Origin of the sequence: Streptomyces sp. NPDC017448, from assembly GCF_044330565.1 — a bacterium.
Classification (GTDB): Bacteria; Actinomycetota; Actinomycetes; order Streptomycetales; family Streptomycetaceae; genus Streptomyces.
The window spans coordinates 664859-722081 of sequence record NZ_JBIRLM010000001.1; the positions used below are offsets into that span (position 1 = coordinate 664859).

Below are 57223 nucleotides of genomic sequence, written 5' to 3' on the forward strand. Positions count from 1 at the left end.
TGGGGGGGGGGGGGGGGGGGGGGCGGCGGGGGGGGGGCGCCCCGGGGGGCCCCCGCCCCCCCCGGGGGGGGGGGGGCCCGGGGGGGCGGGGGGGGGGCCCCCCCCCCCCCCGGGGGCGCCCCCCCCCACCGTGCGTCCACCGCCCCCGTGAAGCCGAGCGTCACCAGGCCGTCGCGGAGGAGGCGGACTTCTCCGAGGGCAGCAGCGCCCACAGCGCCAGGTAGATCAGGACCTGCGGGCCGGGCAGCAGGCAGGAGACGAGGAAGATGGCGCGCATCGTGCCGGTGGAGGTGCCGAAACGCCGGGCGAGGCCCGCGCACACTCCACCGATCATGCGGCCTTCGCTGGGACGGACGAGTGCGGCCATGACGGGCTCCTTCGCGAACGGGGCGGAGGGAGCGGCTTTCCCCGCTCCCGATATATCCATGGTGCCGCCGTCAAGGGGGACAAAACATCGCTCTACGGGGCGAGACCGACCCCGGTAATCGTCGGGGTCGACCCCCCAGGGGCCTCGTCCCTGAGTCGGGTCTCCTGCCAGTGGTACGACAGGTCCCGCGCCCCGGGAAAGCCCCGGCGGCGCAACCGCGCCCGGCAGAGCGGGACGACCAGCAGGTGGGCGAGCACGACCCCGGCGGTGTTCAGCAGCAGCGAGTCGATGTCGACGACCTGGCCGGGCACCCCCGTCTGACCCAGCTCGATGGCGAGCGAGATCAGCGCCCCGGCGGCGGCCGTACGCACCAGCGAGAGCCACGGGGAGACCGCGATCCGGCCCCCGGCCATCGGGAGCAGCACCCCGAGCGGGGCCAGCAGCAGCAGCGCACCGCCGATCCGGCGGACCGCCTCGACCGGTCCCAGCGCGAGGTCCGCCCTGATCCCGGCGAACGGCTCGAAGTTGGCCGCCGTGATCCAGGGGACGTCCAGCGGGCGCAAGGTCAGCCACCCGACGAGCAGGAGATGCGCGGCCAGGAGAGTGACCCCCGCCGCGCGGACGTGGATGACGGTCTGGCCGTCCGAACTGTGCCGCACGTCCACCAAGACGCGATGACCGGCGGGATCGGTTCCGCACGGTCCCGGTCCACCCTCGCTGTCCGACCGCCCCGGGTCCGGGTTCGGGTGCGGTTCCGCGCGGTCGCGGCCCCCCGACGCCCCCGGGCCCGGCGGGACCGTGCCGGCCCGGCGGGACCCGCGGCCCGGGAGGACGGCGGCCCCGTACCCTCCCCGGGCGGCCGCCTCAGTCCAGCCCGACCGCGTCCGGCGTGGTGGCCAGGTCCCCCGGCCGGGCCTTCGTCTGCGAGGTGCACAGATAGCCCCGCGGCGGGTAGTTCCCGGGGCCGCCCAGGACCACCGAACCGTCCCGGACCAGCGCCTCGCTCTCCGCGTACGTGCACACCAGCTGCGCCAGCGCCTCCGCCGACAGGTCCTCCGGCTGGCTGCTCAGCCGCACCGCGCCCGCCACGTCGTCGCCCCGCGCCCCCTCCACCCGCAGACCCACCGGTACGGCGGTGGTGAACCCGGCCCGCCGCTCGCCCGCCGAGGGCGCCCGCTGGGCCTCGGCGAGCAGCGCCCGGGCGACCGCCACCGGATCGTCGCCGCCCGCGCGCCGTGCCACCGGACGCTCGACGGTGACCAGCTGGGAGGCGCACACCAGGTACACCTTGGCGGTCGTACCGCCCGGCGGCGGGGTGGCGGCGTCCGACGCGGACAGCCGGCAGGGCACCCGGGAGGGCGCGGCGCCCGCGTCCACCGGCACCGAGGTCGTACGGATCCCGCACCCGGAGACCAGTGCCGCGACCGCCGCCACGGCCGCGAGTGAGGCCGCCGTACGCCGCCGGAACACGGTCGGCCGCGAGGGAGCGGGAGCGGCCGCCGTGCGCCGCCGGAGCGGGCCGCGCTCCGGGTGCGTGATGTCGCCGTGCTTCACGTCGCCCCGTTCTCGTCCGGGGTCTCCGCCCCCGGTCGGTCGTCGCGTGCGATCCTCTCGGCGTCGCGCGGCAGCCTCAGGGTGAAGACGGCGCCGCCGTCCGGGGAGTTCGCCGCCGTGATGTCGCCGCCGTGGATGTGCGCGTTCTCCATGGCGATGGAGAGGCCGAGCCCGCTGCCCTCCGACCGCGGCCGGGAGGCGCTGGCCTTGTAGAACCGGTCGAAGACGTGCGGCAGCACGTCCTCGGGGATGCCCGGCCCGTGGTCCCGCACCTCGATGAGCAGCTCCTCGCCCTCGATCCGCGCCCGTACGCCCACCGGCGACCCCCCGTGCTTGAGGGCGTTGCCGATGAGGTTGGCCAGGATCACGTCCAGCCGGCGCGGATCGAGGCGGACCATCATGCCGCGCTCCGCGTCCAGGTCCACCGCGTCCAGCCAGGCCCGCGCGTCGATGCACGCGGTCACCTGGTCCGCCACGTCGACGTCGTCCAGGACCAGCCGGGCCGTGCCCGCGTCGAAGCGGGTCACCTCCATCAGGTTCTCCACCAGGTCGTTCAGCCGCCGGGTCTCACTGACCACCAGGTGCACGGCGGGCGCGATCATCGGATCGAGGGTGTCCGCCTCGTCCTCCAGCACCTCGGCCACCGCGGTGATCGCGGTCAACGGGGTGCGCAGCTCGTGCGACATGTCGGCGACGAACCTGCGGCTGGCCTCCTCCCGCGCGCTCATGTCCGCGACCCTCTTCTCCAGCGAGCTCGCCGTCCTGTTGAACGTACGGGAGAGATCCGCGAGTTCGTCCGTTCCGGAGACCACGAGCCGGGTGTCGAGCTTGCCCTCGCCGAGCTTGCGCGCCGCGTCCCCGAGCCGCTGCACCGGACGCAGCACGGTCGTCGCGGCGGCCTGGGCGAGCAGCGCCGAGCCGATCAGAGCGAGGGCGGTGGCGATCCCCAGCGACCAGGCCAGCGAGTTGAGGTCCTGCCGCTCCTGGTCGAGGGACTTGAGCATGTACCCCGTCGGGCCGCCGCCGATGACCCGCGCGCCGGCGACCAGGTACGGGGTGCCGGATATGCTCGTGCGCTGCCAGAACAGGTGGTACTCGTGGTCGTTGCTCGACGTCAGCGGCTGCTTGCGGGCCACCTGCTCCTGCAACGGGGCGGGGACGTGGGCGCGGGTGAAGGTGTCCAGGTCGGAGTAGCCCACGATCGGCTTGCCCCGCTCGCGCTCGGACTCCAGCAGCACGTTGTAACCGGGGCTGCCGTCCGCCATCTCCCCGGCGGCCCGCTGGAGGTCGTCCTTGGTGGGGCGGATCGGCAGCGCCGCCGCGGTGTCCTGCATCTGCCGCCGGAAGTCGTCGAGCGCGGCGTCCTGGGTACGGGTCAGCACCGCCTCGCGGTTGAGCCAGTACGCGATCCCCGAAGCGGAGACCGCCGCCGCCAGCGCCACCAGCGCGAACACCACGACCAGCCGCATCCGCAGACTGGTCCAGCGCAGCCCGGCCCGCAGGGACCGTCCGACGGTTGCGGTCACTGAGGCGAGTCCAGCCGGTAACCCACGCCCCGCACGGTACGGATCAGGGTCGGCGAGGACGGCACGTCCTCCACCTTCGCGCGCAGCCGCTGCACGCACGCGTCCACGAGACGGGAGTCGCCCAGGTAGTCGTGCTCCCACACCAGGCGCAGCAACTGCTGCCGGGACAGGGCCTGCCCCGGCCTGCGGCTCAGCTCCAGCAGGAGCCGCAGCTCGGTCGGCGTGAGCTGGAGGTCCTCCCCGTCCTTGGTGACGGTCATGGCGGAACGGTCGATCACCACGTTGCCGAAGGTCGCCGAGTCGGTCGACTCGCGCTCCCCGCGCCGCAGCACCGCCCGGATGCGGGCGTCCAGCACCCGGCCCTGGACGGGTTTCACCACATAGTCGTCCGCGCCGGACTCCAGTCCCACCACGACGTCGATGTCGTCGCTGCGCGCGGTCAGCAGAATGATCGGCAGCTGGTCGGTGCGGCGGATCCTCCGACACACCTCGAAACCGTCGATCCCGGGCAGCATCACGTCCAGCACGACCAGGTCGGGCCGCTGCTCGCGCAGCAGCTCCAGGCCGTCCTCTCCCGTCGCCGCGGTGGCCACACGGTGGCCCTGGCGTGACAGCGAGAGTTCGAGGGCCGTGCGGATGGCGTCGTCGTCCTCGATCAGCAACAGGAAAGGCACGAGCGTCATTCTGGCCCATGGGGGCGCTTCAGTTCGACCTGCGGTCCGCTCCGATCGTCCGGGCACGGCCTCGGCCTCCCCTGTGACAGGTCTGTGACAGTCGGCGGACAGCGCCATGAAACTGCCCCGGCAAGCTCGTGGTCAGCAAGGAACGAACGGACTCCACCGATAGGGGGCGCGAGATGAACGCACTGCACAGCACCAGCTCAAGCGCAGTTGTCACGCGTCTCCACGACGTCGGTCGGAGCAGCGAGAAGTCCGGCGCGACCGGGGGGGTGCGGGGGTGCGTCCGAAGCGCCGGGCGTCAGCACCAGCCGCCGGCCGAGCAGGGGCGCACGCCGGCGTTCATGGCGGTCGTCGACGCGCCTGCGGGGGGCAACGGGGCGAGCGCGTACGGGAAGGCCGCGGGGGTTCGCACCCGGACGGAGAACGCGGACGCCGAAGCGGCGTTCACGGCCTACGTCCAGGAGCGGCGGGCCTCCCTGTACGCGGCCGCCTACCACCTGACCGGAGACCGGTTCGAGGCCGAGGACCTGCTGCAGAGCGCCCTCTTCTCGACGTACCGGGCATGGGACCGGATCAGCGACAAGGCGGCGGTCGGCGGCTATCTGCGCCGCACCATGACCAACCTGCACATCAGCGCCTGGCGCAGGCGCAAGCTCAACGAATACCCGACCGAGGAGCTGCCGGAGACGGTGGGCGACACGGACGCGATGCGCGGCACGGAGCTGCGGGCGGTGCTCTGGCAGGCACTGGCCCGGCTGCCCGAACTCCAGCGCACGATGCTGGTCCTGCGGTACTACGAGGGCCGCACCGACCCGGAGATCGCGTCCATCCTCGACATCAGTGTCGGCACGGTGAAGTCGAGCATCTGGCGCTCCCTGCGCCGGCTGCGCGAGGACCAGGTCCTCAGCTTCGGACGTGACGAGCAGGAGTCCTTCGGCGAGCTGGTGGCCTGAGGCTGGGCCGTCCGCCTCGGGGGAGGCGGGGGCCGCGGGGGGAAGTACGGGGGAGCAGGAAAAAACGGGGGCCGAGGGGGCCCGGGGGACACGGGGGAACAACGGGGGGAGAGGGCCCGCCGCTTCGGGGGAGGCGGGGGCCGCGGGGGAGAAGACACGGCGGGGTCGTACGGGCTGGGGGGCCGTACGGCCCCGCCGTGTTCGACCGCCCGCCGCGCCGAACCCGTCGGGATCCTCGGCCGCGCCGCACCCGCGGGCCGGGCGGCCTACTCCGGGACCGGCGCCGTCACGTGCGCGCGGCGGCACCGGCCCGCCGCCGCGGCGGCGAAGCGGCCCAGCGCCTCCTCCTTGCCGCAGGGGTGCGCGCCCAGGGCCGTCTGGCGGGCCACGATGCGGCGTTCCGCGCGCATCAGGCGCCAGCCCCGCCGCAGCAGGAACGGGACCGACTTGCGGCCCTCGCGCAGATCCCGCACCAGCCGGCGGCGGAAGGTCGTCGTCGGACGGCCGCGCAGGCAGAGCGCGTCGGCCAGCAGGCCCAGCTCCTGGCAGCGCCGCACGATGTCCGCCGCGAAGATGCCCTCCGCCACGAACAGCGGCGACCGGTCGATGTGGAAGGTCTCGTGGCCCGTACGGGAGCTGGTGGCGATGTCGTACACGGGGACGTCCGTGCTGCCGCACCGGCACAGCTCGGCGATGGCGGCCACCGCCGCGTCCGCGTCCCAGGACCCGGCGGAGTCCCAGTCGACGTCCGTGGAGCCGGGAACCCGCGGCAGCGTCGGGTCGCCCGCCTCCTTGTAGAAGTCGTCCAGGCGCAGCACCGGGAGGCCGGTGCGGGCGGCCAGGACGGACTTGCCGGAGCCGGAGGGGCCGGCGAGCAGGACGACGCGGGTCGGGATCGGTTGGGAACTCACAGAACAGAAGTGTGAGGCATTGACCCGGGCAGGGGATCCCCCGGGGCATCCGTTGGTATCCAGCATCACACCTCAACTACGCTGCGCGCACAGACGATTACCCGACCAGGTTCGATCAGGTGGAAAACATGGGACTTCACGCACGCAAGCCCGAACGCCGCGCCCTGCTGCGCGCCGGTCTGACGCTCACCGCCCTGGGAGCGGCCCTGGGGGCCGGTGCGGGCTCCGCGGGGGCCGTGCAGCTGCCCACCCTCTCGGAGGCCCCGGACCAGGGGGTCTCCGCCCTCCAGGCGGTCGGCGAGACGGCCGCGCCGGCGGTGACCAGCGCGCTCGGCACCTCCCTGGCCAGCAGCGTCGCCCCGGTCACCGACCTCCAGCTCGATCCGCTGGCCAACACCGGGGCGGACCCGTTGGACAACGCCGTGGGCACCCAGATCGCCGACTTCAAGCCGGTGACCACCGCGATCGTCACCGGCCCCATCGCCAGCGGAGCCTCGCTGAGCGAGCTGCCCGTGGTGGGCCGGGTGACCGGTCTCGTCACCGGCTGAGCCGCCGGCCCCGCCCGGCGGAGGGCCCGGACCCCGCGGCGTACGGAGACGGCGGACGGGGCCGCCCCGGGGTGGGAGGGCGGCCCCGTCCGGGCACGGGGTGCGGCCGGGTCAGTACGAGGAGCCCGCGGCCCCCAGGGCGCCCGTGGGGTGCCACACCGTCTTGGTCTCCAGGAAGGCCGTCAGGCGGTGCGTGCCGGGGGAGGCGAGCCAGTCCTCGGAACCGTCCGCGCCGGCCGCGTCCCCGTCCGCGGGCCGGGGGCGCAGGACGCGCTTCAGGTTGTCCGCCGCCGCGATCTCCAGCTCCTTCGCCAGCACGGCGTCCGCGCCGGTCAGGTCGATCGCGTTGACGTCCTGGTGGGCGGCGAGCGGCGCGGCGATCTCCGCCGTGGCGCCCGACAGGATGTTGACCACGCCGCCGGGGACGTCCGAGGTGGCCAGCACCTCGCCCAGCGAGAGCGCGGGCAGCGGGGCGTCGGCCGAGGCGACGACGACCACCGTGTTGCCGGTCGCGATGACGGGGGCGACCACCGACACCAGGCCGAGGAGCGAGGAGCTCTGCGGCGCGAGGACCGCGACGACGCCGGTCGGCTCGGGGGAGGAGAGGTTGAAGAACGGGCCCGCCACCGGGTTGGCCCCGCCCGCGATCTGCCCGATCTTGTCGGTCCAGCCCGCGTACCAGACCCAGCGGTCGATCGCCGCGTCCACCGCGGCCCCCGCCTTGGACTTCGACAGCCCCTCGGAGGCGGCCACCTCGCGGACGAACTGCTCCCGGCGGCCCTCCAGCATCTCCGCGACGCGGTAGAGGACCTGGCCGCGGTTGTACGCGGTCGCGCCCGACCAGCCGCCGAACGCCTTGCGCGCCGCCACGACCGCGTCACGCGCGTCCTTGCGGGAGGACTTCGGCGCGTTGGCCAGCCACGCGCCCTTCGAGTCGGTCACTTCGTACACCCGGCCGCTCTCGGAGCGGGGGAACTTGCCCCCGACGTACAGCTTGTAGGTCTTGAAGACGCCGAGCCGCCGCTCGGCGGAGCCGTTGATCGGTTCGCGGTCAGACATCGAGGTACGCCTCCAGGCCGTGGCGGCCGCCTTCGCGGCCGTAGCCCGACTCCTTGTAGCCGCCGAACGGCGACGTCGGGTCGAACTTGTTGAACGTGTTGGCCCAGACGACGCCCGCCCGGAGCTTGCCGGCCACCGCGAGGATGCGGGAGCCCTTCTCCGTCCAGATGCCCGCCGAGAGGCCGTACTGCGTGTTGTTGGCCTTGGCGACCGCCTCGTCCGGGGTGCGGAACGTGAGGACCGAGAGCACCGGGCCGAAGATCTCGTCCCGGGCCACGGTGTGCGCCTGGGTGACGTTGGTGAAGAGCGTGGGGGCGAACCAGTAGCCGGACGACGGCAGTTCGCACGGGGCGCTCCAGCGCTCCGCGCCCTCCGCCTCGCCGGTCTCCACCAGGGCGGTGATCCGGGCCAGCTGCTCGGCGGAGTTGATCGCGCCGATGTCGGTGTTCTTGTCCAGCGGGTCGCCCAGCCGCAGCGTGGACAGCCGCCGCTTCAGCGCGTCCAGCACCTCGTCCTGGACCGACTCCTGGACCAGCAGCCGGGAGCCCGCGCAGCAGACCTGGCCCTGGTTGAAGAAGATCCCGGTGACGATGCCCTCGACGGCCTGGTCGACCGGGGCGTCGTCGAACACGATGTTCGCGCCCTTGCCGCCCAGCTCGAGGGTGACCTTCTTGTCGGTGCCCGCGACGGAGCGCGCGATGGCCTTGCCGACCGCGGTCGAGCCGGTGAAGGCGACCTTGTTGACGTCCGGGTGCGTGACGAGCGCCTCGCCCGCGTCCCCGTAGCCGGTGAGGATGTTGACGACGCCCTTGGGCAGCCCGGCCTGGCGGCAGATGTCCGCGAAGAACAGAGCGCTGAGCGGGGTCGTCTCGGCGGGCTTCAGCACCACCGTATTGCCCGTGGCGAGCGCGGGGGCGATCTTCCACGCGAGCATCAGCAGCGGGAAGTTCCACGGGATGACCTGGCCGGCCACGCCCAGCGGGCGCGGGTTCGCCCCGTACCCCGCGTGGTCCAGCTTGTCGGCCCAGCCCGCGTAGTAGAAGAAGTGCGCGGCGACCAGCGGGAGGTCCGCGTCGCGGGTCTCCTTGATCGGCTTGCCGTTGTCGAGCGTCTCCAGGACGGCCAGCTCGCGGCTGCGCTCCTGGATGATCCGCGCGATCCGGAAGAGGTACTTGGCGCGCTCGGAGCCGGGCAGCGCCGACCACTTCCCGAACGCCTTCCGGGCCGCCTTCACGGCCCGGTCCACGTCCGCCGCGCCCGCCCGCGCGACCTCGGAGAGGACCTCCTCGGTGCTCGGCGAGACGGTCTTGAAGACCTTGCCGTCGGCGGCCTCGGTGAACTCGCCGTCGATGAACAGCCCGTAGGAGGGGGCGATGTCGACGACGGAACGGGACTCCGGCGCCGGTGCGTACTCGAATGCGGATGCCATGGCTATCAGTCCACCGTCACGTAATCGGGGCCGGAGTAACGGCCGGTGCTGAGCTTCTGGCGCTGCATCAGCAGGTCGTTGAGCAGGCTGGACGCGCCGAACCGGAACCAGTGCGGGTCCAGCCAGTCCTCGCCCGCGGTCTCGTTCACCAGGACCAGGAACTTCACCGCGTCCTTGGTGGTGCGGATGCCGCCGGCCGGCTTCACGCCGATCTGTACGCCGGTGGCCGCCCGGAAGTCGCGCACGGCCTCCAGCATGAGGAGGGTGTTGGCGGGGGTGGCGTTGACGGCCACCTTGCCGGTCGAGGTCTTGATGAAGTCCGCGCCGGCCAGCATCCCGATCCAGGAGGCCCGGCGGATGTTGTCGTACGTGGACAGCTCGCCGGTCTCGAAGATCACCTTGAGGCGGGCGGAGCCGCACTCCGCCTTCACGGCGGTGATCTCCTCGTAGACCTTCAGGAACCGGCCGGAGAGGAACGCCCCCCGGTCGATCACCATGTCGATCTCGTCCGCTCCGGCCGCCACGGCGTCGCGGACGTCCGCGAGCTTGACGTCCAGCGCCGCCCGGCCCGCCGGGAAGGCGGTCGCCACGGACGCCACCTTCACACCGGAGCCGGCCAGCGTGGCGGCGGCGGTGGCCGCCATGTCGGGGTAGACGCAGACGGCCGCGGTGCGCGGGGTCGTCCGGTCGGTGGGGTCGGGGTTGACGGCCTTGGCGGCGAGGGCCCGGACCTTGCCCGGGGTGTCCGCGCCTTCCAGCGTCGTCAGGTCGATCATCGAGATGGCGAGATCGATGGCGTACGCCTTGGCCGTCGTCTTGATCGAACGGGTTCCGAGGGCGGCGGCGCGCGCTTCGAGGCCGACGGCGTCGACGCCGGGCAGCCCGGACAGGAAGCGGCGCAGCGCACTGTCGGACGCCGTCGCGTCGGAAAATGCGGAAGCAGTGGTGGGCATGGTCACCAGAGGAGCATATCTACGCGCGTAGCGACCTGTACAGGGGGCTGGCTCATCCGGGCGTTCCGCACCCGGCCTGGGAGGCTCCCGCGTGCCGCCGCCCGGTACGTCCGGCGCGCGGTCGCCGACAGGCCCCGCGCCCCGGCGCCCCCGCCCCCGCGCCCCGGGGCGCCGCCGCGTGACGGCCGCTCCACCGCCTTCCGCGCCCGTCAGGCAGAATCGCCCCATGACGAGCCCCACACCTCCCGCCGAGCCGCCCCACGCCGACCGGACCTACCGGTCCGTCTCCGCGCTGGTCTGCGGGGTGCTGCTGCTCCTGCTGATCGCCTGGATGGCCGGCGACGCCATGATCCGGGGCGAGGGGCGCGTGCCGTGGCTCGCGGCGGGGGCTCTGCTGCTCCTGGTGCCGCTGGTCGTGGCCTTCACCCTGCGGCCCGCGGTCTTCGTGAACGACGAGCGCATCCGCGTCCGCAACCCGTTCCGGACGATCCTGCTCCCCTGGACCGAGGTCGCCGACGTGCGCGCCTCCTACTCCTCCGAGCTGCTCGCCCAGGACGGCACGAAGTACCAGCTCTGGGCGATCCCCGTCTCGCTGCGCGCCCGCAAGCGCGCGGCGCGCACGGCGGCCCGCGCCGCGCACGACGACCCCTACGGCCGGACGTCGGTCAGCGCCGATGTCCGCGACTCCGCCGCCCGCACCGCCTCCGCCGACCAGACCGTCCGCGACCTGCGGGACCTGGCCGAGGGCGCGGGCGGGACGACGCCGGAGGGTGCGGCCGGGGTCGCGGTGCGCTGGGCGTACGAGGTGATGGCCCCTGCCGTCGCCGGTGCCGTCGTGCTCGCGGTGGTGTGGGCGGCGGGCTGACGGGCTCCCGGCGTACCCGCTGACGGCCGAAGGCTTCTCCGACATGACCGCCGAAGGCTTCTCCGGCGTGTCCGCGGACGGCTGAACGCTTCTCGGGGGCACCCGCTGACGGTTGAACGCTTCCCGGCGCGACCGCAGGCGGTCAGGGACGAGGGGCCGGTCCGGTGGAAGCTCCCACCGGACCGGCCCCTCGTCCGTCGTCCTCCCGGCCGGTCCTCAGATCCCGGCCGCCGCCGCCAGGTCCCGCTTGATCGCGGCGAGCAGCTCCGCCGCCCGGGCCCGCGCGGCGGGCAGCCCGGCCGCCTCCGCCACGGGGACGACGACCTCCAGGTAGCACTTCAGCTTGGGTTCGGTGCCGCTCGGGCGGACGATCACCCGGGCCCCCTCCAGCTGGTAGCGCAGCCCGTCCGTGGGCGGAAGCCGGTCCGTGCCCCGCGTCAGGTCCTCGGCCGAGGTGACCGCCAGGCCCGCGAGGGCGGTCGGCGGCTGTTGGCGGAGGCGGGTCATGGCGTCGGCGATGACCGTCAGCTCCTCCACCCGCACCGAGAGCTGGTCGGTGGCGTGCAGCCCGTGGGCGAGCGCCAGGTCGTCCAGCAGGTCCAGGAGCGTACGGCCCCGCTCCTTGAGCACGGAGGCCAGCTCGGCGACGAGCAGGGCGGCGGTGATGCCGTCCTTGTCGCGTACGCCCTCGGGGTCGACGCAGTAGCCGAGCGCCTCCTCGTACCCGTACCGCAGACCGTCCACCCGGGCGATCCACTTGAACCCGGTCAGCGTCTCCTCGTACCCGAGGCCCGCCTGCTCCGCGATCCGGCCCAGCAGCGACGAGGACACGATCGACTCGGCGAACACGCCGGAGACGCCCCGCTCCACCAGGTGCGCCGCGAGCAGCGCGCCCACCTCGTCGCCGCGCAGCATCCGCCAGCCGCCCTCCGCGGAGGCGTCGGGCACGGCGACGGCGCAGCGGTCCGCGTCCGGGTCGTTGGCGATGACCAGGTCGGGCGCGGCCCGGCGCGCGGTGGCGAAGGCGAGATCCATCGCGCCGGGCTCCTCCGGGTTGGGGAAGGCCACGGTGGGGAACGCCGGGTCCGGCTCGGCCTGCTCGGCGACGAGCACCGGCGCGGGGAAGCCGGCCCGCTCGAACGCGGCGGTCACCACCGACGTGCCGACGCCGTGCATCGCCGTGTAGACGGTCCGGGCCGTACGGGGGCTCCCGGCGGCCAGCACCGCGTCCGTACGGGCCAGGTAGGCGTCCAGGACCTCCTCGCCCAGCGTCTCCCAGCCGTCCTCGGGGCGTACGACGTCCGTCAGCGGGCCGACCGCGGCGATGGCGGCCGCGATCTCGCCGTCGGCGGGGGGCACGATCTGCGAACCGTCGCCGAGGTAGACCTTGTAGCCGTTGTCGCGCGGCGGGTTGTGGCTGGCGGTGACCTCCACCCCGGCGACCGCGCCCAGATGCCGTATGGCGTACGCCAGGACGGGGGTGGGGAGCGGGCGCGGCAGCACGGCGGCGCGCAGCCCCGCACCGGTCATCACGGCCGCGGTGTCGCGCGCGAAGTCGGCGGACTTGTAGCGGGCGTCGTAGCCGATGACGACGAGCCCGCCCTCCTGCCCCTGGGCCTTCAGGTACGCGGCGAGGCCCGCCGCCGCCCGGATCACCACGGACCGGTTCATCCGCATGGGCCCGGCCCCGAGCTCGCCGCGCAGGCCGGCGGTGCCGAACTGGAGCGTGCCCGCGAAACGGCCGGCCAGCTCCTGGACGTCGCCCGCCTCGATCAGCGCGGCCAGTTCGTCGCGGGTCTCGGGGTCGGGGTCCTCGGCCAGCCAGGTCCTGGCCTGTGCGATGAGGTCGTGCTGCACGGGGAGCGCCTTTCGGGGGTGGGCGGAAGTCTTCGGTGGTGCGGGACGGCGGGTACGAAGAAGGCGGCGGAGCGGGCGGGGGCCGGGCCGGGGAGGCGGGCGCGGCGCCCGGCCCGGCCCGGTCGGCGGGACCGTTCCCCCGGCGGAGTCTCCGGTCCCGGCCCGCCGGGCAGGCCCCGGGGGGCCCGGCGGACCGGGACCGGCTCCGCGGGGCACGCCCTAGATGCGTTCCAGCACCCGGGCCAGCAGGGCGCCCATCCGGGTCGCCGAGTCGCGGCCGGCCTGGAGGACCTCCTCGTGGTTGAGGGGTTCTCCGGAGAGGCCCGCCGCCAGGTTGGTGACCAGGGAGAGGCCCAGCACCTCCGCGCCCGCCTCGCGGGCCGCGATGGCCTCCAGGACCGTGGACATGCCCACCAGGTCGCCGCCCATGACCCGGACCATGTTGATCTCGGCCGGGGTCTCGTAGTGCGGGCCGGGGAACTGGACGTACACGCCCTCTTCGAGGGTCTCGTCGATCTCCTTGCACAGCGCGCGCAGCCGCGGCGAGTACAGGTCGGTCAGGTCGACGAAGTTGGCGCCGATGATCGGGGAGGCGGCCGTCAGGTTGATGTGGTCGCTGATCAGCACCGGCTGGCCCGGGCGCATGCCCTCGCGCAGGCCGCCGCAGCCGTTGGTCAGGACGACGGTCCGGCAGCCCGCGGCCACCGCGGTACGGACCCCGTGGGCGACGGCGGCGACGCCCCGGCCCTCGTAGTAGTGCGTGCGGCCGAGGAAGACCAGCGCGCGCTTCTCGCCGATCCGGTACGAGCGGACCGTGCCGCCGTGGCCCTCGACGGCGGGCGCCGGGAAGCCGGGCAGCTCGGTCACGGGGAACTCGGCCTCCGGGACGCCGAGCGCTTCGCCCGCGGGGGCCCAGCCGGAGCCCATGACCAGGGCGACGTCATGGGTCTCGGCGCCGGTCAGCTCGCGCAGGCGGGCGGCGGCCCCGGCGGCGGCGGCCTGCGGGTCGCCCTGGATGTTGTCCGGAATAACAGATGCGTTCACGCGGACGAGCGTAACCGCTCAATCCCTACGCGCGTAGATGCCTCGGCGCAAAGACGCCCGGGAGCTCTTCGTACTTTCGCACGACCGGGGTGCGGACGGGGTGGCCGGCCGCGGCGCCGACCGGGGGCGCAAGCCCCCCGGCAGCACCTCTCCGTCCGCCCCCGTCGGGGGCCGGGGCGGCACCGGCCCGCCCGCGCCGACTCGCCTGTGTCGGCTCGTCCGCGCCGACTCGCCCGCGCCGGCCCGTCCGCACGGGTCCGCCCGTGCCGGGCCGTCCGGCAGCGGCTCAGCGGGGTCAGTACCGCTTCAGCAGGGGCGCTTGCGGAGCTCCATCACGTAGTCGTGGGGTGCGCCGGCGGATTCCGCGGCGTCCGCGATCTCCCCCAGGTAGCGCGCCGAGGGCAGGCCGCCCTCGTACCCGTTCAGCACGTAGATCCAGGCCGGCTCCTCGCCGTCCAGGGTGTGCACCCGGATGCGCATGCGCCGGTAGACGTCCAGGCCGACGCCCTCCCAGCGGTCCATGGAGTCCTCGTCCATCGGCGCCAGGTCGTACAGCGCGACGAAGACCTGGGAGCGCGGCGCCTCCACCACGGTGGCCAGCGCGCCCTCCCAGCCCATCTGCTCCCCGCCGAAGGTCAACCGCCAGCCGTTGAGCCAGCCGGTGCTGCGCATCGGGGAATGCGGGGCGCGGCGGGTCATCAGCCGCGCGTCGAGGTTGCCGGCGTACGCGGCGTAGAGCGACATGGGATCGAGGGTACGGGAGGTGGGCGCGGGAGAGGCGGTTCCTGGAACGAAGGCCCCGGTCGGGGCAGTACGAGGAGGGGCCGCGCCTCCGCCTCCGGCGCCGGGGAACCCGTCCCCCGGGCCGTCCGGTCCCGCGCGGTGGGCGCTTCCTTTCCCGTATGGAGGGCCCCGGGGCGAAGCACCTTGGCGCGTGCGGGACAATGGAGTACGTACTGCAGACCCCCGGGGCGTTCCCCCGGACCCCCGGCCGGGGCGGCAGGGCGGCCGCGGGGCAACCCAACGCGAGGCGGACTTTTCGTGACCCGGATCGTGATCATCGGCGGCGGCCCCGGCGGCTACGAGGCAGCCCTGGTGGGCGCCCAGCTCGGTGCGGAGGTGACCGTCGTCGACTGCGACGGTCTCGGCGGAGCGTCGGTCCTCACCGACTGCGTGCCGTCGAAGACCCTGATCGCGACGGCCGAGGTGATGACCACCTTCGACTCCTCCTACGAGGAGCTGGGCATCATCGTCGCCGACGACACCCCGCACGTGGAGCAGGCCGCCCGCGTCGTCGGCGTGGACCTCGGCAAGGTCAACCGCCGGGTCAAGCGCCTCGCGCTCGCCCAGTCCCACGACATCACCGCCTCCGTCACCCGGGCCGGCGCCCGCGTGATGCGCGGCCGGGGCCGGCTGGACGGGCTCCAGGCCGCCGACGGGTCCCGCCAGGTCGTCGTCACCGCCGCGGACGGCACCGAGGAGCGGCTGACCGCCGACGCCGTGCTGATAGCGACCGGCGGCCACCCCCGGGAGATCCCGGACGCGAAGCCGGACGGCGAGCGCATCCTGAACTGGACCCAGGTCTACGACCTCGACGAGCTGCCCGAGGAGCTCATCGTCGTCGGGTCCGGCGTCACCGGCGCCGAGTTCGCCGGGGCCTACCAGGCGCTCGGCTCCCGCGTCACCCTCGTCTCCTCGCGCGACCGGGTGCTGCCCGGCGAGGACCCGGACGCCGCCGCCGTCCTGGAGGACGTCTTCCGGCGGCGCGGGATGAACGTCATGGCCCGCTCCCGCGCCCAGTCCGCCAAGCGCGTCGGGGACCGGGTCGAGGTCACCCTCGCCGACGGCCGGGTCATCACCGGCTCGCACTGCCTGATGGCGGTCGGCGCGATCCCGAACACCGCGGGCATGGGCCTGGAGGAGGCCGGCGTACGGCTCAAGGACTCCGGGCACGTCCTCACCGACCGGGTCTCGCGCACCAGCGCCCCCGGCGTCTACGCGGCCGGCGACGTCACCGGGATCTTCGCGCTGGCCTCGGTCGCCGCGATGCAGGGCCGGATCGCGATGTACCACTTCCTCGGCGACGCGGTGGCCCCGCTGAACCTCAAGGCGGTCTCCGCCAACGTCTTCACCGACCCGGAGATCGCCACCGTCGGCTACAGCCAGGCCGACGTCGACGCGGGCAGGATCGAGGCCCGGGTCGTCAAGCTGCCGCTGCTGCGCAACCCGCGCGCCAAGATGCAGGGCATCCGCGACGGCTTCGTCAAGATCTTCTGCCGCCCCGGTACGGGGATCGTGGTCGGCGGCTGCGTCGTCGCGCCGCGCGCCAGCGAGCTGATCCACCCCATCTCGATCGCCGTCGACAACAACATGACGGTGGAACAGATCGCAAACGCCTTCACCGTGTACCCGTCCCTGTCCGGATCGATCGCCGAAGTGGCCCGGCAGTTGCACACCCGCAAGCTCACCGGCGAGGGCTGAGGGGCCGGGGAACCGGACAATCCCCGGCAACCCCCGGCAGCCCGGACCGGGCTGGGGGCCGCCCGCGATCGACCCCGACCGACAAAGGGGCCTCCTATACCACTTGGAGGCCCCTTTGAAGTACAACTTCTGTTATTCGGCGCAAACTGCTGAAAACCCACCGCCGGTCAGGTTACTGTCAGTTCCGTGTTCGCTGCAGAACGTCGTCAATTGATCCTCGAAATGGTGCGTGCCAACGGGGCGGTATCGCTCCGTGAGCTCGCCCGCGTCGTCCAGACCTCCGAAGTGACCGTACGGCGGGACGTGCGGGCACTGGAGGCAGAAGGACTCCTCGACCGCCGGCACGGCGGTGCGGTCTTGCCGGGCGGTCTCACGCGGGAGTCCGGCTTTCCGCAGAAATCCCATCTCTCCACGGCGGAGAAGACCGCGATCGCCGACCTGGCCGCCGGCCTCGTCGGCGAGGGCGAGGCCATCGTGGTCGGCGCCGGTACGACCACCCAGGAGCTGGCCCGCCGGCTCGCGCGGGTACCCGGTCTGACCGTCGTCACCAACTCGCTGCTGGTGGCCCAGGCGTTGGCCCATGCCAACCGGGTCGAAGTCGTCATGACCGGCGGCACCCTGCGCGGGAGCAACTACGCGCTGGTGGGCAGCGGGGCGGAGCAGTCCCTCCAGGGGCTGCGGGTCTCCCGGGCGTTCATCTCCGGGAGCGGCCTCACCGCGGAGCGCGGCCTGTCCACCTCCAACATGCTCTCGGCCAGCGTCGACCGGGCCCTCGTCCAGGCCGCCGCGGAGGTGGTCGTCCTGGCGGACCACACCAAGCTGGGCTCGGACACCATGTTCCAGACGGTGCCCACCGAGCTGATCACCCGGCTGGTCACCGACGAGCCGCCGCTCCACGACGAGCGGGCCGCCGCCGAGCTCCAGGCCCTGGCCGACCAGGGCGTGGAGATCACGGTGGCCGGTCCGGACGCGGAGGCGACCGGCGGGGAAGGCCCCCCCGGAGAGCGCCGTCCGCGCCGCGACATGCCGTTGCCGGGACAGCGGCGCACCACGACGCGGAACGGGGGGCTGGGGCCGCAGCTGCGGAGCGCCGCCCCCCTCTCCGACCAGCCGCCGTCGGGCGAGCGCGCCCGGGTGGCGGACCTCCGCAGGCGGTAGCCGCCGGCCGGTCGCCGTGTCAGGCGGGCACGCGGGCGTCCCGTGTCCTCCGCCGCTCCCAGCCCGGAAGCGGCAGGGTGCGGCGCCAGGCGGGAGCCACGAGCACGGCCGTCAGCAGGGAGGCCACGGCCGCGAGGGCGAGCGGGAGGTAGCCGGTGAGGTGGCCGGCGCTCCCGGTCAGGGCCGGGAGCAGCGACGCCCCGACCACCGCGTACAGCCCGACAACGGTGAGCCGGGCGCCGGGGGAGGTGTGGCAGACGCCCTTCCAGGGCCGGGCCGCCGCGCCGGGGGTGGTCGCCTCCCACGTCACCGGGGCGGCATTGGTCAGACGGCGCATGTCGGAGCGGAGGACGGAGCAGGTGAAGCTCCGGCCGCCGGGGGCGACGAAGACCGCCGGAACCGGGTTCGTGCCGTTCACCATGTTCCACCGCCGGGCCCAGAGCAGCCAGCCCGTCGTCTCGCCGAACTCCGTCGCCAGGGCGAGGATGTCGGCGCGGTCGACACAGAGTTCGACCCCCATGACCTCGTCGACGTCGGCGCTCAGCCAGACTCTGTCGACCACCTTGGTGCTGCCGGCCCGGCTGCCGACCGTGGTGCGCGCTTCGTGGACGGCGGTCAGCCGGTCCACATACCCGGCGTTCACCTCCCCCGCCGCCGCGTCCTCGGTCAGCAGCCTGCGCGGACCGTGCTCGGAGACGCGCTCCGAGTTCACGATGCCGACGACCGCCCAGCCCGCCACGAACAGCAGAAACGCGAACGGCACCAGCGTCCCGCCCTCCAGGGGCACGTGCCAGGGCGAGAGGTACGACGAGATGTCCACGCTGTCGTCCACCCAGCCGCCGAGATCGGGGCGGCCCGGCGCGTGCAGGACCCGGACGTCCATGCCCTCCTCCGGCGACGAGCCGACGATCCCGCGGTCCACGGCGAGCACCGTGCCGTCGGCCAGTTCGACCCGCAGATCGGCGTAGTAGTAAGCGCCGCGCTTGCCCTTGCCCACACCGGTGTGCTCACCCTCGCCGGCCTGGACGACGGTCCCGGTCGACACGTGCGGGTGCGCCCGTTGGATCGCGTCGAGCGCCGCGCCCTGGGCGCCGTCCGGCCGCAGTCCCACCAGGAAGGCCGAGGCGATGGCGGTGACGGCGAGCACGATGGCGACCGCGGGGCCCAGCGGGAAGGGGAAGGGCCGGGGGAGCGCCGAGGGGATCGGTGGGAGCTCCTCGTCGACTCCGGGATCGAGTGAGCCCGGCTCCACTGCGGGCGCCCGGAAGGTGGCCGCCACCCATCCCAGGCCGCACACGAGTGCCGCTCCCACCGCGACCAGCATGTCGAAGCGCGGGGTCGTGGCAGTGAACCGCACGACGGGGAGCAGGACCACCGCCGCCGCGCATATCAGCGCCGCCGTCCCCCACCCGCGTGTCCAGACCGTGGATCTTCGCATCCCGTCATCCAACCCCAGCGACGGCTCCGGGAGAAGTGGGGCGCCTACGCGCTCCGGGCTCTCCGGGCCACGTGCGTCCAGTGCCCGGAAGCCGTCGGCCGCCGCGGCGGACTCGCCCTCCCCCACCGGGAGATGAGCCGCTGTCAGGACGCGGTCCCACCGCTGGAGCGCCGCCTTGGGGGCGTCGCGCCGGAGGCGGCTCCGGACGGCCGACCGGCGGCTACTTCAGCCCGCGCAGCGTCAGCCGCAGCAACCGTTCCGTCAACTCCGGGTCGTCGGGCGACTGTTCGGCCGCCAGCGCGATCGCGTTGGTGAGCTGGAGCAGGTCGTCGATGGAGACGTCGTCCCGTACGGCTCCGCTCTCCTGGGCCCGGCGCAGCAGCCCGGCGCCCGCCTCGCGGAGCGGCCGGTGGCACTGCGTGAGCGGCGACGTCGCGTCGCGCGAGGCGGACATCAGGGCGTGGGCCAGCCCGCGGTACTCACCCGCATGAGTGACGATCGAGCCCAGCCAGTCCACCAGCGCCCGGCACGGAGCCTCCGCCGCGGCCAGCTCACGGGAGCGGTCCAGCAGGGAGCACAGGGCGTCCTGGAAGACCGCGTTCATCAGGGCGTCCCGGTTCGGGAAGTGCCGGTAGAGGGTGCCGATCCCCACGCCCGCCCGCCGGGCGATGTCCTCCAGCGAGGCGTCCGTGCCGTGCTCGGCGAACGACCTGCGCGCCTCGCCCACCAGCCGGTCGTGGTTCCGCCGCGCGTCCGCGCGCATCGGCCGCGCCGTGCTCGTCTCCATCGGGATCGCCCCTGTCATGGCTCCCACCCCTCCCTCGGCCCTCGGACCGCCTCGGACACCGGCGGTCTCTCGGACCCGTCGTCGGTTTCCAGGATGCCACTGCGGGGAACGGCCGGTGCCACGGTGGCGACAGGCCCGGCACCGCGGTCGCGGCAGGCCCGGTCCCGCGGTCGCGTGGGGTCCGGGGCCCGCGATCGCGGCAGGGCCCGGCCCGCGTCGTGAGGACGCGGACCGGGCCCTGCGGGGGCGTGCCGGAGATCAGTCCTTGATCTCGCAGATCAGGGCGCCGGAGGAGACGGAGGCGCCGACCTCGGCGGAGAGGCCCTTGATGGTGCCGGAGCGGTGCGCGTTGAGCGGCTGCTCCATCTTCATGGCCTCCAGGACGACGACGAGGTCGCCCTCCTTGACCTCCTGCCCCTCCTCCACCGCGATCTTCACGATGGTGCCCTGCATGGGCGAGGCGAGGGAGTCTCCGGAGGCGGCCGAACCGGCCTTCTTCGCGGCGCGGCGCTTCGGCTTGGCGCCGGCGGCGAGGCCGGTACGGGCCAGGCTCATGCCCAGCGAGGAGGGCAGCGAGACCTCCAGCCGCTTGCCGCCGACCTCGACGACCACGGTCTCGCGCCCGGACTCGTCCTCCGCGTCCGCCTCGGCGGGCGCGGCGAAGGGCTTGATGTCGTTGACGAACTCGGTCTCGATCCACCGGGTGTGGACGGTGAACGGGTCCGCGGTGAAGGCGGGGTCGGCGACGACGGCACGGTGGAAGGGGATGGCGGTGGCCATGCCCTCGACCTGGAACTCCGCCAGCGCGCGGGCGGCGCGCTGGAGCGCCTGCTCGCGGGTCGCGCCGGTCACGACGAGCTTGGCGAGGAGGGAGTCCCACGCCGGGCCGATGACCGAACCCGACTCGACGCCCGCGTCCAGGCGGACGCCGGGGCCGGTCGGCGGGGCGAAGAGGGTGACCGTGCCGGGGGCGGGCAGGAAGCCGCGGCCCGGGTCCTCGCCGTTGATCCGGAACTCGAAGGAGTGGCCGCGCACCGCCGGGTCGCCGTACCCCAGCTCCTCGCCGTCCGCGATGCGGAACATCTCGCGGACGAGGTCGATGCCCGTGACCTCTTCGGTGACGGGGTGTTCGACCTGGAGGCGGGTGTTGACCTCCAGGAAGGAGATCGTGCCGTCCAGCCCGACCAGGAACTCGACCGTGCCGGCGCCGACGTAGCCGGCCTCCTTGAGGATCGCCTTCGAGGCCGCGTACAGCTCCTCGTTCTGCGCCTGGGTCAGGAAGGGGGCCGGGGCCTCCTCCACCAGCTTCTGGTGGCGGCGCTGGAGCGAGCAGTCACGGGTGGAGACGACGACCACGTTGCCGTGGGAGTCGGCCAGGCACTGGGTCTCCACGTGGCGGGGCTTGTCGAGGTAGCGCTCGACGAAGCACTCGCCCCGGCCGAAGGCGGCGACCGCCTCGCGGACCGCGGAGTCGTACAGCTCGGGGATCTCCTCCAGGGTGCGGGCCACCTTCAGGCCGCGCCCGCCGCCGCCGAAGGCGGCCTTGATCGCGATCGGCAGGCCGTTCTGCTCGGCGAAGGCGACGACCTCGTCGGAGCCGGAGACCGGGTCCGGGGTACCCGCCACCAGGGGCGCGCCCGCGCGCTGGGCGATGTGCCGGGCGGCGACCTTGTCGCCGAGGTCGCGGATCGCCTGCGGCGGGGGGCCGATCCAGGTCAGCCCGGCGTCCAGGACGGCCTGGGCGAACTCCGCGTTCTCCGACAGGAATCCGTAGCCGGGGTGGACCGCGTCCGCCCCGGAGTCCGCGGCGGCCCGCAGCACCTTGGCCATGTCCAGGTAGCTGGCGGCCGGGGTGTCACCGCCCAGCGCGAACGCCTCGTCAGCGGCCCGGACATGCAGCGCGTCGCGGTCCGGCTCGGCGTAGACCGCGACACTCGCGATCCCCGCGTCCCGGCACGCCCGAGCGACGCGGACAGCGATTTCGCCACGGTTGGCGATGAGCACCTTGCGCACGATGACTCCCTCCTCGAAACAAGCTGAGTTTAGGGACTACCGACACGGCCGTACGACCTGTCCCCAATGGTGAGCTTGCCCACACGGAGTGTGATCCGAGGCTTGCCCCAGTAGTGAAATCCCTTGTGGCACCACGGTACGCCGCGATCCTCAACCGCACAGTAACCATCCGGTGTGGTCCAGGTCTCTGTCCTGATGGTCAACGCCTCACGGCGATTCTTTGTGGACTCCCTACGAACGGCCGGTGGATTCTTTGCCCGGCGTGCGGGCGGGCCCAGCCCCTTGTCCGAAGGAATACCCATGAGTAGGGTCCGCGCTACGCACGTACCGGAGGTAACAGGGGTGGGACGCTGATGCGCAGAGCGGTGGCGGTCGTGACCGCGCTCGTGCTGTTCGGGGAGGCGGTGGGCATCGTGCTCGTCAACGCCGCCCTGGCCACGGTCGCGGGGAACCAGAACATGTCCCTCGCCGGTATGGACCCGGGAGCCATGGCCGCCGGCACCTGGGCGATGGGCGGCGTCTTCGGGGTGCTGCTGGTCCTGTGCGGGCTGATCGCCCTGCTGGCCGGGGCCCGCGACCGCTCCCCGGGACGGTTCGGGCGGATCGTCCTGATCGGCTGCGCGGTCGCGCACGGCGTCCTCGGCGCGGTCACCGTCGGCCTGGTCGGCTGGGGCGCCTTCGCGTTCCTGACGCTGGTGCTGGCCCTGCTGGTCCTCACCCTGCAGGCGTACGGGCCCCGGGCCCGGGCCGAGGACGGTCCGAGCGAGCGGCCGGCCCCGGCGGCGGTCTGAGCCCGCCACACCCGCCGGGGGCCCGGGCCCCCGCGGGGTCTTCAGACCCACAGCTCCGTGACGGAGACGTCCAGTTCGCCCAGCAGGCGGCGCAGCAGCGGCAGCGAGAGGCCGATGACGTTGCCGTGGTCGCCCTCGATGGAGTCGACGAACGGCGCCGAGCGGCCGTCCAGGGTGAAGGCCCCCGCCACGTGGAGCGGTTCGCCCGACGCCACGTAGGCGGCGACCTCGGCGTCGGTCGGCTCCCCGAACCGTACGACCGTGGACGCCGTCTCCGACGCGGTGCGGCCCGAAGCGGTGTCGATCACGCTGTGCCCGGTCCGCAGGACGCCCGACCGCCCGCGCATCGCCTTCCAGCGGGCGGTGGCCTCCTCGGCGTCGGCCGGCTTGCCCAGCGCCTCGCCGTCCAGCTCCAGCACCGAGTCGCAGCCGATCACCAGGGCGCCCGCGGCCTCGGGGCGCTCCGCGACCGCCGCGGCCTTGGCCCGCGCCAGGACGAGGGCCAGCTCGGCGGGGGTCGGCGCGCTCAGAGCGTCCTCGTCCACCCCGCTGACGATCACCTCGGGTGCGAACCCGGCCTGGCGCAGCAGGCCGAGGCGGGCGGGGGAGGCGGAGGCGAGCACGAGACGGCGCTGATCAGTCATGAGGGCCATCGTAGAAGGGCCCAGGACCCGACGGGTCAGTGGACGCCGAGCACGAACATCGCCACCAGCATCGCCAGCGCCAGCAGGACGCCGGCTCTGCGCATCATGGCCTGGGCGTCGCGCAGTTCCTTCGGCGGCTTGTTCTCGGGGTCGGACCACAGCATGCTTCCGATCCTGCCGCCCCGCCCCGCCCCGCCGCCTGAGTACGGGTACTCAAAGCCGCCCCCGGCGGACCGGGGACGGCCTCGGACGCCCTCTAGGCCGGCCAGTACGTCCGCGCCCAGGCCCGGGGGCCGGGCCGCGGGCTTCCGGAGCGGGCGATGCGGCCCGGGTCGGACCACTGCTCGGGCGGCAGCGGCGGCCCGGACGGTACGGCGGACGCGGCGGCGGCGCGCGCCTGGACCACCGCCACGGCGGCGGCCAGCTCCTCAGGGGTGGGGTTGCCCCGTACGACCTTGATCATGGGCGGACCTCTCGGGGAAAGGCGGCTGGAACGGATGGGCCGGGCGCGTCCGGCGCCCTACAACGGGATGTTGCCGTGCTTCTTCGGAGGGAGGGATTCCCGCTTGGTACGGAGCTGACGCAACCCCTTGACGATGTGGGCCCGGGTGTCGGACGGCATGATCACCGCGTCCACGTAACCGCGCTCGGCCGCCACGTACGGGTTGAGCAGCGCGTCCTCGTAGTCCGCCATCAGCTCGGCGCGGGTCGCGTCCGGGTCCTCGGCGGCGGCGATGGCGCGCCGGTGCAGGATGTTCACCGCGCCCTGCGCCCCCATGACGGCGATCTGCGCGGTCGGCCAGGCGAGGTTCAGGTCGGCGCCCAGGTGCTTGGAGCCCATCACGTCGTACGCGCCGCCGAACGCCTTGCGGGTGATGACGGTGATCAGCGGGACCGTGGCCTCCGCGTAGGCGTAGATCAGCTTCGCGCCGCGCCGGATGATGCCGCCGTACTCCTGGTCCACGCCCGGCAGGAAGCCCGGCACGTCCACGAAGGTGATGACGGGGACGTTGAACGCGTCGCAGGTGCGGACGAAGCGGGCCGCCTTCTCGCTGGCGTTGATGTCGAGGCAGCCGGCGAACTGCATCGGCTGGTTGGCGACGATGCCGACCGGGTGCCCCTCGACCCGGCCGAAGCCGGTGATGACGTTCGGCGCGAACAGGGCCTGGGTCTCCAGGAACTCCCCGTCGTCCAGCACGTGTTCGATCGCGGTGTGCATGTCGTACGGCTGGTTCGCCGAATCCGGGATGAGCGTGTCCAGCTCGCGGTCCTCGTCGGTGGTGGCGAGGTCCGCCTCCTCCGGGAAGGCCGGGGCCTCGGAGAGGTTGTTCGACGGCAGGTACGACAGCAGGGACTTGACGTACTCGATGGCGTCCTTCTCGTCGCCCGCCATGTGGTGCGCCACCCCGGAGGTGGTGTTGTGCGTACGGGCCCCGCCCAGCTCCTCGAAGCCGACGTCCTCGCCGGTGACCGTCTTGATGACGTCGGGCCCGGTGATGAACATGTGCGAGGTCTGGTCGACCATCACCGTGAAGTCGGTGATGGCGGGGGAGTAGACCGCGCCGCCCGCGCACGGGCCGACGATCAGCGAGATCTGCGGGATCACCCCGGAGGCGTGCACGTTGCGCCGGAAGATCTCGGCGAACAGGCCGAGCGCCACCACGCCCTCCTGGATGCGCGCGCCCCCGCCGTCGTTGATGCCGATGACCGGGCAGCCGGTCTTCAGCGCGAAGTCCATGACCTTGACGATCTTCTCGCCGTAGACCTCGCCGAGCGACCCGCCGAAGATGGTGAAGTCCTGCGAGTACACGCAGACCGGGCGGCCGTCGACCGTGCCGTAACCGGTGACGACGCCGTCCCCGTACGGGCGGTTCTTCTCGATGCCGAAGTTGGTCGAGCGGTGCCGGGCGAACTCGTCGAGCTCGACGAAGGAGCCTTCGTCCAGCAGCAGCTCGACCCGCTCACGGGCGGTCAGCTTGCCCTTGGCGTGCTGCTTCTCGACCGCGCGGGCCGACCCCGCGTGCGTCGCCTCGTCAATGCGGCGCGTCAGGTCCGCTAGCTTGCCCGCGGTGGTGTGGATGTCGATCTGCGGCTCGGACATCGGGGGGCGGCTCCCTGCCTGGTCACGGGGACGACGACCGGTGGCGGTCACGGGGGACGGGCGGTCGTCTGTCCGGCTCTGCGGCTACTGACTCGTAACGCGGTTGTGCGGCTCTGCTTCGTCACGCGGTCACACGGCGTCCTTCGCCGCGGTGCGCCGCTTGGCTACTGACTCGTAGGGTAACGGCGTGCCTCCGGAAAGGCAGTGCGTCCTTTGCCACACCTAGGCTGGGTTGCATGACACCCCCGGATGCGCCACACAACCGCTGGTCGGACCTCGACCGGCCGCCCCTGAACGCGACCGCGCTGCGCCGCGGACTGCTGCGGCCCGACGCGCTGTGGACGTCGCTGGAGGTCGTGGAGTCCACCGGCTCCACCAACACCGACCTCGCCGGGCGGGCCCGTGCCGGGGCGGTCGCCGCGGGCACGGTGCTGATCGCCGAGGAGCAGACCGCCGGGCGCGGGCGGCTGGAGCGGACCTGGACGGCCCCGCCCCGCTCCGGACTGTTCCTCTCGGTGTACCTGGAGCCCGGAGACGTCCCCGTGGAGCGGTGGGGGTGGGTGCCGCTGCTGGCCGGGGTGGCCGCCGCGACCGGGCTCGCGAAGTCGGCCGGGGTCGACACGTCGCTGAAGTGGCCCAACGACCTGCTGGTCTCCGTGGACGGGGAGGAGCGCAAGGCGGGCGGCATCCTCGGGGAGTTCGCCGGGGACGGCATCGTCGTCGGCATGGGGATCAACGTCTCGCTGCGCGCCGACGAACTGCCCGCCCCCACCGCCGGGTCGCTCGTCCTCGCCGGAGCGGTCTCCACCGACCGCGAGACGCTGCTGCGCGCCGTCCTGCGCTCGCTGGAGCACTGGTACGGGGCGTGGAAGGAGACCGGCGGGGACGCGGCCGCGAGCGGGCTCCAGGCCGCGTACGCCGCGGGGTGCGCGACCCTCGACCGGACCGTGCGGGCCGAGCTGCCGGGCGGTGACGCCCTGGTCGGCGAGGCGGTCGCGATCGACGGGGACGGCCGGCTCGTCCTCTCCACCGAGGACGGACTCCGGCAGCCGGTGTCGGCCGGGGACATCGTCCACCTGCGGGGCGTGGCGGGCGGCCTGACCTGACGGGGGTGCGGAGCGGGGGGCCGGGGGCCGGAGCGGCGCGGGAGGAGCGGCGCCGGGGCCGGGGCCCGGAGGCCGGGGGCGCGCGGGCCGGATACGACGTACGCCGTGATGTCACGCGCGACGCACCGGGGACGGGCGGCCGAGGACGTGAGCCAGGGCACACCTGCCGTATCGTTGAGGCGATCCGAAGAGAGATCGGCAGGGAAGTGCGCAGGGAACGGGCAGGAGGCGGCTGGTGACCGTCGGCGACACGACGTCCGGTGCGGGCGAGGAGCCCGGCACGGACTCCTCGGTCCACGCCACACCCCACCACGAGGTCGACCACACGGTGGAACCGACCGACGACCCCCTCGCCATCCGCCTCGAAGCGCTGATCCTGGGGGCCGACCGGCGGTACACGCCCTTCCAGGCGGCCCGCACCGCCGGGGTCTCCATGGATCTGGCCTCCCGGTTCTGGCGGGCCATGGGGTTCGCGGACATCGGGCAGGCCAAGGCGCTCACCGAGGCCGACGTGCTCGCCCTGCGGCGGCTCGCCGGCCTCGTCGAGGCGGGGCTGCTCAGCGAGCCGATGGCGATCCAGGTGGCCCGCTCCACCGGTCAGACCACCGCCCGGCTGGCCGAGTGGCAGATCGACTCGTTCCTGGAGGGGCTGACCGAGCCGCCCGAGCCGGGCATGACCCGTACCGAGGTCACGTATCCGCTGGTCGAGCTGTTGCTCCCGGAGCTCCAGGAGTTCCTCGTCTACGTGTGGCGGCGCCAGCTCGCCGCCGCCACCGGGCGGGTCGTGCAGGCGGCCGACGACGAGGAGATGGTCGACCGGCGGCTCGCGGTGGGCTTCGCGGACCTGGTGGGCTTCACCCGGCTCACCCGGCGGCTGGAGGAGGAGGAGCTGGGCGAACTGGTCGAGTCCTTCGAGACGACCGCCGCCGACCTGGTCGCCGCGCACGGCGGGCGGCTCATCAAGACCCTCGGCGACGAGGTCCTCTTCGCCGCCGACGACGCGGGCACGGCCGCCGAGATAGCGCTCCGGCTGATCGAGGCGATGGGCCAGGACGAGACGATGCCCGCCCTGCGCGTCGGCATCGCGTTCGGCACGGTCACCACCCGGATGGGCGATGTCTTCGGCACCACGGTGAACCTCGCCAGCCGGCTGACCTCGATAGCTCCGAAGGACGCCGTCCTGGTGGACGGGGCGTTCGCCGCGGAGCTGGTCCGCCACGGCGACGCCCCGGAGTCCGAGGCGCAGGCGGCCGAGGCCGTCGCGGCCGCCGCCGAGCGGGCCCGGCTCGCCGAGAAGGAGGGCCGCGAGCCGGCGGAGGAGCCGCCGCTGCCGACCTACCGCTTCGGGCTCCAGCCGATGTGGCAGCGGCCCGTGCGCGGACTCGGCGTGGTGGAGCCGTGGCTGCTGGCCCGGCGCGGCCGGACCGGTTCCTGAGGCGTTTCCCCGAGGGCGGGGAGCCGCCCCGCCCGCACGCCGTCCCGCAGCCGTTGCGGCCCGGCCCTGTCGGGGGCCGGGCCGCCCTGTCTAGGATTCCTGCCGGATAACGCTCGTTAACGGCAGCGGGCGGCGTCGACCGGGTGTCGTCGACCGCCGGCGCCGTCGACCGACAGGGGTGCAGCCATGACCGTCACGTCCGAGCAGCGGTACGGGGAGTTCGTCGTCGTGCGGCGGCACGCGGGGCAGGACCACGTCGCCGAGCTGGTGCTGGACCGGCCGAAGGCGATGAACGCCGTCTCCACCGACATGGCCCGCTCCATCGCCGCCGCCTGCGACGCGCTCGGCGCCGACCGGGACGTCCGGGCCACCGTCCTGACCTCCAGCCACGAGCGGGCCTTCTGCGTCGGCGCGGACCTCAAGGAGCGCAACTCCTTCACCGACGCGGAACTCGTCCGCCAGCGGCCCACGGCCCGCGCCGCCTATACCGGGGTCCTGGAGCTGCCGATGCCGGTGATCGCCGCCGTCCACGGCTTCGCCCTCGGCGGCGGCTTCGAACTCGCCCTGGCCTGCGATGTGATCGTCGCCGACGCCACCGCCGTGGTCGGGCTGCCCGAGGTGTCCGTGGGCGTCATCCCGGGCGGCGGGGGCACGCAGTTGCTGCCGCGCCGGGTGGGGGCGGCCCGCGCCGCCGAGCTGGTGTTCAGCGCCCGCCGGGTCGAGGCCGCCGAGGCGCGCGAACTGGGGCTGGTCGACGAGCTGGTCGAGGCCGGCCGGGACCGCGAGGAGGCCCTCGCGCTGGGCGGCCGGATCGCCGCCAACTCGCCGGTCGGCCTGCGCGCGGCGAAGAGGGCGCTCCGGCTGGGGCAGGGGCTGGACCTGCGGGCCGGCCTGGAGGTGGAGGACGCGGCCTGGCGGTCCGTCGCCTTCTCCGGGGACCGGGCGGAGGGGGTGGCCGCGTTCAACGAGAAGCGGCGCCCCGCGTGGCCCGGCGAGTGACGACGGGCGTGCGTCACCGAGCGTGATCATTCCAGGGTGGAATGGTTGATATGGGTTACGCATCAAACTGATCAAAGGCGAACAAATCTACCTAAGCTGTAGAAATGGGTGGTGACGACGAACGGCTGCGGGCCGTGGTTTCGCTGGCGCAGACCATGGCCGCGGCCTATACGCCGCGGGAATCGTGGCGGGCGGCCGCGCTCGGCGCCTGCGAGGCGCTGCACGGCAGTTTCGCCGCGCTCTCGGTGTGGGAGCGGGAGCGGGGCCGGCTGCGGGTGCTGGTGAACGCGGGGCAACGGGCCGAGGGGGAGGAGGAGTTCCCCGAGGAGGAGGCCTACCCGGTCCACCAGTTCCCGGAGATCACCGAGTTCCTGCACGAGCGGTGGGCGGGCGGCGGTGAGCCCGACGCCTGGGTGGAGACCGCGGACGGGCAGCCCGGTGCGGGCGGGCCCGCGCGCGGCGCCCGCCCGTACTGCCACCAGCGGGTCGCCGCGCTGCGGCGGCGCGGCCGGGGCTGCTGCGTGGTCGCGCCGATCGTGCTGCACGGCCGGGCCTGGGGCGAGCTGTACGTGGCACGGCCGGCCGGCCGGCCCGTGTTCGACCGGGCCGACGCGGACTTCGCGACCGTGCTCGCCGCCGTCGTGGCCTCCGGGATCGCCCAGACCGAACGGCTGGAAGAGGTGCGCAAACTGGCCTTCACCGACCCGCTGACCGGGCTGGCCAACCGGCGCGCGGTCGACATCCGGCTCGACGAGGCCGTCGAGCGGCACCGTGTCGACGGCACGGTCGTCAGCCTCGTCGTCTGCGACCTGAACGGCCTCAAGGCGGTCAACGACACCCTCGGCCACGCCGTCGGCGACCGTCTGCTGGAACGTTTCGGCTCGGTGCTGTCGCGGTGCGGGGCGATGCTCCCGGAGGCGCTGGCGGCGCGGCTGGGCGGCGACGAGTTCTGCCTGCTGGCGGCCGGGCCCTCGGCGGACGCCGTGGTGGGCGCGGCCACCGAGCTGTGCGACCGGGCCGCGGTGATCGAGCTGGGCGAGGGGGTGGCCTGCGGGGTCGCGTCGACCGGCGACCCGATCGGCCCGGTCCGGTCGGCCCGCCGGCTGTTCCGGCTCGCGGACGCGGCGCAGTACCGGGCCAAGGCGGCCCGTTCCCCGGGTCCGGTGGTGGCCGGGCGGGACGGCGAGGTCGTCCGGCTCGCGGACTCCCCGCCGCGGCCCGCCCACGACCGGCGCAGGCTGCGCGGCAACCGCCCGTGAGGCGCGGACGCCGGGACGCCGGGGCGCCGGGAAGGTTGGCGCTCCGGACGTCGCGGCGGTGCGAGCGGCAGGGGAGCCGGCGGCCCGTGCCGTGAGGAGCCCCGGGGGTAAGGGGTCCTGCAGGTAAGGCGCCCCGCACCTAAGGCGTCCTGCGCGTAAGGGGCCCTGCGCCGCACCACTAGTGACATGAAGGGTTTCAATCCGTAGGCTGCTGAATATGGATATGCACACTGTCGTGGTGGGGACGTCCGGAACCACCGCCGATGACGTCGTCGCCGTGGCCCGCCACGACGCCCGGGTCGAACTCTCCGCCGCCGCCGTGGACGCCCTGGCCGCCGCCCGCCTCATCGTGGACGCGCTCGCCGCCAAACCCGAGCCGGTCTACGGCGTCTCCACCGGCTTCGGCGCCCTCGCCAGCCGCCACATCAGCACCGACCTGCGGGCGCAGCTCCAGCGCAACATCGTCCGCTCGCACGCGGCGGGCATGGGCCCCCGCGTGGAGCGCGAGGTCGTCCGCGCGCTGATGTTCCTCCGGCTGAAGACCGTCGCCTCCGGCCACACCGGCGTACGCCCCGAGGTCGCGCAGACCATGGCCGACGTGCTCAACGCGGGCATCACCCCCGTCGTCCACGAGTACGGCTCCCTCGGCTGCTCCGGCGACCTCGCGCCGCTCTCGCACTGCGCGCTCACCCTGATGGGCGAGGGCGACGCGGAGGGCCCCGACGGCACGGTCCGGCCCGCCGGCGAACTCCTCGCCGCCCACGGCATCGCCCCGGTCGAACTGCGGGAGAAGGAGGGCCTGGCCCTCCTCAACGGCACGGACGGCATGCTCGGCATGCTGGTCATGGCCCTCGCCGACCTGAAGAACCTCTACACCTCGGCCGACATCACCGCCGCCCTCTCCCTGGAGGCGCTGCTCGGCACGGACAAGGTCCTCGCCCCCGAGCTGCACGCCATCCGCCCGCACCCGGGCCAGGGCGCCAGCGCCGCCAACATGCTGCGGGTGCTGGCCGGTTCCGGGCTGACGGGCCATCACCAGGACGACGCGCCCCGGGTCCAGGACGCCTACTCGGTCCGCTGCGCCCCCCAGGTCAACGGCGCGGGCCGTGACACCCTCGCCCACGCGGCCCTCGTCGCCGGGCGCGAACTGGCCTCCTCCGTCGACAACCCGGTGGTCCTCCCCGACGGCCGGGTGGAGTCCAACGGCAACTTCCACGGCGCGCCCGTCGCGTACGTCCTGGACTTCCTCGCGATCGTCGCCGCCGACCTCGGCTCGATCTGCGAGCGCCGCACCGACCGGCTGCTCGACAAGAACCGCTCGCACGGCCTGCCGCCGTTCCTCGCGGACGACGCCGGGGTCGACTCGGGCCTGATGATCGCCCAGTACACCCAGGCCGCCCTGGTCAGCGAGATGAAGCGGCTCGCGGTCCCCGCCTCCGCCGACTCCATCCCGTCCTCCGCGATGCAGGAGGACCACGTCTCCATGGGCTGGTCCGCCGCGCGCAAGCTCCGCACCGCCGTGGACAACCTGACCCGGATCGTCGCCGTCGAGCTGTACGCCGCGACCCGCGCGGTCGAACTGCGCGCCGCCGAAGGGCTCGTCCCCGCCCCCGCCTCGCAGGCCGCCGTGGCCGCGCTGCGGGCCGCCGGGGCGGAGGGCCCGGGACCGGACCGCTTCCTCGCGCCGGACCTGGCCGCCGCCGACGCCTTCGTACGGGAAGGGCGTCTGGTCGCGGCCGTGGAGCCGGTCACCGGCCCGCTGGCCTGAGACCCCGCTCGCGTACGCGTACGGAGGTGGGGGCCCCCCCCCCCGGGGGGGGGGGGCCCCCCCCCCCCCCGGGGGCGCCCCCCCCCCGCCGGCCGGGGGGCGGCCGGGGCGGCGGGCCCCCAACCCCCCGCACCGCCGGGGGGCCCCCCCCCCCCGGGGGGGGGCGGGGGGGGGGGGGCCCCCCCCCCCCGGGGGGGGGGGGGCCCCACCTCCCTACGCGGTGCCGGCTCCGCTCAGCAGGCCGGGCGCGGTCCGGAGCGGCGCGCCGCATACGCGACGAACCCCGTGCCGATGCCCAACAGGGCGGTACCGCCGATGAGATACGGGGTGGTGTCCAGACCCGGGCCGGTGTCGGCGAGGCGCAGGTCGGAGGTGGTACCGGCCTCTCCGGCGGCTTTCGCGGGCGCGGCGGCCGGGGCGTCCTGGACGGCGTGCTCACCGGTCGCGTTGGCCGACGGGACGAACCAGAGAGCGGCCAGCAGCGTGCCGGAGGCGGTGGCGGTCAGCAGTGTGCGACGAGCGACGGACACAGATTCGATCCCCTTGCGACAACCATGAGTTAGCCCCGTGGGCCGATGCTAAGCAAAGCAGCGGGTCGGTGGAAAGTCGCGGCCCCGCCGGGCCGTACGCTCCGGCCATGAACACAGATGAGACATCCAGGTTTGTTCGGCTTCGCGTGGAGATGGTGTTGGAGGTCACCGACCTCGACGCCCTGACCGGTACCGCCCTTGAATCCATCGCCGCCGAGTACGGGGAGCCCGTCGCGGGGGCCGCCGGAGGCGACACCGCCGAGGAGCGGACGCATGCCGAGGCCACGGTCCGGGCAGACGGAGCAGAGGCGCTCGCCTCGCTGGTCGACCCCTTCGATCTGGTCAGCGAGGTGCCCGGGGTTGAGCTGGCCCAAGCGTCCTGGAGCAGCGAGAGCATCGAGTACGACCCCGACGCGGAGGACTGGGACGACGCCGACGACGGCGAGGAGGGCCTGTTCCTCCCGGAGGACGGGGACGAGGAGGAGGGGTACGGCGACACGGTCGCGCACAATGGGAGGCACGACGGCCGGGACGGTGGCCCTGCGCAACGGGCGTGACGTGTGAGAACACCGGCCCCGGCCCCGCTCACCGGCGGACCGGGGCCGCACCGCGCGACGGAGGAAACCGGCTCCCGGTAGCGGGAACCGCCGCTTCCGGGGATGCGTCGATGAGTGGTGTTCCCCACATCCGTCGCGGATGCGGAACGGAGTGCCCTTTCCGGGTGTTCTTGGAACATTGACGGGGAATAGCCGCCTGGCGTTCCCGTCCGGGGATTTTGGGGAATCGGCGACGATGGAGAAGCGTGTGATGACGGACAGCAAGCGGCGCAGGGGCCTGGTGGCCGTGTCCGCACTGCTCGGTGGCGTGCTGGTGCTTTCGGCCTGTAACGACGACGACGGCGGCAGGACCAGCACCGGCAGCTCGGAGTCGTCGCAGCAGGAGGTGGACAAGGCCGCGGCCGAGGACGCCTCCGAGGCGCAGATAACGATCAAGCCGAAGAACGGCGCGACCAACGCCAGCATCAACAACGCGGCCCAGGTCACCGTCGCCAAGGGCAAGCTGACCGAGGTCGTCATGACCACGCAGGACGGCACCGCGGTCGAGGGCAAGGTCTCCGCCGACGGGACGAGCTGGAAGCCCGCCGCCCAGCTGGAGCGGTCCACCACGTACAAGATCGACGCCACGGCGGAGGACGCGAAGGGCCGCAAGGCCCACGAGAACAGTTCCTTCACCACGGTCTCGCCCGACAACAGCTTCATCGGGAACTTCACCCCCGAGGACGGCTCCACGGTCGGCGTCGGGATGCCCGTCTCGATCAACTTCAACAAGGAGATCACGAACAAGAAGGCCGTCCAGGCCGGCATCACCGTGAACTCCAGCAGCGGCCAGGAGGTCGTCGGCCACTGGTTCAACGCCCAGCGCCTGGACTTCCGCCCGCAGGACTACTGGAAGGGCGGCTCCACCGTCACCCTGAAGCTGGCCCTCGACGGCGTCGAGGGCGCGGACGGCGTCTTCGGCGTCCAGCAGAAGACCGTGACCTTCAAGATCGGCCGCAACCAGGTCTCCACCGTCGACGTGAAGACCAAGCAGATGACGGTCGTCCGCGACGGCAAGACGGTCAAGACGATCCCGATCTCCGCGGGCTCCCCCGAGAACCCCACGTACAACGGGCAGATGGTGATCTCCGAGAAGCACAAGGAGACCCGGATGAACGGCGCCACCGTCGGCTTCACCGATGACGACGGCAAGGGCGAGTACGACATCAAGGACGTGCCGCACGCCATGCGCCTGTCCACCTCGGGCACCTTCATCCACGGCAACTACTGGGGCAAGGGCATCTTCGGCAACGCCAACACCAGCCACGGCTGCGTGGGCCTCGCCGACGTGAAGGGCGCGAACGACCCCAACGCCCCCGCCGCCTGGTTCTACGACAACTCGCTCATCGGCGACGTGGTCATCGTCAAGAACTCCCCGGACAAGACCATCACCCCGGACAACGGCCTCAACGGCTGGAACATGAGCTGGGCCGAGTGGACGGCCGGTTCCCAGGCCTGATCCGACCCCGGACCTGATCCCCCGCAGGTCCGTCCCCTTCTCCGCACCACCCCCGTCCCCGCCCGAAGGCGGCGGCCCCGAAGCGTTCCGGGGCCGCCGCCTTCGACGTGCGCGGGCACACCGCCATGACCTCGCGGGTAATCGACGGCCTCCGCCCCGCCCGGCAGCATCGCGGGTGTGCCGAAGCACCGCCCCGACCGCCCGGAGGACCGGACCATGACCGCGTACGCCATCGCCCACCTGCGCCCCACCGACGGCCCCGTCGACGACGAGGTGCTGAACTACATCGAGCGCATCCAGGCCACCATGACGCCCTACGGAGCCCGCTTCCTGGTGCACGGCTCCGAGGTGGAGGTGGTGGAGGGGGTGTGGCCGGGCGGGCTGGTCGTCGTCGCCTTCCCCGGCATCGAGGAGGCCCGCGCCTGGTACGCGTCCCCCGCCTATCAGGAGATCCTTCCGCTGCGCACCCGGCACCTCGTCGGCGACGTGGTGATCGTGCCGGGCGTCGGCCCGGAGTACGACGCCACGGCCACGGCGGCGGCGATGCGGAACGCGCGGGACCGCGCGGCCGGGCAGGGGGAGCGCGGCGGTTCCTGACGGAGGCGCCGGAGCCCGGGCCGGCCGTCGAGCCGTGGGCCGCGGCGCCCGGGGCGCAGGCGGCCGGTCCGGCCGGGACGGTGCAACCGAGCCCGGAGGCCACCGCGGGGCGAGCCCGGACGCCGCAGGGGAGCCGGAGGGCCCGCCGGAGCCGGGGCGTGGAACACTCCCGCACGTGCCTCACTGGATAACCCCGCGCCGCCTGGGCGCCGCCGCCGTCCTGTACGCCGTCTTCGTCGGCGGCTGGTACCTGGGCCAGCCCCTTCCCCGCGTCGGCTGCGAAGAGGAGGCGTCGGCCCCCTCCACCGCCCCGGTCGCGATCGGGGAGCCCGGCGACCTCTCCGGCGGCTTCAGCCGGGCGGCCCGCGACATCGGACAGGTCGCCACCTACGACTTCGTCTCCACCGAGGCGGTCGTCGCGTGCGACCCGTACACGTCCCGCCCCCGCCTGGTCGCCTGGGTGGTCGGCGACTGGCGCTGAGGACGCGCCGCCCCTCCGGTCCGGGGGACGCCGGGGAGCCGGCTCAGTCCGTACGCCCCCGCACCGCCGCCCGGTAGGACAGCAGGTCGCTGCGGCGGACCTGGCGCACCCCCGCGAAGTCCTCGTGCGGTTCGGCGGGGCGTCCCGGGGAGCACTCCGGGGGGCGGACCGGCGCCGGGGCCCCGAGGCGGCGCCACGGCAGGGTCGGCAGCCAGAGCAGCCCGTAGAGCCAGCGCAGCACCAGCGGGCGGAAGCCCGGCCGGCCGGCGTCGGGCAGCCGGATCACCCGGACGCCCATGATCAGCTTTCCGGCGCTCGCCCGGACGGCCATCGTCAGCAGCACCTGGTTGGCGAACGACAGCGCGATCAGCTGGACGGCCAGCAGGGCGACCGCGCGGCCCGTGCCGCCGGAGTCCAGGCAGGACCGCACCAGGAGCCCGACGGCCAGCAGACACAGGTAGCAGTCGAGGCCGACCGCCAGAAAGCGCCGCATGTCGCCGGCGCCCTTGGGGACGCGCGGCTCCCGGAGGCCCCGCACGGGGTGCGGGGAGGAGCGGACATACGCCGGGTAGGACGCCCGGGCGGGCCGGCGCCCGTACGGCGGGCCCTCGAAGGGCGAGGGGGGCGGCGGGCCCTCGAAGGGGGACGGGGGCGGCGGGCCCTCGAAGGGGGACGGGGGCGGCGGGCCCCGGCGGGACCGGGCGGCACCGCCCCAGGGCGTCCGCGCCTGATCAGGGGGCTGCCTCCTCCGACGCCCCCGTGGCTTCGACATGGGGGCATCATGACGGATCACCGGCCGGGATGTCCCTGTTCCTGACGGGTAACCCCGCTGCCTCGGCGAGGATTTCACCGTTCCCTCGCGGACCCCTCCTCCTCGCCTCCCGGAGACGCCGCCCGGGCCGCCGCCGATCACCCCCGGGCGGCGCGACGGGCACCGGAGGAACGCCGTGCGCGTCGCCTCCGGGCCCCTTCGGGACCGCTCCGCCATGTGACCTTCATCACGTCTGCCCGTGCAACCGGAAAGCGGGTCCGAGCCGCGCACGCGGCCCGGAACAGCGGCGCGGGGCCGGTGAGGGGCTCGGCGCGGCGGTCCGGACGCTGAGCAAAACGGCTGATCATGGCCATTATGTGGATGGTCCTCGAAGATCATCGGGCATCCCTGGAGAATCGAACCGTACGACGGTCCAGCGCGTCGTCCGGCCGGGCGACGGCCCCACGGCCCTCCGACCCGGGGGTCCGCGGAGCTCCGGCGGGGGAAGCGGACCGGCGGCGCTCCGGGACGGGGGCGCCGAAGCGCACGAGCCGACCACGGAAGGTCTTGATCAGATGCCGGTCATCCCCCACTCGCCCGACTCCGCCCGCACGCATGACGCGGCCCACCTCATCGAGCCGCTCTACGCCGAGATCCTGCGCCGCAACCAGGGCGAGCTGGAGTTCCACCAGGCCGTCCGGGAGGTCCTGGAGACCCTCGGACCGGTGCTGGCCCGGCGCCCCGAGTTCGTCGACGCGCGCATCATCGAGCGCATATGCGAGCCCGAGCGCCAGCTGATCTTCCGGGTGCCGTGGTCGGACGACTCCGGCGACATCCACGTCAACCGGGGCTTCCGGGTGGAGTTCTCCAGCTCGCTCGGCCCCTACAAGGGCGGCCTGCGCTTCCACCCCTCCGTCAACCTCGGCATCGTGAAGTTCCTCGGCTTCGAGCAGATCTTCAAGAACGCCCTGACCGGCATGCCCATCGGCGGCGGCAAGGGCGGCTCGGACTTCGACCCCAAGGGCCGGTCCGACGCCGAGATCATGCGGTTCTGCCAGTCGTTCATGACCGAGCTCCACCGTCACCTGGGCGAGTACACCGACGTCCCGGCCGGTGACATCGGCGTGGGCGGACGCGAGATCGGCTACCTCTTCGGCCAGTACAAGCGGATCACCAACCGCTACGAGTCCGGCGTCCTCACCGGCAAGGGCCTCGGCTGGGGAGGCGCCCAGGCCCGTACCGAGGCCACCGGCTACGGCACGGTCCTGTTCACCCAGGAGATGCTGCGCAGCCGCGGCGAATCCCTGGACGGCCAGACCGTGGCCGTCTCCGGCTCCGGCAACGTGGCGATCTACGCCGTCGAGAAGGCCCAGCAGCTCGGCGCGACCGTGGTGACCTGCTCGGACTCCAGCGGCTATGTCGTCGACGAGAAGGGCGTCGACCTCGCCCTCCTGAAGGAGATCAAGGAGACCGGCCGGGGCCGGGTCTCGGAGTACGCGGAGCGGCGCGGCGCCCACGCCCGGTTCGTCCCCGGTACGGGGGTGTGGTCGGTCCCGGTCGACGTCGCCCTGCCCTGCGCCACGCAGAACGAGCTCCACGAGTCCGACGCGCTGGACCTCGTGCGCAACGGGGTCAAGGCGGTCGCCGAGGGCGCCAACATGCCCACCACCCCGGAGGCGGTCCGCGTCTTCCAGGAGGCGGGCGTCGCCTTCGCGCCCGGCAAGGCGGCCAACGCGGGCGGGGTCGCGACGAGCGCGCTGGAGATGCAGCAGAACGCCTCCCGGGACTCGTGGACCTTCGCCCACACCGAGGAGCGGCTCGCGGAGATCATGCGGCACATCCACGACTCCTGCCACACGACCGCCGAGCGCTACGGAAGCCCCGGCAACTACGTGGTCGGCGCGAACATCGCGGGCTTCGAGCTGGTCGCGGACGCGATGCTGGCGCAGGGGCTGATCTGACCGCAGGCCGGGGAGGCGCCTCCCCGGCGCCCGCCGCCCCGCGGGGGCGAGGCCGCTCGTGCGGTCTCCCCCGCGCGGGGGAGGGGGCCGGTTCGCGAGGGTGGCGCCCCGGCGCGCCCGGCCGGCACCGCACCACCCGGCCGGGGCCTCGCTGGACCCGCTCCGTTCCCCAACGCCGCTCCCCGTCACGGAACTTCGCCGACAGCGGATTCGCCCGGAGCGCAACGCCGGGCCCGTGCGCGGACGGTGCGGCGCTCCTAGGCTGGAGCGGTGAGCATCCGAGCGACGAACCAGGCCGACGTGATCCCCCTGCGCCCGCTCCCGACGGCGGCCGCCCCGGGCCCGAGCGGCGCCCTGCCCCGGGAGCCGCTGTGGCGGGACCTCGTGGGGGAGGTGCTGCGCCGTGAACGCAAGGCGCAGGGGCGGACGTTGAAGGACGTGTCCGACGCCTCCCGGATCTCCATGGCGTACCTCTCCGAGGTGGAGCGCGGCCGCAAGGAAGCCTCCTCCGAGGTGCTGGCCGCCGCCGCCCAGGCGCTCGGTCTGACCCTCGCCGACGTGTTGGCGCTGGCCGGGGAGCGGCTGGTCCGGCTCACCGCGGCCCGGGCCCGGACCCGGTCCCTCGGGGCGTCGGGCGGACACCGGTCCGGGGCCCCGGCGGGTCCGATGGGCGGCGTGCTGCTGGCGGCCTGACCGGGGGTCTCAGGCTGCCGGCGGCCTGACCGGGGGCCTCAGGCGAGGCCGTCCGTCCCGGCGGCGTGGTCCGCGAGCGCACGCACCTCGGCGGCGACGGCGGTGTGCCGCTCGCGGGGGATGTCGTGGCCGACGCCCGGCTGGAGGACGAGCCGCGCGCCGGGGATCGCCGCGGCGGTGGCCCGGGCGGCGGAGGGCCGGAGCAACGGGTCGTCCGTGCCGTGCAGCACCAGTGCGGGCACGCGCAGCGCGGCCAGGGACGGGCCGTGCCAGGCCGCGCCGATCTGGCGGGACTGGGCGTCCGGGTCGGCGATGCCGGTGTCCACGTCGGCGGTGATCCGCTCCAGCGTCCCCGCCTCGTCGAACGGGTAGCCGGGCGACGCGCAGATCCGCGCCACCGCCAGCCCCGCCGCGATCCGCGCCTCCCGCTCCCGGGCGGGCTTGATCCGGGCGAACTTCGCGAGCGTGGAGAGCCGCAGGTGGCGGAAGGCGCCGAGCCCGCCGACGTCGCTGGGCAGGGCGGCGGACGAGGTGAGCGTGCGCACCCGGTCCGGGTGGCGCAGGGCGACGCGCTGGGCGACGACCCCGCCCAGCGAGTGCCCGAAGAGGTGCGCCGACTCCCAGCCGAGCGCGTCCATGACGGCGACCGCGTCGTCGGCCATGTCCTCGGCCGTGTAGGCCGCGCTCCGCCCGGCGGCCAGGGCGGCGAAGGGGTTGCCCCGGCCGGTGCGCGTCGGCAGCCGGGTGGACTCGCCCGCGTCCCGCTGGTCGTAGCGGGCGACGGCGAACCCGGCGTCCGCGAAGGCGGTGCACAGCTCTCCGGGCCACCAGTGCCGGGAGACGGCGAGGCCCATCACCAGGAGCAGCGGCTCGCCGTCCGCGCCTTCCCGGAGCCGGTCGTGGGCGATCTCGACCGCACCGTTGCGGGCGAAGCGGCGTTCGGTCCAGGTCATGGCGGACTCCTTCGGCGGGTGCCGTGAGCGGACACGGCGGTCGGAACACGGGGGCCGGTGCGCCGCTCGGACGCGGCGTCCCCGTACGGCGGACTCATACTGCGATCGGTGTTCGCAGTATTAGACTACAGCCGGACCCCGGACCCCGGGGGCCCCGGAGGGAAGGTGGCGGACCATGGCTGATCGAGAGCCCCGGCCGGCGACCGTCTGGTCACGCCCCGAGCGGGGGGCCCGCGGACCCGCGCCCGAGCGCAGCCGTGCCCAGATCACCGAGGCGGCCCTCGCCCTCGCCGACGCGGACGGCCTGGCCGCCGTGTCGATGCGCGCGCTCGCGCAGCGGCTGGGTACGGGCCCCGCCTCGCTCTACCGCTACGTGGGGAGCCGGGACGAACTGCTGGACCTCATGGCGGACGCGGTCGCGGCCGAGCTGGACCTCTCCGGGGCGGAGGGGGGCGACTGGCTGGACGGCCTGGTCGGGCTGGCCCTCCAGTCCAGGGCCGCGCACGTCCGGCACCCGTGGCTCGCCGATCTGAACGACCGGCGCGGCGAGGTGCTGGGGCCGCACGCGATCGACTACCTCGACCACGCGCTCGGCGTCCTGGCCCACGCTCCCGGGACCGCCGCCCAGAAGCTGGAGGCCATCGGCCTCGTCGGCGCCCTGGCCGCCCTCTTCGCCCGCCGCGAGGCCGCGGCGGCGGCCGCGGGCGATCCGCCGGGCCGGGCGGCGCAGGCGGCGCGTCTGGCGGCGGTGGCCGCCGAGGGGCGCCACCCCCACCTGCTCGCCGCCCTCACCTCGGCCGGCGCGCCGCCGGGCGCCGGCCCGGCGGACCGGGACGCCCTGTTCGTACGGCTGCTGCGGCGGCTGCTCCCGGCGATGCTCGGCCAGGAGCCCGCGTAACCCCGGTCCGGGCCGACCCGGCCCCCGGACCGAACCGCGTCAGCCCCCGGCCCGGGTCGGGGCAGCCCCGGCCCGGGGTCGGATCAGTCCCCGCCCCGGGGCTGCGGATCAGCCCCGGCCCGGGGCTGCGGTCGGCTCCGGGCGGGGACTACGGATCAGTCCCCGCCCGGGTCGGGATCAGCTCTCGGCCGGTGCGACGCCGATCGGGCAGGAGACGCCCGTGCCGCCGATCCCGCAGTAGCCGCCCGGGTTCTTGTCCAGGTACTGCTGGTGGTACGCCTCCGCCGGCCAGAACGGGCGGCCCTCCGCCGGGAGGATCTCCGTGGTGATCTCCTTGTGGCCCGACGCCGTCAGGACCTTCTGGTACGCCTCACGGGAGGCGTCGGCGGCCGCTGCCTGGGCGGGGGAGTGGGTGTAGATCGCGGAGCGGTACTGGGTGCCCACGTCGTTGCCCTGGCGGAAGCCCTGGGTCGGGTTGTGCGACTCCCAGAAGAGCCTCAGCAACTCCGTGTACGGCACGACGGCCGGGTCGAAGACCACGCGTACCGCCTCCGTGTGCCCGGTCAGGCCCGAGCAGGCCTCCTCGTACGTGGGGTTCTCCGTGTAGCCGCCCTGGTAGCCGACGAGCGTCGTCCACACGCCCTCGGTCTGCCAGAACTTCCGCTCCGCGCCCCAGAAGCAGCCGAGCGCGAAGTCCGCCACTTCCAGGCCCTCCGGGTACGGGCCGAGCAGGGGGTTGCCGAGGACGGTGTGGCGGGAGGGGACGGTGAACTCGGGGACGGGGCGGCCGCGCAGGGCCTGCTCCGGGGTGGGGAGCTCGGGGGTGCGGTGGTTCAGGAACATGCGGGGGCTCCTCCGGGGGTCGGTGTCCGGTACGTACAACACGCGCGTCGCCGCCGGGATTCCGGGCAGCCGGCCCGGCGAACGGCCGGGGCCGCCGGGCCCGCCCGCCCGCACCGGCCGCCCGGCGTCGTCTTCGAGGCCGCGCCCCCTACCCGGCGGCCTCGACGACGGCCGCGAGGGCCTGGGAGAAGGCGCGCGTGCGGGCTGTTTCGTGATTGCGGTGCCACACCAGGGCCAGGAACGAGTCCTGCAGGCCGGTCACGGGGACGAAGGTGACGGCGCGGCGGCCGTAGTAGTCGGCGGTCGGGTAGCAGAGGAGCATCGCCCCACGGTCCGCCTGCACCGTGGCCAAACCCTCCTGGAGGGTGCTCACCGTGGGGCCGGCCGGGATGGGGCGGCCCTCGGGGGTGACGAGCGGAGCCTGGGCGCGTCGCCAGTACTCCGGGGCCGGGCCGTGGACGCCGATGAGGGAGCAGGCGGCCAGCTCCTCGGCGTCGAGCGCGTCGCGCTTCGCGAAGGGGTGCCGGCTGGACACGGCGAGGGACTGGCGCTGCTTGGAGAAGACCCGGTCCGTCACCAGTTCGCTCTCCTGGACCGGCATCAGCACGACCGCCGTGTCGACCTCCCTCCGGTGCACCGGGCCGAACGGGTCGGAATAGGGCATCTCCACGATCTCCGTGGCGCAGTCGGGGTACCTGCTCTGGAAGAGCGCGATGGCGTTCATGACCTGGTCGTTGGCCGTGCCCTGGAAGCCGATGCGGAGCACTCCGCAGATCCCCCGTGCCACGCCCCGGACCTCGTCGATCGTCTCCACGATGGTGTCGAAGGCGGGGCGCAGTCCGGCGACGAGCTGCTCGCCGAGCGGGGTGAGCCGGACCCGGCGGCTGGTGCGCTCGACGAGCCGCGCCCCGATCTTGCTCTCCAGCGACCGCAGCAGTTGGCTGACACGGCTCTGCGAGAGGTACATGCGCTCTCCGGCCCGGCCGAAGTGGAGTTCTTCTGCCAGTGCGAGGAACGCTTCCAGTTCCCGGGCGTCCAGACTGCTCACAGCGGTTCCTCCCCCAATCGCGGCGTGGGTGCTCGCGGACTGCCAATCTATCGATGAGCTCAGCTCATGGAAGGATGAGAAGTCGGCTGTTGTTCCGGCGACCCGCGGTCTGTTGGCTGGAGACATGACGCAGGTTGAGGAATCCACAAGCACACCACCCGCGGCCCCGCGGTCGCCACTCAGCGGCTGGCTGGGGGTGGTGGCCCTGGCGCTGGGCACGTTCACGGTGGTCACCTCCGAAATGCTCCCCGTCGGGTTGCTGACCCCGATGGGGGAGTCGCTCAAGGTCTCCGAAGGCGTGGCCGGTCTCACACTGACGATCACCGGTCTGGTCGCGGCGGTGTCGTCGCCCCTACTCGTCTCCATGCTGGGCAGGGTGGACCGGCGGATCGCGCTCTGCGCGCTGGTCGCCGTGCTGGTGATCGGCAACCTGGGCTCGGCCTGGGCGCCGAACTTCGCCGTGATGGTCATCGCGCGTGTCCTGGTCGGTATCGGCATGGGCGGCGTCTGGGCCATCGCCGCGGGCCTCGCCGTGCGGCTGGTGCCGGCGAAATCGGTCGGCCCCGCCACCTCGCTGGTCTTCAGCGGCATCGCCGTGGCGTCCGTGCTGGGCGTCCCGGCCGGAACGTATCTGGGAGCCGCGGCCGGCTGGCGCGCGGCGTTCTTCGCGGCCGCCGGTCTCGGGCTGGTGGTGCTGATCGCGGCGGCGGTCCTGCTGCCGCGGCTGCCCGCGGAGCGTGTGATCCCGCTCGGCGGTGTGATGGGACTGTTCGGCAACACCCAAGTGCGTACGGGGCTCATGGTCGTCGGCTTCGTGGTGACCGGTCACTTCGCCGCCTACACCTACATCAGGCCGGTACTGGAGGACGTCGCCGGAGTCGGCGCCGGAATGATCGGCACGCTGCTCCTGGTGTACGGGGTCGCCGGTGTGGCCGGGAACTTCCTGGCCGGGGCCGGGGCCGCCCGTTCACCGCGCAGGACGCTGCTGGTGATCAGCTCGGTCATGGCGGCCACCGTCATCGCTCTGCCGTGGTTGGGCGGGTCGCCGGCTCTCGCGGCCGTGCTGATGGCGGTCTGGGGCCTGAGCTACGGCGGAGTCTCGGTGAGCACGCAGACCTGGATCCTGCTCGCCTCCCCGGACGCCCGCGAGGCGGCCTCCTCGCTCTTCGTCGGAGTGTTCAACGGGGCCATCGCGCTGGGTGCGCTGGTCGGCGGACTCGCGGCGGACGGTATCGGCATCACGGCGGTGATGTGGGTCGGCGGAGCGCTCGCGGTGGGCGCGCTGGTGACCACGGCGGCCGGCCGGGCTCCGGCCGCCGCCACGTCCTGACCGCCCGGACGCACGGGGCGGTCGCGCCCCGCACGCGTAAGGCGCCCGGGGGACCCGCGTCCCCCGGGCGCCGTCGCGGTCGGGGTTACGGGAGTTCGTCCGGGCCCGGAGGCAGTGCGGCGAGGAACTTCGTCATCGCGTCGGCCCACTCCTCGGGCCGCTCGGCGGCGATGGCGTGTCCGCAGTCGAGCGTGACCAGTTCGGCGTGCGGGATGCCTCGGGCGAGTACCCGCGAGTGGAGGGGTGTGGTGATCAGGTCGGCCAGGGGGGAGACGATCAGCGTGGGAACGGTGATCGCCCGCAGATCCTCGCGAACATCGATGTCGTCGAACAGGGCCAGCTGCGCGTCGGCGCCGGCGGGCATCCCGGCCGAGAACGCGGCGAGCTGCTCCTCGACCTCCTCGGGGGTGCGCTCGTCAAGCCATTGGGGGCCTCCCACAACGAGCGACAGGTAGGCCGCGAGAGTCCTGGGGTCGTCCGTGTTCCGCGCGAGAGCGCGCCACGTGTCGATCACCAGCCGGAGCCGGGAATTCGCACGGGCGAAACCCGATGAAAGGATGAGCCCCGTCACGCGTTCGGGATGCCGGGTCGCCGCCCGGACGGCCACGGTGGTGCCCATGGAGAATCCGGATATGGCGAAGGATTCGACGCCTGATCTTACGGCGTTCGCCACCAGGTGATCCGCTAATCCATCAAGGGTGAGCGGCCCGTCCGGCATGGGCTGATTTCCGGACCCGGGGAATTCCGGCCCGATTACGGTGCTGACTTGTGCGAGCCTTTCGAGGATCGGCCCGAAGCTGTCCAGAATGTCGCTTCCTGCTCCGTGCGCAAGCAGTAGACCTGGGCCTTTGCCCAACCTTAACGGCTGAGGCGTCGCGTCTTCATGAGTGTCCATGCAGGGATCTTAAGTGCTCCCCGGTCCACCGTACGACGTCTTGATGAAAAGTTTGTGACACCTTCAATAAAGCTACTCGGATAAGTAGTTTTATTGACCAGGTTGATCAGTATGGTGTTCGACGGGGTTCGGGTTGGTCCCGGCCTCCGGTGTGGCCGAAAGAGTCGGCGAGAATTCCTGTGGAAGGTGTTGCAGTGATGTCCGATCATGGCTTTGCGCTTACTTCTTACCAGCGGGACATCTGGGTATCGGAGTCCGTCGAGAACCCCGACCCGCAGTTCAACGTGGTCTACGAGGAGGAGATCGGATCCGATGTGGACGCCGGCACCCTCGCGGTCTGCCTGGAGCGGGTCCTCCGGCGCAACGACGCCTTCGCCCTGCGCTTCGACGAACAGGACGGAGTGCCCGTCCAGTGGTTCCACCACGGCGCGGACGCGGACGGCGCGGAGGACGGTGCGGCGGTGACGGTCGTCGACTTCTCCGGTGCGAGCGACCCGGCCGCGGCGCGCGCCGCCTGGCAGGCACGCTCACTGACCCGTCCGTTCGCCCTGCGCCGCTCACGCATGGTCGACGCCGCGCTCTTAACGACCGGTGCGGGACCCGCGCTGCTGCACCTGAAGGCGCATCACCTCATAGCCGACGCCTGGGCGCTCAACCAGGTCAGCCTCCAGCTGTGGACGGAGTACGACCGCGCCCGGGCCGCCGGTGACACCTCCGGCACCTCCACGGACGGCCCCGCGGCGACCCCGTCCTTCCACCGACTGGCCGAGGCGGACCTCGCCTACCGCCGCTCCGGCGCGTACGAGAGCGACCGGGCCTTCCACCGCACCGCGCTGCGGGGCGCCGCCCCCGCCCTCTTCGCACGTAACCGGACGCGGACGGCCGACGCCCGGCCCCGGGTCCGCCACTCGTTCACCGTGGACGCCGCTCTGACCGCCCGCGTCCGCCGGCAGGGCGGCTCCCCCTTCGCCTTCCTCGCGGCGGCCCTCGGCACGTACCTGGCCAGGATTCACCGCGCCGAGGAGGTCGTCCTCGGCATCCCCTTCCGCAACCGGTCCACGGACGCCGAACTCACCACCGTCGGGCAGCGGGCGAACAGCCTCCCGGTGCGCGTCGCACCTCGTCCCGGGGCCGGCCTGCGTGAACTGGCGCAGCGGGTCCGCGCCGACACCGACGCGCTGCGTGCCCGTGCGAGGCTCGCGCTCGGCGACGTCCTGCGCGAAGTCCCGGCCGCCGCGGACGGCTCGCGGAAGCTCTTCGACGTCACGCTCTCGTACATGCGCCACCCCCGTCCGGACGGACGGTCCCACGGCATCGTGCTCGCTCCGGTGCACGTCCAGGACGCGCTGTCCGTCATGGTCAACGTCCTCGACGACGGGAGCCTGCGGATCGACCTCGACGGAGCCGCCGACGTCTTCGACGACGATCTCCCCCTCCCCGCCGTGGCCGGACACCTCCTCACCCTGCTGGAGAGCGGGGCCGCCGACCCGGAGCGCCCCGCCGAGGCCCTGCCCCTGACGGACGAGGCCGAGCGGCAGCGGATCCTCGCGCGGAGCCGGGGCCCCGTGGTCCCCCACGCCCGGGACCGGACGCTCCACGACCTGATCTCCGAGCAGGCCGCCCGGACGCCGGGCCGGGTGGCCGTACGGCCCGCCGACGGCTCCGCCCCGCTCACCTACGGGGAGCTGGACGCCCTCTCGGACCGGGTGGCGCGAGGGCTGCGCGCCCGCGGTGTCGGCGACGAGGACCGGGTCGCCGTGGTGATGGAACGCAGCCCGCAACTGATCGCCGTACTGCTCGGGGTGCTCAAGGCCGGCGGCGCCTACGTGCCGGTGGACCCCGGGTACCCGGCCGAGCGCATCGCCCTGCTGCTCCGCGACAGCCGCGCCCGTGCCGTGCTCGTGGACGCGGGATCGCCGCTTCCGCCGGCCGGGGACGGGGCCCCGGTGCTCAGCGTCGACGAACTGGTGGAGAGCCCCGCCGCCCCCTTCGCACCGTCGGCGGACGCCCGCGGCCTCGCCTACGTCATCTACACCTCCGGCTCCACCGGCACGCCCAAGGGCGTCATGGTCGAGCACCGCTCGGTGGTCAACCGGCTGGCCTGGATGCAGAGCCGGTACCCGATCGGGGCCGACGACGTACTGCTGCAGAAGACGCCCATCTCGTTCGACGTCTCGGTGTGGGAACTCTTCTGGTGGGCGATCGAGGGCGCCGGCCTGTCGCTCCTGCCGCCGGAGGGCCAGAAGGACCCGCGCGTCATCCTGGAGAGCGTCGCCCGCGACCGGGTCACCACGGCGCACTTCGTTCCCTCGATGCTCGGACCGTTCCTGGACCTGCTGGAGGACCGCCCGGACCTGCGCGCGGGGGCGGCCTCGCTGCGCCAGGTGTTCTGCAGCGGCGAAGCACTGCCCGCGGCACTGGTCGAGCAGTTCGGCCGCGTCTTCGGCGGACACGGAACGTCCCCGGAGCTGGTGAACCTCTACGGGCCGACCGAGGCCACCGTCGACGTGTCCTTCTACGACTGCCCCACCGGCGCCGGGACCCCCGTCACCCGGGTGCCCATCGGCCGGCCGGTCGACAACACGCAGCTGTACGTGCTCGACCCGCACGGAAACCTGCAGCCTGCAGGGGTTCCGGGCGAGCTGTGCATCGGCGGTGTCCAGGTCGCCCGCGGCTATCTGGACCGCCCGGAGCTCACCGCGGAGAAGTTCGTCGACGACCCCTTCACTCCCGGGGGACGCGTCTACCGCACCGGTGACCTGGCCCGGTGGCTCGCCGACGGCACCGTCGAGTACCTCGGGCGGATGGACGGCCAGGTGAAGATCCGCGGCAACCGCGTGGAGCTCGGCGAGGTGCAGCACCAGCTCGCCCGGGTGCCGGGCGTCCGCACCGCTCTGGTGGTGGACCGCCACACCCCCGGGCGCGGCACCCACCTGGTGGCCTACTACGTCTCCGACGCGGAGCTGGACGGGCACCGCCTGGAAGCCGAACTCGCCGCGGTGCTCCCCGCCTTCATGGTCCCCGCCCACTTCGTACGGATCGACCGGGTGCCGCTCACGCCGAACGGCAAGGCCGACCGGCGCGCGCTGCCGGAACCGGTGACGGCCCGCGCGCCCGAGTCCCCGGCGGAACCCGCCCGCAACGCCGTGGAGGAGACGCTCGCGGCCGTCTGGGCCGACGTGCTCGAACGGGACGCGGTGGGCATCCACGACGACTACTTCGCGCTCGGCGGCGACTCCATCACCATGCTGCGGATCCGCGCGCTGGCCGAGAAGCAGGGCGTCCACTTCGCCCTCGACGACCTGGTGCGGCACCCCACGGTCGCGGCGCTGGCGGAACGGGCCACCACGGGACCGCCCGGCGGATCCAGGCGGCTTGAGCCGTTCGAGCTGGTCTCCGGTGTGGACCGGGCCCGGCTGGCGGGCAGGGAGGACGCCTACCCCCTCACCCGGATGCAGCTCGGGCTGATCTACCACAGCCGGGCGCAGGAGGGCTCCGCCGTCTACCACGACGTCTTCCGGTACAGCTTCACCTTCGGATGGGACGCGGAGAAGTTCCGGCAGGCGTTCGAGCGGCTGACGGCGCGCCATCCCGTCCTGCGCTCCGCGTTCGACCTCGGCGGCCTCACCGAGCCGCTCCAGATCGTGGACCGCACGGTCCCGGACGCCCTGCGGATCGTCGACCTGCGCGACCGCGACGCGGCGGACGCGGAGGCCGAGATCGACGCCCACGTCGACGAACGCCGCTACCACCGGTACGACATGGAGCGGCCCCCGCTCCACCACTTCCGGGTGCACGTGCTGCCGGAGACCGTCGAGCTGGTGCTCAGCTTCCACCACGCGATCCTCGACGGCGGCAGCGTCGCCAACCTGGTGCGGGAACTGCTCCAGGACTACCTGTACAGCCTGGGCCTGGACATCCCGGCAGTCCCCGTACGGGATCTGCCCTCGCCCGCCCACCACGCGCTCGCCGAACGCACCGCGCTGGGGTCCCCGCAGAGCAAGGAGTTCTGGAGCCGTTACGTCGAGGGCAGCGAGCTGCTGCGCCTGGAGTCGTTCCGGCAGCACGAGGCGCCCGGCCCCGACGACCTGATCACCCGCGTCATCGACCTGCCGGACGCCCTGACCGCCGAGGCCCGCGCCTTCGCCCGGAGCCGGCAACTGCCCATGAAGTCCGTGCTGTTCGCGGTGCACGTCCTGGCGCTGCGCCTCTACTCCGGCACCGAGGACGTCACCACCGGCCTGGTCACCCACGGACGTCCCGAGTACGAGGACGCCGACCGGATCGCCGGGCTGTTCCTGAACACCCTCCCGGTCCGCGTCAACACCGCGCAGGCCACCTGGTCGGACGTGGTGGAGGAGGCGTTGCGCCAGGAGCGGGCCACCTACCCGCACCGCCGCTACCCCCTCAGCGCCATCCAGGAGGACCTGGGCGCCACGGTCCTGGAGACGGCCTTCAACTACATCCACTTCCGGCAGCTGACCGAGGTGTTCGAGCTGCCCGGGGTGTCCATGAGGTCCTTCCGGACCTGGGAGGAGACCAACTTCCAGCTCCTGGTCAACGCCATGACCAGCCCGGTCGACGAGAGCATCAGGCTGCGGATCGACTGCCACGGCCGCACCTTCACCCCCGCGCAGGCCGACCTGTACGCCGAGGGTTTCACCGCCGTCCTGGCACACCTGGTCCGCCACCCGGACGAGCCGGCCGATGTGGGGCTGCTGCGGGCGCCCGCCGCCGCCGTGCCCGTCCGTACCGCGGAAGAGCCGTTCAGGGACGTGGTCACAGCCGTACGGGAGCAGACGCTGCGCACCCCCGGCGCGACGGCCGTGATCTTCGGCCGGGAGAAGCGGAGCTACGCCGAACTCGCGGCGGACTCCGACCGGGTGGCCCGTCGGCTCATCGCCCTCGGCACCCGGCCGGGGGACCGGATCGGGATCGCGGTGGGCCGTTCGCCCGACACCGTCGCGGTGATCCTCGGGGTGATGAAGGCGGGCGCCGCGACGGTCCCGTTGGACCTCGGCTACCCGGTCGAGCGGCTCCTGGACATGGTGGAGCAGGCCGACCCCTTCCGCATCATCACCGGAGTCGAACAGCCGGACGGCCTGGGAAGGCGCACGCCCCTGGTTCCGGCGGCCGACCTGCTCGCCGCCGCCCCAGGGGACAGCGACGGCGCCCCGGACGGGCTCCCTCCGATCGCGCCGGAGGACACCGCGTACATCCTCTTCACCTCCGGTTCCACCGGCAGGCCCAAGGGCGTCGTCCAGTCGCACCGGACCCTCGGACGCCTGATCGCCTGGCAGAACAGCATCCCCAGCGGGGTCACCGGCGGTGTCACCGCGCAGTACGCGCCGATGAGCTTCGACGTCTCCTTCCAGGAGATCTTCTCCACGCTCTGCGGTGGCGGCGCCCTGCTCGTCCTCGCCGAGGAGCAGCGCCGCGACATGCCGGCTCTGCTGCGGCTGCTGGACGACGAGGGCGTGGAGCGGGTCTGCCTGCCGTATGTGGCACTCCAGCAGCTCGCGGAGACCTCCGTCGCGCTGGGACTGGTGCCCCGCCACCTCAAGGCGCTGCTCTCCTCCGGCGAGCAACTGCGGATCACCGACGAGATCCGCACCCTGTGCGCCGGAATACCCGGGGTGATCCTGGAGAACCAGTACGGTCCGACCGAGTCGCACGTCGTCACCAGCCACACCATGACCGGCGACCCGGCCGGCTTCCCGGCGATGCCGCCCATCGGCACCGCCATCGACGGCAGCCGGGCGTACGTCCTGGACGGCCGGCTGCGACCGGTGGCCGCCGGGGTGCAGGGCGAGATCTACCTGGCCGGGTCCTGCCTGGCCGACGGTTACGTGGGCCTGCCCGAGCTGACCGAGGAACGCTTCCTCCCGCACCCCTTCGGGGCCCCGGGCGAGCGGCTCTACCGGACCGGCGACCTCGGCTTCACGCTCCCGGGCGGGGAGATCGTCTGCCTGGGCCGGGCGGACTCCCAGGTCAAGGTGCGCGGCTACCGGGTGGAGCCCTCCGAGGTGGAGCTGGCGATCACCGGTTTCCTGCCCGACCACCCGGGACTGACCGAAGCGGCCGTCGTCGCCCGGCGGCGGGGGGACGACGAGGTGTTCCTGGCCGCCTTCCTGGTGGGCCGGTTCTCCGACACCGGACGGGACCTGCTGGACAAGCAACTGCGCACCGTGCTGCCCGAGTACATGGTGCCCTCGTACTACCAGGTCCTGGACGCGCTGCCCCTGACCCCGAGCGGGAAGCGGGACGACGCGCGCCTGCGGCGGGCCCCGCTCGCCGCGAGCACCACCCATGACGCCACCCCGCCGCGCGACGCGTACGAGCGGACGCTGGCCGAGATCGTCCGTGACCACCTCCAGCTGCCCGAGCTCGGTGTGCACCAGAACTTCTTCGACCTCGGCGGCACCTCGCTCACCGCGATGCGCCTGGTGGTCGTCATCGAGCAGCGCTACGGCATCAACGTCCCCATGTCGGAGTTCGTCTCGGCGCCGACCGTCGCGGCCCTGGCCGCGAAGCTGCGGGACGGCGGGGCGGCGAAGGAGTTCGACCCGCTCGTCCCGATCCGCCAGGACGGCTCCAAGACGCCGATGTTCTTCGTCCACCCCATGGGCGGCAACGTGCTCTGCTACCTCCGGTACGCCGCCCACCTCCCCGCCGACCAGCCCTTCTACGCGCTCCAGGCGGCCGGTGTCGACGCGGGCACCGAACCGCTGGGCACGGTCGAGGAGATCGCGGCCCGGTACATCGAGTCGATACGCCGGGTCCAGCCCACCGGCCCGTACGTGATCGGCGGTTGGTCCTTCGGCGGGTTCGTGGCCTTCGAGATCGCCCGTCAGCTGCGTGCGGCGGGGGAGGAGATCCAGCGTCTGGTCCTGCTGGACACCACAGCCCTCAACCCGGGCCGCCGGCTGACGACGGACGACGACGCCCTGTTGGGCTGGTTCTTCTGGGAGCTGCTGTGGCTCCAGCGGGGCGGGGACTCGCCCCTGGAGCTGATCCCCGCCGACCTGGTGACGCTGGAGCAGAAGTTCGACTTCATCGCCCAGCTCGCCATCGACGAGGGCGTGCTCCCCGTCGGCAGCACGGGCACGATCGTGCGGCGCCTGTTCCACGTGTACGAGGCGAACTGGCGTGCGGCGTTCGACTACCGGCCCGAGCCGGTCGAGCAGGACATGGTGCTCATCCGGGCCACGGAACCGCTGCCCGAGGTCCTCGACTCCATGCACACCGCCATCGACAGCATGCACAGGGACCCCTCGAACGGATGGCGGGAGCGTACGAGCGGCGAACTCGACGTCGTCGTCGTCCCCGGAGACCACCTCACCATCATGGAAGAGCCGCACATCGGCCACATGGTCAGGACCGTCAACGAACTGATCGGGCACTGAGATGACGACACCGCGAACGAACCACACGGCAGGCGGAGCATCCGGACGGCGCAGGGCGCTCGTCGTCGGCGCGGGGATCGGCGGGCTCACCGCCGCCGTCGCCCTGCGCGCGGCGGGCCTCGACGTCGAGGTCTACGAGAGGGCGGGCGAGCTGAGGGCCGCGGGCTCGGGCCTCTCCGTGATGAGCAACGCCGTCACGGCCCTCGAATCGCTCGGCCTCGGCATCGACCTGGCCAAACGCGGCAGCGTGCTGGAGTCGTACCACGTCCGAACCGCGAAGGGCCGCCTCATCCGCGAGTTCCCCTTCCCCGAGATCATCGGCAGGCTGGGCGTGCCCAGCGTGCTGATCACCCGCTCCGACCTCCAGCAGGCACTGCTCGACGCGGCCTCGGGCATCCCGGTCCACCTCGGCGCCCAGGCCACCGGATACGAGAACGAGGCGGGCGGCGGCGTACGGGTCGACTTCGCCGACGGCTCCGAGGCGCGCGGGGACGTCCTCATCGGCGCGGACGGCTTCCACTCGGTGGTCCGCCGTCAACTGGCCGGACCCGAGGAGTCCATGGACAGCGGCTACATCTGCTGGCTGGCCGTCGTTCCCTTCTCCCACCCCGACTTCGCCCCCGGTTCGGTCACCCACTACTGGGGCAGCGGAAGCCGCTTCGGCCTCGTCGACATGGGGGGCGGACGCCTGTACTGGTGGGGCACCAAGAACATGCCCACGGAGGAGTCCCACGACTGGAAGGGCTCCAAGGCCGACGTGCAACGGGCCTACGCGGGGTGGGCCGACGTCGTCCAGGAAGCCGTCCGGGCCACCCCCGAGGAGGACATCCTGGCCGTACCCTCCCGCGACCGGGTCTTTCTGGAGCGCTGGGGGGAGGGGCCGGTCACCCTCCTCGGCGACGCCGCACACCCGATGCTCACCAGCCTGGGCCAGGGCTCGTGCATGGCCATCGAGGACGCCGTCGTACTCGGACAACGGCTCGCCGGGGCCGCCGACATACCGGCGGCGTTGCGTCGATACGAGGACGACCGCCGCGAGCGGACCCGCGCCCTGGTGGCCGCCTCCCGTGCCATCAGCACCTTCGAACAGTCCGAGAACCCCGTCCGCAGGCCGGTCCGGGACGCCTACTTCAAGTTCCTGCCGAAGCGACGGCTCGTCCGCACGCTGGAGAGCGCCCTCACCTACCCCGCCCCCGCCACCGGCCGGCCCGACACCGAGGAGCGACCGTGACCCCCCGCCCAGCGAAATTCCTCCCTCCCGGGGACAAGTGCGTCCTGGTGACGGGGGCGTCGTCCGGCCTCGGGCGTGCCTGCGCACTCCAACTGGCCCGGGTGGGCTTCCGGGTCTTCGCCGGCGTCCGCAGGCTCCCGCAGGGAGAGGAGCTGGCGGCCCTGTCGCCGTCCGGGCGCATCCGGCCCGTACGGATCGACGTCACCGACGAGGAGTCGGTGGCCGCCGCGGTCAAGGAGATCACCGGGGAAACCGGCGGGGCCGGACTCTGGGGGCTCGTCAACAACGCGGGCATCGCGGTGTCCGCCCCGCTGGAGTGCGTCACCCCGGAGCGGATGCGGCAGCAGTTCGACACCAACGTCATCGGACAGCTGACCGTGACCCAGGGCGCCCTGCCGCTGCTGCGCCGCTCCGGCGGCCGCGTCGTCAACGTGACCTCCGGGCTCGGCAGCGTCGCCATGCCCTTCCTCGGCGCCTACGCGGCGGCCCAGTTCGCGAAGGAGGCCATGTCGGACGTACTGCGACGGGAGCTCCGGCGGTCCGGTGTGGGCGTCTGCGTCGTCCAGCCCGGGGCGATCACGACTCCGATCTGGGGCAAGCTGACCGACGCCGCCCGCCGGGACTTCGACGACGTCCCTCCCGAGGCGGCCGCGCCCTACCGCACCGCCTTCGGCCGCTTCCTCGACGCGAGCGACCAGCAGACCGACACCGGCACCCGTCCCGAGGACTTCGCCCGGACGGTCTTCCGCGCGCTGACGTCGGACCGGCCCCGTACGCGGTACCAGGTGGGCAAGGACGCCCGCTCGCTGTACCTCCTCAAGCGGGTGCTGTCGGACCGGGCGATGGACCGCCGGCTCCGAGCGATCACCGACTGACCGGCCCGACCCGACACGACACGAGCACCGGCCCCGACCGGGGCGGCAGGCGGGATCACCCCCCGCCGGCCGCCCCCTCCGCCCCGCGAGAAGCCGGACCGATGCCGGCGCGGGGCGGGGCGCACCGGCGTCTCATCCGATCCGGCCCCCTGGAGGGAACCCGCATGATCACCGCCCCGCCCGCGAGGACAGCCGCCGAACGCGCGCAGGAACTGCTGGAGCGTCACCGTACGACCCTCGAGAACGCCGTGACCGCGATCCGCACCCGGGAGTACTGGTCCCCCTATCCGGACGAGGCCGACGTCTACGGCGAGGCCGTCAGCGCCGCCGGGCACAAGACCTTCCAGGAGCTGCTGGACCGGGAGTTCACCTCGGACCAGCCGGGCCGGGACGGCACGGTCGGGCCGGCCCCGGCGGACGGAGGCGAACGCTCCCCCTACGGAATCGAGCTGGGCATCACCTACCCGCACGCCGACCCGGACGTGCTGCTGCCGGCCATGGAGGCGGCCATGCCCGGGTGGCGGGAGGCCGGCCCGTGGGGACGCGCGGCCGTGTGCGCCGAGATCCTCGACCGGATCAACGCCCGCTCCTTCGAACTCGCCCACGCCGCCGTCCACACCAGCGGCCACAACTTCCTCATGGCCTTCCACGCCGGAGCCGTACACGCCCAGGACCGGGGCATGGAGGCCGTGGCCTACGCGCTGCTGGAACAGACGCGGATGCCGGCCGAGGCGACCTGGAGCAAGCCGATGCCGGACGGCCGGATGTTCTCCCTCGCCAAGACCTTCACCGTGCTGCCACGCGGGGTGAGCCTGCTGATCGCCAACCGCGTCTTCCCCACCTGGAACGGCTACCCGGGCCTCTTCGCCTCTCTCGCCACCGGCAACGCCGTACTGGTCAAACCGCACCCGGGCGCCGTCCTCCCGCTGGCACTGACCGTCCGGATCGCCCGCCAGGTCCTGCGCGAATCCGGCTTCGACCCGAACCTCGTCGCCCTCGCCCCCGAGTACCCGGACGAACAGCTGGCGGCGACGCTGGCGCTGCGCCCGGAGGTCCGCATCGTCGACTACGCCGGCACGTCGGAGTTCGGCGACTGGCTGGAGGCCCATGCCCGCCAGGCCCGGGTCTTCACCGCCAAGTCCGCCGTCAACTCCATCCTCGTCGAATCCACCGCCGACTACCGCGGCATGCTGCACAACATCGCCTTCTCGTTCGCCCTCTACAGCGGTCAGCTCTGCACCAGCCCGCAGAACCTGCTCATCCCGAGGAACGGGATCGCCACGGAGGACGGCCACCGGAGCCACGCCGAGGTGGTGCGGGACCTGGCGGACACCATGACCGGCCTGCTGGCCGACGACGCGTCCGCGGTCGCCGTACTCGGGGCGCTGGTGGGGCCCGACGTCCTGGAGAGCGTCGAGCACGCCGCGTCCGGCCGGATCGGCCCGGTGGCCCTGGCGCCGCGCGCCGTCCGGCACCCCGACTTCCCGTCGGCGACCCTGCGTACCCCTGTCCTGGTCACGCTGGACGCCTCCCGGGAGGAGGACCGGAAGGTCTTCGGGCGCGAGTGGTTCGGTCCGGTCGCCTTCGCGGTGGCCGTGGACTCGGCCGCACACGGCGCCGAGCTGATGCGCGGCGTCACCCAGCGGGCCGGCGCGCTGTCCGTCGGCGTCCACACCACGTCCCGGGAGGTGGAGGCCCTCGTCGCCGACGTCTGCGAACGCGCGGGCGTGATGCTCTCGGTGAACCTGATGGGCGATTGGTTCATCACCCAGTCCGCCGTCTACTCCGACCTGCACAGCACGGGACTCAACCCCTCCGGCAACTCCGTCTACTGCGACGCCGCCTACGTGGTCGAACGCTTCCGCACGGTGGGAGTGCGCCGCTACGACAGCTCCCACTGACCCCGCCCCGGGGAACCGAGTCCGACCGTACCCACCACCCCGGCTCCGGCCGGTCCGCACGAGGAGAGACCCCTGACCAGCACTCTGCCCCAGCGAGGGAGGGACCTTGAGACCCGGCGCGTGCAGGAAGCGCTCGACTGCGCCTGCTCGGGCGTCAGCACCCTGGTGAACGTGGTGGGCCCCCGGGGAATGGGCAAGACCCGGATGCTCCAGGAGGCGGCGGAGACCGCCCGCAGGCGCGGTTTCCGCCTGCTGCGGGAGGAGCCGCGGCCGTCCGGGCACGGAGCAGCCGGCCACGACGTGCCCACGCTCGTCGTCGTCGACGAGCCCTCCCGGCCCGGGCGGGAGCCGGGCCGGGAACGTCTCCGCCCCAGCCCCGGCGGCCGCACCGTGTGGATGACGGCCACCCCGCCGGGCACGCCGCCCCGCCGGGCCCACGGCATCGACGTGCCGCCCTTCCTCTGCACGATGCGCCTCGTGCTCGGCCCGCTCTCCGACGGCGCGGCGCGCGCCCTGGCGTCCGACCTCCTCGACGCGCGGCCCGCCGCCCCGCTGCGGCGGATGCTGCAACAGGCCGGCGGGCACCCCGGGCTGTTGACCGAACTCGTGCGGGGCCTCCAGGAGGAGGGCAGCCTCCGGACGGTCTCCGGCGTGGCCGAGCTCGTCACCGGCCGCGTCTCCGAACAGGCCCGCTTCTACGTCCGGGACGCCCTCGCCGAGTGCTCCGGACTCTGCCGTCAACTCCTGTGCCTCGTAGCGGTGCTGGACGAGGAGTCCGGCCCCGAGGTCCTCGCCCCGCTGCTCGGCATCTCCACCGTCGCCCTGATCCCGGTGCTGGAGGAGGCATACACGACCGGGCTGCTCCACGACGCGGACGGCCGGCCCGCCTTCGTCAGCGTGCTCGCGCGCTCCACGGTCGCCGAGACGGTCCCCCGCGCGCTGCGGACGGCGTTGTGCCGTGAGCGGGAGGCGCTGGCCCGGCCGCCCGCGGCCGGACCGCCCCGTACCGAGGAACCGGGCCCGCTCCTCGACGGGAGACAGGTCCTGAT

49 protein-coding genes (1 of these 49 only partly in view) are annotated in these 57223 nt (G+C 73.5%); 24 read left to right on the plus strand and 25 right to left on the minus strand.

Going from position 1 to position 57223, the window contains the following annotated elements; translation table 11 throughout:
* Window positions 1-160: 160 nt before the first annotated feature.
* The 5 genes from ACH4K1_RS03015 to afsQ1 form a co-directional block, all read right to left on the minus strand.
* Window positions 161-367, minus strand: coding sequence for a PspC domain-containing protein (locus ACH4K1_RS03015; protein ID WP_398085908.1), 207 nt, complete (start codon window positions 365-367; stop codon window positions 161-163).
* A gap of 92 nt (window positions 368-459) precedes the next feature.
* A complete protein-coding gene (locus tag ACH4K1_RS03020) occupies window positions 460-1032 on the minus strand; it encodes a VanZ family protein (RefSeq protein ID WP_398085909.1) in 573 nt (190 codons plus the stop codon).
* Between the two features lie 199 nt (window positions 1033-1231).
* Window positions 1232-1921 (minus strand): hypothetical protein, encoded by a 690-nt coding sequence (locus ACH4K1_RS03025; protein WP_398085912.1) that lies wholly within the window; start codon window positions 1919-1921, stop codon window positions 1232-1234.
* Entirely contained in the window at window positions 1918-3390 is a 1473-nt protein-coding gene (locus tag ACH4K1_RS03030; RefSeq protein ID WP_398086582.1) for a sensor histidine kinase, read from the minus strand. The genes ACH4K1_RS03025 and ACH4K1_RS03030 overlap by 4 nt, the downstream gene beginning before the upstream one ends.
* Before the next feature lie 53 nt (window positions 3391-3443).
* Window positions 3444-4121, minus strand: coding sequence for a two-component system response regulator AfsQ1 (afsQ1, locus tag ACH4K1_RS03035; RefSeq protein WP_006127084.1), 678 nt, complete (start codon window positions 4119-4121; stop codon window positions 3444-3446).
* Window positions 4122-4303: 182 nt separating this feature from the next.
* Between afsQ1 and ACH4K1_RS03040 the strand changes: the two genes are divergently transcribed.
* Window positions 4304-5080 carry a SigE family RNA polymerase sigma factor gene (locus ACH4K1_RS03040; protein ID WP_398085915.1) on the plus strand — a complete coding sequence of 259 codons (777 nt, stop codon included), beginning with the start codon at window positions 4304-4306 and terminating at the stop codon, window positions 5078-5080.
* A 266-nt stretch (window positions 5081-5346) separates the two neighbouring features.
* Here the strand turns inward: ACH4K1_RS03040 and ACH4K1_RS03045 are convergent, their stop codons facing one another.
* Complete coding sequence (locus ACH4K1_RS03045) at window positions 5347-6057, minus strand: uridine kinase (protein ID WP_398085918.1); 711 nt, start codon at window positions 6055-6057, stop codon at window positions 5347-5349.
* A gap of 62 nt (window positions 6058-6119) precedes the next feature.
* On the opposite strand from ACH4K1_RS03045, the gene ACH4K1_RS03050 reads away from it, so the two are divergent.
* Window positions 6120-6539 (plus strand): hypothetical protein, encoded by a 420-nt coding sequence (locus ACH4K1_RS03050; RefSeq protein WP_398085920.1) that lies wholly within the window; start codon window positions 6120-6122, stop codon window positions 6537-6539.
* A 111-nt stretch (window positions 6540-6650) separates the two neighbouring features.
* Here the strand turns inward: ACH4K1_RS03050 and ACH4K1_RS03055 are convergent, their stop codons facing one another.
* Genes ACH4K1_RS03055 through deoC form a run of 3 tightly spaced genes read right to left on the minus strand, consistent with a single transcriptional unit; the run spans window position 6651 to window position 9980 of the window.
* On the minus strand, window positions 6651-7598 hold the full coding sequence (locus tag ACH4K1_RS03055; protein WP_398085923.1) for an aldehyde dehydrogenase family protein: 948 nt from the start codon (window positions 7596-7598) through the stop codon (window positions 6651-6653).
* Window positions 7591-9027 carry an aldehyde dehydrogenase family protein gene (locus ACH4K1_RS03060; RefSeq protein WP_398085925.1) on the minus strand — a complete coding sequence of 479 codons (1437 nt, stop codon included), beginning with the start codon at window positions 9025-9027 and terminating at the stop codon, window positions 7591-7593. The genes ACH4K1_RS03055 and ACH4K1_RS03060 overlap by 8 nt, the downstream gene beginning before the upstream one ends.
* Before the next feature lie 5 nt (window positions 9028-9032).
* Entirely contained in the window at window positions 9033-9980 is a 948-nt protein-coding gene (deoC, locus tag ACH4K1_RS03065) for a deoxyribose-phosphate aldolase (protein ID WP_398086583.1), read from the minus strand.
* 226 nt (window positions 9981-10206) lie between these two features.
* Between deoC and ACH4K1_RS03070 the strand changes: the two genes are divergently transcribed.
* Window positions 10207-10845 (plus strand): PH domain-containing protein, encoded by a 639-nt coding sequence (locus tag ACH4K1_RS03070; RefSeq protein ID WP_398085927.1) that lies wholly within the window; start codon window positions 10207-10209, stop codon window positions 10843-10845.
* Window positions 10846-11061: 216 nt separating this feature from the next.
* Here the strand turns inward: ACH4K1_RS03070 and ACH4K1_RS03075 are convergent, their stop codons facing one another.
* The 3 genes from ACH4K1_RS03075 to ACH4K1_RS03085 all read right to left on the minus strand — a co-directional run bounded on the left by ACH4K1_RS03075 (window position 11062) and on the right by ACH4K1_RS03085 (window position 14490).
* Window positions 11062-12702 carry a phospho-sugar mutase gene (locus ACH4K1_RS03075; protein WP_398085929.1) on the minus strand — a complete coding sequence of 547 codons (1641 nt, stop codon included), beginning with the start codon at window positions 12700-12702 and terminating at the stop codon, window positions 11062-11064.
* Window positions 12703-12921: 219 nt separating this feature from the next.
* Window positions 12922-13746, minus strand: a complete 825-nt coding sequence (locus tag ACH4K1_RS03080; RefSeq protein ID WP_228990327.1) for a purine-nucleoside phosphorylase — start codon at window positions 13744-13746, stop codon at window positions 12922-12924.
* Between the two features lie 306 nt (window positions 13747-14052).
* Complete coding sequence (locus ACH4K1_RS03085) at window positions 14053-14490, minus strand: gamma-glutamylcyclotransferase (protein ID WP_073764580.1); 438 nt, start codon at window positions 14488-14490, stop codon at window positions 14053-14055.
* A 297-nt stretch (window positions 14491-14787) separates the two neighbouring features.
* Between ACH4K1_RS03085 and ACH4K1_RS03090 the strand changes: the two genes are divergently transcribed.
* Entirely contained in the window at window positions 14788-16227 is a 1440-nt protein-coding gene (locus ACH4K1_RS03090) for an NAD(P)H-quinone dehydrogenase (protein WP_228990328.1), read from the plus strand.
* 186 nt (window positions 16228-16413) lie between these two features.
* The gene (locus tag ACH4K1_RS03095; protein ID WP_398085933.1) at window positions 16414-17385 is read left to right on the plus strand and encodes a DeoR/GlpR family DNA-binding transcription regulator; all 972 of its coding nucleotides are present in this window, start codon (window positions 16414-16416) and stop codon (window positions 17383-17385) included.
* A 19-nt stretch (window positions 17386-17404) separates the two neighbouring features.
* On the opposite strand, the gene ACH4K1_RS03100 is transcribed toward ACH4K1_RS03095, so the two are convergent.
* The 3 genes from ACH4K1_RS03100 to ACH4K1_RS03110 form a co-directional block, all read right to left on the minus strand.
* The gene (locus ACH4K1_RS03100) at window positions 17405-18823 is read right to left on the minus strand and encodes a hypothetical protein (protein ID WP_398085935.1); all 1419 of its coding nucleotides are present in this window, start codon (window positions 18821-18823) and stop codon (window positions 17405-17407) included.
* A 220-nt stretch (window positions 18824-19043) separates the two neighbouring features.
* Window positions 19044-19628 (minus strand): TetR/AcrR family transcriptional regulator, encoded by a 585-nt coding sequence (locus ACH4K1_RS03105; protein WP_228990330.1) that lies wholly within the window; start codon window positions 19626-19628, stop codon window positions 19044-19046.
* Between the two features lie 240 nt (window positions 19629-19868).
* Window positions 19869-21623 (minus strand): acetyl/propionyl/methylcrotonyl-CoA carboxylase subunit alpha, encoded by a 1755-nt coding sequence (locus tag ACH4K1_RS03110; protein ID WP_398085938.1) that lies wholly within the window; start codon window positions 21621-21623, stop codon window positions 19869-19871.
* 353 nt (window positions 21624-21976) lie between these two features.
* Between ACH4K1_RS03110 and ACH4K1_RS03115 the strand changes: the two genes are divergently transcribed.
* On the plus strand, window positions 21977-22414 hold the full coding sequence (locus tag ACH4K1_RS03115) for a hypothetical protein (RefSeq protein WP_398085941.1): 438 nt from the start codon (window positions 21977-21979) through the stop codon (window positions 22412-22414).
* Window positions 22415-22455: 41 nt separating this feature from the next.
* Here ACH4K1_RS03115 and ACH4K1_RS03120 read toward each other — a convergent pair whose 3' ends face one another.
* The 4 genes from ACH4K1_RS03120 to ACH4K1_RS03135 form a co-directional block, all read right to left on the minus strand.
* Window positions 22456-23067: a nucleoside triphosphate pyrophosphatase gene (locus ACH4K1_RS03120; protein WP_228990333.1), complete on the minus strand. Its 612-nt coding sequence runs from the start codon at window positions 23065-23067 to the stop codon at window positions 22456-22458.
* 26 nt (window positions 23068-23093) lie between these two features.
* The gene (mmpB, locus tag ACH4K1_RS03125) at window positions 23094-23222 is read right to left on the minus strand and encodes a morphogenic membrane protein MmpB (RefSeq protein WP_267488448.1); all 129 of its coding nucleotides are present in this window, start codon (window positions 23220-23222) and stop codon (window positions 23094-23096) included.
* A 92-nt stretch (window positions 23223-23314) separates the two neighbouring features.
* Window positions 23315-23521, minus strand: coding sequence for an acyl-CoA carboxylase subunit epsilon (locus ACH4K1_RS03130; protein WP_398085944.1), 207 nt, complete (start codon window positions 23519-23521; stop codon window positions 23315-23317).
* Window positions 23522-23578: 57 nt separating this feature from the next.
* Entirely contained in the window at window positions 23579-25159 is a 1581-nt protein-coding gene (locus tag ACH4K1_RS03135; protein WP_073764562.1) for an acyl-CoA carboxylase subunit beta, read from the minus strand.
* 236 nt (window positions 25160-25395) lie between these two features.
* Here ACH4K1_RS03135 and ACH4K1_RS03140 point away from each other — a divergent pair, with 236 nt between their 5' ends.
* The 5 genes from ACH4K1_RS03140 (at window position 25396) to hutH (ending at window position 31726) form a co-directional block, all read left to right on the plus strand.
* A complete protein-coding gene (locus ACH4K1_RS03140; RefSeq protein WP_398085948.1) occupies window positions 25396-26265 on the plus strand; it encodes a biotin--[acetyl-CoA-carboxylase] ligase in 870 nt (289 codons plus the stop codon).
* A gap of 235 nt (window positions 26266-26500) precedes the next feature.
* The gene (locus ACH4K1_RS03145) at window positions 26501-27700 is read left to right on the plus strand and encodes an adenylate/guanylate cyclase domain-containing protein (RefSeq protein WP_228990336.1); all 1200 of its coding nucleotides are present in this window, start codon (window positions 26501-26503) and stop codon (window positions 27698-27700) included.
* A 186-nt stretch (window positions 27701-27886) separates the two neighbouring features.
* Window positions 27887-28699: an enoyl-CoA hydratase/isomerase family protein gene (locus ACH4K1_RS03150; RefSeq protein WP_228990337.1), complete on the plus strand. Its 813-nt coding sequence runs from the start codon at window positions 27887-27889 to the stop codon at window positions 28697-28699.
* Window positions 28700-28803: 104 nt separating this feature from the next.
* Entirely contained in the window at window positions 28804-29958 is a 1155-nt protein-coding gene (locus ACH4K1_RS03155) for a diguanylate cyclase domain-containing protein (RefSeq protein ID WP_398085952.1), read from the plus strand.
* Between the two features lie 217 nt (window positions 29959-30175).
* Window positions 30176-31726: a histidine ammonia-lyase gene (gene hutH, locus ACH4K1_RS03160; RefSeq protein ID WP_398085955.1), complete on the plus strand. Its 1551-nt coding sequence runs from the start codon at window positions 30176-30178 to the stop codon at window positions 31724-31726.
* Between the two features lie 233 nt (window positions 31727-31959).
* Here the strand turns inward: hutH and ACH4K1_RS03165 are convergent, their stop codons facing one another.
* Entirely contained in the window at window positions 31960-32256 is a 297-nt protein-coding gene (locus ACH4K1_RS03165; RefSeq protein WP_398085958.1) for a hypothetical protein, read from the minus strand.
* A 107-nt stretch (window positions 32257-32363) separates the two neighbouring features.
* On the opposite strand from ACH4K1_RS03165, the gene ACH4K1_RS03170 reads away from it, so the two are divergent.
* From ACH4K1_RS03170 to ACH4K1_RS03185, 4 genes are all read left to right on the plus strand, one after another.
* On the plus strand, window positions 32364-32813 hold the full coding sequence (locus ACH4K1_RS03170) for a hypothetical protein (RefSeq protein WP_398085960.1): 450 nt from the start codon (window positions 32364-32366) through the stop codon (window positions 32811-32813).
* A 235-nt stretch (window positions 32814-33048) separates the two neighbouring features.
* Window positions 33049-34311 carry an Ig-like domain-containing protein gene (locus tag ACH4K1_RS03175; RefSeq protein WP_398085962.1) on the plus strand — a complete coding sequence of 421 codons (1263 nt, stop codon included), beginning with the start codon at window positions 33049-33051 and terminating at the stop codon, window positions 34309-34311.
* Window positions 34312-34527: 216 nt separating this feature from the next.
* Window positions 34528-34908: a DUF1330 domain-containing protein gene (locus tag ACH4K1_RS03180; protein WP_398086585.1), complete on the plus strand. Its 381-nt coding sequence runs from the start codon at window positions 34528-34530 to the stop codon at window positions 34906-34908.
* A gap of 175 nt (window positions 34909-35083) precedes the next feature.
* Complete coding sequence (locus tag ACH4K1_RS03185; protein ID WP_398085965.1) at window positions 35084-35389, plus strand: hypothetical protein; 306 nt, start codon at window positions 35084-35086, stop codon at window positions 35387-35389.
* Between the two features lie 43 nt (window positions 35390-35432).
* Here the strand turns inward: ACH4K1_RS03185 and ACH4K1_RS03190 are convergent, their stop codons facing one another.
* Window positions 35433-35882 (minus strand): RDD family protein, encoded by a 450-nt coding sequence (locus ACH4K1_RS03190; protein WP_398085967.1) that lies wholly within the window; start codon window positions 35880-35882, stop codon window positions 35433-35435.
* Window positions 35883-36715: 833 nt separating this feature from the next.
* Here ACH4K1_RS03190 and gdhA point away from each other — a divergent pair.
* Window positions 36716-38101, plus strand: a complete 1386-nt coding sequence (gene gdhA / locus ACH4K1_RS03195) for an NADP-specific glutamate dehydrogenase (RefSeq protein ID WP_398085970.1) — start codon at window positions 36716-36718, stop codon at window positions 38099-38101.
* A gap of 270 nt (window positions 38102-38371) precedes the next feature.
* Complete coding sequence (locus tag ACH4K1_RS03200; RefSeq protein WP_398085973.1) at window positions 38372-38794, plus strand: helix-turn-helix domain-containing protein; 423 nt, start codon at window positions 38372-38374, stop codon at window positions 38792-38794.
* A gap of 38 nt (window positions 38795-38832) precedes the next feature.
* Here ACH4K1_RS03200 and ACH4K1_RS03205 read toward each other — a convergent pair whose 3' ends face one another.
* Entirely contained in the window at window positions 38833-39747 is a 915-nt protein-coding gene (locus tag ACH4K1_RS03205) for an alpha/beta fold hydrolase (RefSeq protein WP_398085976.1), read from the minus strand.
* A gap of 175 nt (window positions 39748-39922) precedes the next feature.
* On the opposite strand from ACH4K1_RS03205, the gene ACH4K1_RS03210 reads away from it, so the two are divergent.
* Window positions 39923-40645, plus strand: a complete 723-nt coding sequence (locus ACH4K1_RS03210) for a TetR/AcrR family transcriptional regulator (protein ID WP_398085978.1) — start codon at window positions 39923-39925, stop codon at window positions 40643-40645.
* A 177-nt stretch (window positions 40646-40822) separates the two neighbouring features.
* Here the strand turns inward: ACH4K1_RS03210 and msrA are convergent, their stop codons facing one another.
* Both msrA and ACH4K1_RS03220 read right to left on the minus strand, forming a co-directional pair.
* Window positions 40823-41488 (minus strand): peptide-methionine (S)-S-oxide reductase MsrA, encoded by a 666-nt coding sequence (gene msrA / locus ACH4K1_RS03215; protein ID WP_398085981.1) that lies wholly within the window; start codon window positions 41486-41488, stop codon window positions 40823-40825.
* A 148-nt stretch (window positions 41489-41636) separates the two neighbouring features.
* Window positions 41637-42536, minus strand: a complete 900-nt coding sequence (locus tag ACH4K1_RS03220) for a LysR family transcriptional regulator (RefSeq protein WP_398085984.1) — start codon at window positions 42534-42536, stop codon at window positions 41637-41639.
* A gap of 124 nt (window positions 42537-42660) precedes the next feature.
* Between ACH4K1_RS03220 and ACH4K1_RS03225 the strand changes: the two genes are divergently transcribed.
* Window positions 42661-43866, plus strand: coding sequence for an MFS transporter (locus ACH4K1_RS03225; protein WP_398085986.1), 1206 nt, complete (start codon window positions 42661-42663; stop codon window positions 43864-43866).
* Between the two features lie 85 nt (window positions 43867-43951).
* Here ACH4K1_RS03225 and ACH4K1_RS03230 read toward each other — a convergent pair whose 3' ends face one another.
* A complete protein-coding gene (locus ACH4K1_RS03230) occupies window positions 43952-44761 on the minus strand; it encodes an alpha/beta fold hydrolase (protein WP_398085989.1) in 810 nt (269 codons plus the stop codon).
* A 197-nt stretch (window positions 44762-44958) separates the two neighbouring features.
* Between ACH4K1_RS03230 and ACH4K1_RS03235 the strand changes: the two genes are divergently transcribed.
* The 5 genes from ACH4K1_RS03235 to ACH4K1_RS03255 all read left to right on the plus strand — a co-directional run.
* Window positions 44959-52167, plus strand: a complete 7209-nt coding sequence (locus ACH4K1_RS03235) for an amino acid adenylation domain-containing protein (RefSeq protein ID WP_398085992.1) — start codon at window positions 44959-44961, stop codon at window positions 52165-52167.
* A gap of 1 nt (window position 52168) precedes the next feature.
* Window positions 52169-53398 carry an FAD-dependent monooxygenase gene (locus ACH4K1_RS03240; RefSeq protein WP_398085995.1) on the plus strand — a complete coding sequence of 410 codons (1230 nt, stop codon included), beginning with the start codon at window positions 52169-52171 and terminating at the stop codon, window positions 53396-53398.
* Window positions 53395-54273, plus strand: a complete 879-nt coding sequence (locus ACH4K1_RS03245; RefSeq protein WP_398085998.1) for an SDR family oxidoreductase — start codon at window positions 53395-53397, stop codon at window positions 54271-54273. Before ACH4K1_RS03240 ends, ACH4K1_RS03245 begins: the two co-directional genes overlap by 4 nt.
* A gap of 164 nt (window positions 54274-54437) precedes the next feature.
* Window positions 54438-56174, plus strand: a complete 1737-nt coding sequence (gene paaN, locus ACH4K1_RS03250; protein ID WP_398086000.1) for a phenylacetic acid degradation protein PaaN — start codon at window positions 54438-54440, stop codon at window positions 56172-56174.
* 84 nt (window positions 56175-56258) lie between these two features.
* On the plus strand, window positions 56259-57223 hold the 5' portion of the coding sequence (locus tag ACH4K1_RS03255) for a LuxR C-terminal-related transcriptional regulator (RefSeq protein ID WP_398086587.1). 190 nt of this gene lie beyond the right edge of the window; 965 of the gene's 1155 nt are visible here — the first part of the coding sequence; it begins with the start codon at window positions 56259-56261; the stop codon falls past the right edge of the window.

Coding starts and splice junctions, on each gene's coding strand:
- ACH4K1_RS03015 (WP_398085908.1), bottom strand. CDS start 367: ATGGCCGCACTCGTCCGTCCCAGCGAAGGCCGCATGATCGGTGGAGTG.
- ACH4K1_RS03030 (WP_398086582.1), bottom strand. CDS start 3,390: ATGCGGCTGGTCGTGGTGTTCGCGCTGGTGGCGCTGGCGGCGGCGGTC.
- ACH4K1_RS03040 (WP_398085915.1), top strand. CDS start 4,304: ATGAACGCACTGCACAGCACCAGCTCAAGCGCAGTTGTCACGCGTCTC.
- ACH4K1_RS03045 (WP_398085918.1), bottom strand. CDS start 6,057: ATGCTGGATACCAACGGATGCCCCGGGGGATCCCCTGCCCGGGTCAAT.
- ACH4K1_RS03050 (WP_398085920.1), top strand. CDS start 6,120: ATGGGACTTCACGCACGCAAGCCCGAACGCCGCGCCCTGCTGCGCGCC.
- ACH4K1_RS03055 (WP_398085923.1), bottom strand. CDS start 7,598: ATGTCTGACCGCGAACCGATCAACGGCTCCGCCGAGCGGCGGCTCGGC.
- ACH4K1_RS03060 (WP_398085925.1), bottom strand. CDS start 9,027: ATGGCATCCGCATTCGAGTACGCACCGGCGCCGGAGTCCCGTTCCGTC.
- deoC (WP_398086583.1), bottom strand. CDS start 9,980: ATGCCCACCACTGCTTCCGCATTTTCCGACGCGACGGCGTCCGACAGT.
- ACH4K1_RS03070 (WP_398085927.1), top strand. CDS start 10,207: ATGACGAGCCCCACACCTCCCGCCGAGCCGCCCCACGCCGACCGGACC.
- ACH4K1_RS03085 (WP_073764580.1), bottom strand. CDS start 14,490: ATGTCGCTCTACGCCGCGTACGCCGGCAACCTCGACGCGCGGCTGATG.
- ACH4K1_RS03100 (WP_398085935.1), bottom strand. CDS start 18,823: ATGCGAAGATCCACGGTCTGGACACGCGGGTGGGGGACGGCGGCGCTG.
- ACH4K1_RS03105 (WP_228990330.1), bottom strand. CDS start 19,628: ATGACAGGGGCGATCCCGATGGAGACGAGCACGGCGCGGCCGATGCGC.
- ACH4K1_RS03115 (WP_398085941.1), top strand. CDS start 21,977: ATGCGCAGAGCGGTGGCGGTCGTGACCGCGCTCGTGCTGTTCGGGGAG.
- ACH4K1_RS03120 (WP_228990333.1), bottom strand. CDS start 23,067: ATGGCCCTCATGACTGATCAGCGCCGTCTCGTGCTCGCCTCCGCCTCC.
- mmpB (WP_267488448.1), bottom strand. CDS start 23,222: ATGCTGTGGTCCGACCCCGAGAACAAGCCGCCGAAGGAACTGCGCGAC.
- ACH4K1_RS03130 (WP_398085944.1), bottom strand. CDS start 23,521: ATGATCAAGGTCGTACGGGGCAACCCCACCCCTGAGGAGCTGGCCGCC.
- ACH4K1_RS03135 (WP_073764562.1), bottom strand. CDS start 25,159: ATGTCCGAGCCGCAGATCGACATCCACACCACCGCGGGCAAGCTAGCG.
- ACH4K1_RS03140 (WP_398085948.1), top strand. CDS start 25,396: ATGACACCCCCGGATGCGCCACACAACCGCTGGTCGGACCTCGACCGG.
- ACH4K1_RS03150 (WP_228990337.1), top strand. CDS start 27,887: ATGACCGTCACGTCCGAGCAGCGGTACGGGGAGTTCGTCGTCGTGCGG.
- ACH4K1_RS03155 (WP_398085952.1), top strand. CDS start 28,804: ATGGGTGGTGACGACGAACGGCTGCGGGCCGTGGTTTCGCTGGCGCAG.
- hutH (WP_398085955.1), top strand. CDS start 30,176: ATGGATATGCACACTGTCGTGGTGGGGACGTCCGGAACCACCGCCGAT.
- ACH4K1_RS03170 (WP_398085960.1), top strand. CDS start 32,364: ATGAACACAGATGAGACATCCAGGTTTGTTCGGCTTCGCGTGGAGATG.
- ACH4K1_RS03175 (WP_398085962.1), top strand. CDS start 33,049: ATGGAGAAGCGTGTGATGACGGACAGCAAGCGGCGCAGGGGCCTGGTG.
- ACH4K1_RS03180 (WP_398086585.1), top strand. CDS start 34,528: ATGACCGCGTACGCCATCGCCCACCTGCGCCCCACCGACGGCCCCGTC.
- ACH4K1_RS03190 (WP_398085967.1), bottom strand. CDS start 35,882: ATGCGGCGCTTTCTGGCGGTCGGCCTCGACTGCTACCTGTGTCTGCTG.
- gdhA (WP_398085970.1), top strand. CDS start 36,716: ATGCCGGTCATCCCCCACTCGCCCGACTCCGCCCGCACGCATGACGCG.
- ACH4K1_RS03205 (WP_398085976.1), bottom strand. CDS start 39,747: ATGACCTGGACCGAACGCCGCTTCGCCCGCAACGGTGCGGTCGAGATC.
- ACH4K1_RS03210 (WP_398085978.1), top strand. CDS start 39,923: ATGGCTGATCGAGAGCCCCGGCCGGCGACCGTCTGGTCACGCCCCGAG.
- msrA (WP_398085981.1), bottom strand. CDS start 41,488: ATGTTCCTGAACCACCGCACCCCCGAGCTCCCCACCCCGGAGCAGGCC.
- ACH4K1_RS03225 (WP_398085986.1), top strand. CDS start 42,661: ATGACGCAGGTTGAGGAATCCACAAGCACACCACCCGCGGCCCCGCGG.
- ACH4K1_RS03230 (WP_398085989.1), bottom strand. CDS start 44,761: ATGGACACTCATGAAGACGCGACGCCTCAGCCGTTAAGGTTGGGCAAA.
- ACH4K1_RS03235 (WP_398085992.1), top strand. CDS start 44,959: ATGTCCGATCATGGCTTTGCGCTTACTTCTTACCAGCGGGACATCTGG.
- ACH4K1_RS03240 (WP_398085995.1), top strand. CDS start 52,169: ATGACGACACCGCGAACGAACCACACGGCAGGCGGAGCATCCGGACGG.
- paaN (WP_398086000.1), top strand. CDS start 54,438: ATGATCACCGCCCCGCCCGCGAGGACAGCCGCCGAACGCGCGCAGGAA.